This is a genomic window from Actinacidiphila glaucinigra (assembly GCF_035918135.1).
Lineage (GTDB): Bacteria > Actinomycetota > Actinomycetes > Streptomycetales > Streptomycetaceae > Actinacidiphila > Actinacidiphila glaucinigra.
Genome location: NZ_CP109144.1, coordinates 5,779,403 through 5,837,073, shown reverse-complemented (window position 1 = coordinate 5,837,073; position 57,671 = coordinate 5,779,403). Strand labels below are relative to the sequence as shown.

The window sequence follows — 57,671 nt, the reverse complement described above, 5'->3', positions numbered from 1 at the left end:
GCGTACGAACACCCTGCGGACCGCTCCGCGCTGGTGGCGCTGCGCAAGCTGAGCGGCTTCGACACCGTCTTCAAGGCGCTCAGCGGCCTGCTGCCGGAGCGCTCGCTGCGGCTGCTGTTCCTCTCGGACTCGGTGCGCGTGAGCGACCAGCAGTTCGCGCACCTCAACGACATGCTGCGGGACGCCTGCTACATCCTCGACCTGCCCAAGGTCCCGCCGATGTACGTCACCCAGGATCCGCGGCCCAACGCGATGTGCATCGGCCTGGACGAGCCGATCATCGTCGTCACCACCGGGCTCGTGGAGCTGCTGGACGAGGAGGAGATGCGGGCCGTCGTGGGCCACGAGGTCGGTCACGCGTTGTCCGGCCACGCCGTCTACCGCACGATCCTGCTCTTCCTGACCAACCTGGCGCTGCGGGTCGCGTGGATACCGCTCGGCAACCTCGCGATCATGGCGATCGTCACCGCGCTGCGCGAGTGGTTCCGCAAGTCGGAGCTCTCCGCGGACCGGGCCGGGCTCCTGGTCGGCCAGGACCTGCAGGCGTCCATGCGCGGTCTGATGAAGATCGCCGGCGGCAACCACCTGCACGAGATGAACGTGGACGCCTTCCTGAAGCAGGCCGAGGAGTACGAGGAGTCCGGCGACCTGCGCGACTCCGTGCTGAAGATCCTCAACGTTCTGCCGCGCAGCCACCCGTTCACCACCGTGCGCGCCGCGGAGCTGAAGAAATGGGCCGCGAGCCGCGACCACCAGCGCATCATGGACGGGCACTACCCGCGGCGCGGCGAGGACAAGGACACCTCCGTCTACGACTCGTTCAAGGAATCCGCGAGCCACTACGCCGAAACGGTGAAGACGAGCAAGGACCCGCTCATGAAGCTGCTCTCCGACATCGGGTCGGGGGCCGGCGACATCGGCGGCCGGCTGCGCGACCGCTTCACCGGGACGCCGGGCTCGGGCCCAGACTCCTCGGGGCGCCCGCCGAAGGACTCGCAGGACCCGCCGCCGGAGGGCTGATCGCCGGTCCGGCCGCCGGGGCCGGGGCGAGCACCCCGCAGACCGAGCTGATCTCGTGGCGGTGGTCGTGGGGATCGACCCCGGGCTGCACCGGGGGCCGCTGCCCGGCCAGCAGCGGCAGGAAGTGCGCCACGGGCGCGCCGACGCAGGACAGGGGGCCGGCCTCGACGGCGGCCTGCAGCAGCTCCACGTGCTTGTCGCGCAGGTCCGCGCGGTCGAAGCGCAGCCGCAGCTCGCGCCGCACGGTGAACAGCGAGGCCTGGCCGCTGTCCCCGGCGGCGGCCTGCACGGCGTAGACCAGGGTGTGGTCGGTGACGACCTCCAGGGCCTCCTCCCCCGCCTCGGCCACGGTCATGGTGCCGCGCACCCTGACCTCGTCGTCGGCGAGGGCGACCCGGCCGGGGTCGAAGCGCACCAGCCAGCCGGTCGCCGCGTGGCGCCCGTCGTCGGCGGGGCGCTCCAGGCTGTGGTCGAACTGGTCGAGCTGGCCGGGGTCGAGCATGGTGCGCACCGTGCGGACGTCCCCGCCGGTCAGGGCACCCGGATCGGCGGAGGAGGCGACCAGGTACTCCTTGGCGGAGACCAGTGCCTGCATGACCTGGCTCTCGCTGAAGTGCGCGGTGCGGCGCGCCGGCGGCAGCGCGTAGCCGTCCCCGCCGGCCCGGTAGTGCTCGGCGCGCTGCCCGGCGTAGGGCCGGGCGCGGTCCACCGCGGCCACCGCGGCCGTGGGGGCGAGCGGCAGCAGGGTGATCCGCAGCGGCTCCGCCACGGGAGGGGCGGGCGGGTCGTAGGGGTTGCGTATCCCCAGGTAGACGGCGGTACCGAAGGCCACGGCGATCAGGAGGACGAGGACCAGCGCCTGCCGCGGGGCGCCGCCGCGCGCCCAGAGTCGGCGGGTGCGCACCGAGCGGGCCGATCCGTCCAGCCGCTCCCGCGCGGAGAACTCCTGTATCCGGGCAGCGCGCACGAACGATTCGTCGAAGACGACGGATCGGTACTCGTCCTCACCACCTCCCGGGGAGCCCTCGGGGTTCCCCTCCGGTGGGTCTCCAGGCCCGGCCATACAACAAGCGTAGGTCTGTCAGGGCCCATTAAAACGTCCTGGAAGGAGACAAGTTCGGGCGGCGCTCAGGGGCTGTGGCTGACCGCCACCGGGGGGAGCGACGGGGCCCCGATCCGGCCGGTCGGGGAGGGCGGGACGGAGGGCTGGCGGCCCCCGCCCGCACCCCGGTAGACCGCCGCGAACGTCAGTGCGACGACGCCGATGCCCATCACCACGGCCAGCACCCACGCCACCGTACGGTGCCAGCGCCCGTTGCCCCGGTAGGGGCTGCGCTGGGAGTAGAGGTCCTCGTACTCCTCGTCCTCCGTGGAGCGCCCGGCGTCCTCCCGGTCGAACGGAGCGGCGGCGTCCTCCCCGCTCAGGACGCGGGGGCGGGACGCCTCGGCCTCGGCCTGTGCCGTGGCGGCGGCGAGCATGCGCTCGTGGGCGCTGGGTTCGTGGAAGGCTGCCGCCCGTATGAAGGCCTCGTCGAGCACCACGGACGCGAATTCGTCATCCGCGCCACCGTGGTCCTCGCCGTCCGGGAACGGCTTGCCCCCCAGTTCGTCCGGCACCCGTCCAGAATAGGGCCGATGACGCGGATTGGGCAGGCCGCCGGGAAACTCTCTCCGTCCGCCGCCGCCGGTCAGCCGCGTACGTGACCGTCCCCGGTGTAGACGTACTTGGTCGAGGTCAGCTCGGGCAGGCCCATGGGGCCGCGGGCGTGCAGCTTCTGGGTGGAGATGCCGATCTCCGCGCCGAAGCCGAACTGGCCGCCGTCGGTGAACCGGGTCGAGGCGTTGACGGCGACGGCCGCGGAATCCACCAACCGGGTGAATCGGCGGGCGGCCGGCTGCGATGTGGTGACGATGGCCTCGGTGTGCCCGGACGACCACAGCCGGATGTGCTGCACGGCCGCGTCCAGCGAGTCCACCACGGCGGCGGCGATGTCGTTGCTCAGGTACTCGGTCTCCCAGTCCTCCGCGGTGGCAGGGACGACGGTGGCCTTGGTGCCGCACGTGCCGGCCAGTTCCCGCACCCGGTCGTCGGCGTGCACGGTGACCCCGGCCTCGGCCAGCGCGTCCAGGGCGCGCGGCAGGAAGTCGGCGGCGATGTCCCGGTGCACCAGCAGCGTCTCCGCCGCGTTGCACACGCTCGGGCGCTGCGCCTTGGAGTTGAGCAGGACCGAGACGGCGATGTCGAGGTCGGCCTGCGCGTCCACGTAGACATGGCAGTTGCCGGTGCCGGTCTCGATCACCGGGACGATGGACTCCTCGACCACCGTCTTGATGAGGGAGGCGCCGCCACGCGGGATGAGCACGTCGACCATGCCGCGGGCACGCATCAGCTCGCGCACCGACTCCCGGCTCTCCCCCGGCACCAACTGCACGGCGTCGGCGGGCAGTCCGGCGCCGCCGACCGCGTCGCGCACCACCGTCACCAGCGCGGAGTTGGAGTGGAGGGCGGAGGAGGAGCCGCGCAGCAGCACCGCGTTGCCGGACTTCAGGCACAGCGAGGCGGCGTCCACGGTGACGTTGGGCCGGGCCTCGTAGATGATGCCGACCACGCCCAGCGGCACCCGGATCTGGCGCAGGTCCAGCCCGTTGGGCAGCGTCGAGCCGCGCACCACCTCGCCGACCGGGTCGGGCAGGCCGGCCACGTCCCGAACGTCGGAGGCGATGGCCCGGACCCGCTCGGGGGTCAGCCTCAGCCGGTCCACGATCGACTCGCCGGTCCCCGCCTCGCGGGCGCGGGCGACGTCCGCGGCGTTGGCCTCGACGATCTCCCGCGTGCGGACGACCAGGGCGTCGGCGATGGCCAGCAGCGCGTCGTCCTTCACCGAGCGCGGCAGCGGCGCGAGGTCGGCGGCGGCAGAGCGGGCGCGGTAGGCGGCCTGCAGCACCGGGCTCTTCGGCCACGGCGAGGGCAGGGAGGCGGCGAGGTCGTCGTTGCTGTGGCTGCGGCTGCTCATAGCCGCCAGGGTACGGCGTGGGCGCCACGCGACGGGACGGCTTTCCGGGGGGTGAGACCCGTGCGGCGCACGGCGCGGAGGCCGCCTCGGCTCAGTAGGGGTGCACTCCGACGGGCGCCGCCGGGGGCGGCCCGTAGCCCTCCGCGAGCCGCTGGTGGTAGGTCTCGCGGTCGATGACCTCCAGGCCGACCGTCTCCCAGGGCGGCAGGTTGGCGGAGGAGCGGTGCTCGCCCCACAGCCGCAGCGCGATGGCGGCGGCGTCGTGCAGGTCGCGGGCCTCCTCCCAGTACCGGATCTCGGCGTGGTCGGCCGCGTACCGGCTGGTGAGCAGGAAGGGATGGTCGTTCGCGAGTTGCTCCAGCGCGCGCCGGACCTCGGCGAGCGGGGCCTCGGGCCCGGAGACGCTGAGCGTCACGTGCCAGAGCCGGGACACGGGGCGCTCCCGCGCCGGCGGGGCGGTGTCGTCGCTCGTCACGCTCACCAGTGTCCGCTCCGCCGTCCCTCGGGACGACGATGCCCCCGGGCGCCCTCGTCTCACCGGCGGCCTCCCTGTCGTCCCTGTCGTCACGTCCCTGGCCGGATTCCGTGCTCTGCCCTCAAAGTCCAGCAGCCCGGGAGCGGCCGCGGGGCGGTTTTCACGAAGTAACCACGAAGGAGGTCCGCCTCAGTGGTGCAGCAGTACGAGGTCGTCCCGGTGCACGACCTCGCGCTCGTAGGCGGGGCCGAGCTCCCGTGCCAGTTCGCGGGTGGAGCGCCCGAGCAGCCGCGGCAGTTCCTTGGCGTCGAAGTTCACCAGGCCGCGCGCGACGGCGTGGCCGGAGGCGTCGCGCAGTTCCACCGGGTCACCGGCGGCGAAGTGGCCCTCGACGGCCGCGATGCCCGCCGGCAGCAGTGAGGTGCGGCGCTTGACGACCGCCTGCACGGCGCCGTCGTCCAGGATGAGCGCGCCGAGCGGGGCGGAGGCGTGGGCCAGCCACAGCAGCCGGTCGGCGGAGCGCTTGCCCGTGGCGTGGAAGAGGGTGCCCGTACGCCGGCCGGCCAGCGCGTCCGCGGCCCGCGAGGCGGAGGTGAGCACGACCGGGATGCCGGCGCCGGCGGCGATCCGGGCGGCCTCGACCTTGGTGACCATGCCCCCGGTGCCGACGCCGGCCTTGCCCGCGCTGCCGATGGAGACGCCCTCCAGGTCCTGCGGCCCGTGGACCTCCTCGATGCGCGAGGTGCCCGGGAGGGCGGGGTCGCCGTCGTAGAGGCCGTCGACGTCGGAGAGCAGGACGAGCAGGTCGGCGCGGACCAGGTGGGCGACGAGCGCGGCGAGGCGGTCGTTGTCGCCGAACCGGATCTCGTCGGTGGCCACCGTGTCGTTCTCGTTGACGATCGGCATGGCGCCCATGGCGAGCAGCTTGTCCAGCGTGCGGTAGGCGTTGCGGTAGTGCGCCCGGCGGCTCATGTCGTCGGAGGTGAGCAGCACCTGGCCGACCCGTACTCCGTACCGGGCGAAGGAGGCCGTGTAGCGGGCGACGAGCAGGCCCTGGCCGACGCTGGCGGCGGCCTGCTGCCGGGCCAGGTCCCGCGGCCGCCGGGCCAGCCCGAGCGGCGCCAGGCCCGCGGCGATGGCACCGGAGGAGACCAGGACGACCTCCTTGACGGCCGAGCCCTCCTGCGCCGCGCCCTCACGGGTTCCGCCCGCCTTGGCCAGCACGTCCACGAGGGCGTCCACCCGGTCGGCGTCCAGGCCGCCGGCCGCCGTCGTCAGCGAACTCGACCCGACCTTGACCACGACCCGCCGGGCCTCCGCCACGTCCTGCCTCGCGCTCGCCACGTCCGTCCCTTTCCTCTCCCGGCTTCGCAATCTACGGCAGAAGGGCGACCCGGTGCCGCCGGCATCCACCCAGCGGACGGGCCGGAAGGACCGGCCTTACGGGACCAAGGACCCAAAGGGCGGGGCGGGAAATTCGCATAGCATGAACCTTTGTCACCGAAGGACTCAAACCGCATGCGGGCGGTCCATGCGGTCAAGAGGAGCCATTCGCTTGTGATATCTCACACGGGACGGTGCCCGCACGGCTTCCGTTCCCCGGCCATCAGACCTCCTGTGCAGGGCAGTTGCACGGCCGTTCGAGCCAAAAGACCTCATCCTTTTGAATGGTAGGTTGCCCGCTGTGAAACGCACCATGGAGACCAGGACGGAGACCATCCATTTCGCGCTGCTGCTGCTGTTGCAGGCCTGCGCGTTGATCGCCCAGATCGTGGGTGTGGCACTCCCCGGCACGGCGCTACTGGTCGGCGCCGCGGCGATCGGCTACGCCGCCGACCTCCGCCTGCACGCCGCCAAGGGCACCCCGCCGAAGATCCTCGGCCAGTTGCAGGCCGAAGCGGTCACGCGGCAGGCGCTGCGCGACCTGCTGCTCGTGATCGGGCTGCTGCGGCTGCACGACGGGCCGTCGACGACGTTCCTCCTGCTCTGCCTCGGCGGGCTGCTGGCCGTGCACGGCGCGCACGTCGTGCTTCAGGCCGGCGGCGTCCTGGTGCAGCGGGGCCGGAGGCTCCCGGTCATCACGCGGAACATCGACACCTCCGCCCTCAGCCTGCCGTCCGCTCCACCGTCCGTGATCACCCGCCGGCCCGGACTGCGACTGCTGCTGATCGAGCTCACCGCCGTCGCGGGGCTGTCGGTCACCGCGGTCACCGGGCACACCGTGTGGGCCCTCGCGGGCGTCGGCCTTTCCGTGGTCCTGGCGGCCGTGGCCCTGGCGGTGCTCGCCGCCGCCGTCCTTCGCGGACGGCGCGCCCCGCAGCAGGAAGAGGTCATGGAGTGGTTCGACGCGTGGCTGCGGGACTACCGCCCCACTGTCGGCATGTACTTCTCCGGCGGCAGCAGCTCCGCGTACCAGGCGAACATGTGGCTGCCCGCGCTGGCCAAGCTCGAAGGCCGGCCCCTGATCGTGCTGCGTGAGCGGGGAATGGTGTCACGCATCGGCCCCACCGACCTCCCCATCGTGTGCCTGCCGAAGGTCGCCGACCTCATGCGGCTCGACGACTCCAGCCTCAAGGTGCTGCTTCACCCGGCCAACGCGCCCAAGACCTCCCAGGTACTGCGCATCCCGTCGATCATGCACGCCTTCGTCAACCACGGCGAGAGCGACAAGCTGTCCAGCTGCAACCCCTACGCGAAGGCCTACGACGAGGTCTGGGTGGCGGGCCCCGCCGCCCGCGAGCGCTACGCCCTCGCCGCGGTCGGTGTGGCGGACGACGACATCGTGGAGGTCGGCCGTCCCCAGCTGGCCGGCGTCGAGCGCGCTTCCGGTCCGGTGGGGGCCGGGGAGCCGGTCACGGTCCTGTACGCGCCCACCTGGGAGGGGTGGACCGACGACCCGGGCAACACCTCGATCGTCCTGGCGGGCGAGAAGCTCGTCAGCAAGCTGCTCGCCGACCCCGGGGTCCGGCTCCTCTACCGGCCGCACCCCCTGACCGGGTCCGTGGACCCGCGGGCCGGCGCCGCCAACCAGCGCATCATCGAGCTCATCCAGGAAGCCAACAGGTCGCGTCCGCAGACGGACCCGTCGCCCGAGCAGCTCGCTCTGCTGGAGCGGACCGAGCAGGAGCTCGACCGGCTCACCGCCGCCTGGTCGCTGAGCACCGCGGACGACCTGGAGCGCATGGCCGACAAGGGCGTGGCCGGGGAGATCAGCGTCACCGAGGCCATGCGGCGCGCGACGGAGGAATGGGAGGCCGTCTACTGGACGGTGCGCCCCGCGGCGGAGCACCAGGTGCTCACCGCCGAGAGGCCCGGCCTCTACTCCTGCTTCAACCACTCCGACGTCCTGATCACCGACGTGTCCAGCGTGATCTCCGAGTTCATCGTGAGCGGCAAGCCCTACGCGGTCACCAACACCACGGACCTGTCCGAGGACGGCTTCCGCGAGACCTTCCCGACCGTCCGCGCCGGCACCGTGCTGACCCCGAAGGGCAAGGGACTCGACAGCCTGCTGAAGGTGGCACGGGGCACCGCCGAGGACACACTGGCCACGGCGCGCGAGGAGCTGCGGGACCATCTGCTGGGCCCGGCCGCGCCCACCTCCGCGGAACGCTTCCAGGAGGCCGTGCACACCCTCGCGGCCCGCGTGGACGAGCGGCGCGCCAAGGCCGCCCGCGGCACCGCACAGGTAGTCCCGCGGCAGCGGGCCGGCGCCCTGTGACCGGGGCGCGCTGACCCACCGGGGAGGCCTCCGGCCGGAACGACCACGTTCCGCCGGAGGCCTCCTTCTTTGTGCCCGCCCTCTGCGCCCGTCGCCCGTACGGGGGACGGGCACCGGCTCCCCCTGGCAACGGCATCGCCCTCGAGGCGGACGGCGCCGCGCAAGGGGTGCCGTCTGCCACGATCGCCACCCCGTCCCGGGAAACGCCTCGGCGGACGGAGCGAGAACTTCCCCGGTCCGTGCGCCCTGCCGCCTCCCGGACGGGTTCCGCGGGCCCCTGGACGAATGGGTCGCGGGATACCATTCGACAACTTTTTGTTTACTCTCCATTCACCCGTGCAACCATTGGGCGTCGCCGGGTGTCGTACCTGCGGTGGATGCAAGAGCCGTCCTGACGGGCGCGCCGCCCTCCCGCCCCCATCTGAACCGCAAGCATGTTCGATCCCCCCGTCCCGCCTCGAAAGGTTCCTGGTTCATGGAAATACCGCCGCTCGCGGAAGTACGGCGCCTCACCGAGAAGAAGCGGGACGCCTGGTGGACCGTGTTCCTGGTCGATCCGGTGGCCACCCCGCTGGTGCGCTGGACGGCCAGGTGGACCCGCGTCACCCCGAACCAGATCACCTGGGGCGCCCTCGTCCTCGGCCTCGGCGCGGCGGCGTGCTTCGCGATGGCCGACTGGAAGTGGCTCATCCTCGGCGCCGTGCTCTACCACGTCAGCTTCATCCTCGACTGCATGGACGGGAAGCTCGCGCGCCTGACCGGCAACGGCTCCGAGTTCGGCGCCTGGCTCGACTACATCTTCGACCGCATCCGCGTCGTCTGCTGCGCCGCGGCCCTGATGGGCGGGCAGTTCTACCGCACCGACAAGCCCGTCTACATGTGGCTCGCCCTCGCGGTGATCTTCCTGGACGCGCTGCGTTACCTCGACGCGCTGCAGATCTTCAAGGTGCGGGCCGGGATGCGCAAGAAGATCCAGAAGCGGCTGCAGCGGGTCGAGGCGGCCAAGCCGACCGCCTTCATGGAGGACCTGCTCCGCGAGCGGGCCGAGGACGACGAGACGCAGGCCGATGCGGACGCCCAGGCCGCGGCCGCGGTGCTCGACGCCGTCGAGCCCGGCCCGCGGAACGTGCCCGCGCAGTGGACCGGCCCCGACACCGCCACGGCGAATGCGCCGGCCACGACGGACGGCTCCGCCGAGGCGACCGAGGCGACCGACGCGGACGCGGACGCCCCGTCGCCCGAGCACGGCCCGAAGCGCGTCATCGACCTCCAGCAGACCTTCAAGAAGCGCTTCGGCCCCTACGAGAAGTTCCGCGACTTCCTGATCAAGCACCGTGTGCGGCCGCACCTCATCAGCGGCATCGAGTTCCAGATGGCGGTCTTCATCATCGCCCCGCTCACCGGTGCCATCGTCGGCGTCACGATCGGCGCGGCCGTGCTGCTGCTGACCTTCGAACTCGCCATCATCTACAAGCTGTTGCTCTCCACCCGCGACTTCGAGGGCGTCATGGCGCAGCTCGAGGCGGAGATCCGCGAGCAGGAAGGCGCCGAGGAGGCCGAAGAGGAGGGCGCGACCCCGCTCCAGGCGTCCGTGAGCTGAACCGCACGGCACGACGACGAGGGCCGGTCCCCCCGCTGATCGCGGGGGAACCGGCCCTCGTCACTTGTTGCCGCGGCTCAGGACTCGAAGGGGTCGAAGCCCTCGAACTGCTCCTGGACGTCGTCCCGCTCGGCGTCGCGGTCCTTGCGACGCTGCGCGGCGGGGCGGGGCGTGTCGAAGCGGTGGTCCTCGCCACGGCGTCCGAGCATCTCGGCGCCGGCCGCCACCGACGGCTCCCAGTCGAAGACCACGGCGTCGTCCTCGGCGCCGATGACGACCTCGTCGCCCTCGCGGGCGCCGGCCTTGACCAGTGCCTCCTCGACACCGAGGCGGGCGAGCCGGTCGGCGAGGTAGCCGACAGCCTCGTCGTTGGCGAAGTCGGTCTGGCGCACCCAGCGTTCGGGCTTCTCGCCGCGGACGCGGTAGAGGCCCTCCTCGGCGGTGACGGTGAAGCCGGAGTCGTCCACGGCCTTGGGCCGGATGACGATGCGGGTGGCCTCCTGGACCGGCTGGGCGGCCCGCGCCTCGGCCACGATGCCACCGAGGGCGTAGGACAGCTCGTTGAGGCCCTTGTGGGCCACCGCGGACACCTCGAAGACCCGGTAGCCGCGCGCCTCCAGCTCGGGGCGGACCATGTCGGCGAGGTCCTGGCCGTCGGGGATGTCCACCTTGTTGAGGACGACGATGCGCGGACGGTCCTCGAGACCGCCGTACGCCCGCAGCTCCGCCTCGATGACGTCGAGGTCGCTCAGCGGGTCGCGATCGGACTCCAGGGTGGCGGTGTCCAGGACGTGCACCAGGACGCTGCAGCGCTCCACGTGCCGCAGGAACTCCAGGCCCAGGCCCCGCCCCTCGCTGGCGCCCGGGATGAGTCCGGGGACGTCGGCGACGGTGAAGACCGTCGAACCGGCCGTGACCACGCCGAGGTTGGGGACGAGAGTGGTGAAGGGGTAGTCCGCGATCTTCGGCTTGGCGGCCGAGAGCACGGAGATGAGCGAGGACTTGCCCGCGCTCGGGTAGCCGACCAGCGCCACGTCCGCGACCGTCTTCAGCTCCAGGACGAGGTCCCGGCTCTGGCCCGGCACGCCCAGCAGCGCGAAGCCCGGCGCCTTGCGGCGCGCGGAGGCCAGCGCCGCGTTGCCGAGGCCGCCGCGGCCGCCCTGGCCGGCGATGAAGGTGGTGCCGTGGCCGACGAGGTCCGCGAGCACGTTGCCGCGGCTGTCCATGACGACGGTGCCGTCCGGGACGAGCAGGACCAGGTCCGTGCCGTCCTTGCCCGAACGGTTGCCGCCCTCGCCGGGCTTGCCGTTGGTGGCCTTGCGGTGCGGGTGGTGGTGGTAGTCGATGAGCGTGGTGACCGACTGGTCGACGACCAGCGTCACATCACCGCCACGGCCGCCGTTGCCGCCGTCCGGGCCGCCCAGCGGCTTGAACTTCTCCCGGTGCACGGAGGCGCAGCCATGGCCTCCGCTACCCGCGGCGACGTGCAGCTCGACGCGGTCCACGAAGGTGGTCATGCGGATGTTCCTCCAGATACGTACGGGATGTCTTGGGCTTCAACACATCGAGGGCGGACCTGCTTCCCGTCCGGGAAACAGGATCCGCCCTCGGTGAAGTCGTATCGCGGCCGATCAGGCGACCGGGACGATGTTCACGACCTTGCGACCACGGCTGGTGCCGAACTCGACCGCACCGGCGGCGAGGGCGAACAGCGTGTCGTCCTTGCCACGGCCGACGCTCGCGCCGGGGTGGAAGTGGGTGCCGCGCTGGCGGACGATGATCTCACCGGCGTTCACGACCTGGCCGCCGAAGCGCTTGACGCCGAGCCGCTGGGCATTGGAGTCGCGACCGTTCCGGGTGGACGATGCGCCCTTCTTGTGTGCCATCTCTCTTCAGTCCCTTACTTCGCAGCGGCGGGGATGCCGGTGATCTTCAGCGCCGTGTACTGCTGGCGGTGACCCTGACGACGGCGGTAGCCGGTCTTGTTCTTGTACCGGAGGATGTCGATCTTCTGGCCCTTGTGGTGGTCCACGATCTCGGCCTGGACCTTGATCCCGGCCAGCACCCACGGGTCGCTGGTGACCGCGTCGCCGTCGACGACGAGCAGCGTCGAGAGCTCGACCGCGTCGCCAACCTTGCCAGTGGAAATCTTGTCAACCTCGACGACGTCGCCGACGGCCACCTTGTGCTGGCGACCACCGCTGCGCACGATTGCGTACACGCGTAACTCACTCTCTCGCTCGGATCGTCACTCCTGACGCCAGCCGTCCCTGCGATGCATGGGGGGCCTCTGCCGGCCGTGGCCGGTAGGAAGGTGCTCAGGAATGGGCGTCAAAACGCCGAAGGTCAAGGTTACGGGGCGTCCCCGACCGGGTCAAACCGGCGCGTGCGCGACCCCGGACGCACCGCGGGCCGTCCCCCGGTGGGGAACGGCCCGCGGACGGTGACCCTGGGTCAGGACGCCTCGGTGGGCGCCTCGGCCGTGGCCTTGGCGGCGGCCTTCTTCGCCGTCGTCTTCTTGGCCGCGGTCTTCTTGACAGCGGTCTTCTTGGCGGCCGTCTTCTTCGCGACGGCCTTCTTCGCCGGCGCCTTCTTCGCGGCCGTCTTGCGCGCGGCCCGCTTCTTCGGCTCCGTCTCGGCGGTCTCGGTCTCCACCGTCCCCGCCTCGGCCGCCGGGGTCTGCTCCGGCTGCGCCTCGGTACCGGGGACGACCACGACCGCGGCCTCCTCGCCGGAGGACGGCGCGCCCGCGGGGGCGGACGCCCGACGCGTGGCACGCCGGCGGACCGGCGCCGCCGGCTCCTGGACCTCCGCCACGGGCTCCGGCTCGGGGGCCGGTGCCGGGACGGCCGTCTCCGCCGCGGAGACCACCACGGTGGCGGCCTCACCGGCGGGCGCGCTCGGCGCGGTGGCCTTGCGGGTAGCCCGGCGCCGGCCGCGGACCGGTGCCACGGGCTCCTCCGCCGGCTCGGCCGCGCCCACGGCGACGGGCGTCTCGACGGCGGTGGCCGTCGCGGCCTCCGCCGCCTGGGGCTCGGTGACCGGCGCGACCGCCGGGACGACGGTGACGATCTCGGCCGTGGCGTCCGGCGAGCTCACCGGAGCGGTGACCCGTCGCGAGGCCCGCCGCCGGGAACGCCGGCCGACCGCCGCCTCGGCCTCCGCCGGGCTGCTGTACCACTCCTCGTCCCCGCCGACCGCGGGCACCAGCTCTGCCTCGGTGACCGCGACCGGCTCCAGCTCGGGAGCCTCCTCCGCGGCCTCCTCGGCCTCGGTGACGGCGGCGGTCTCCGCGACCGCGTGCTCCTCCGCCGCACCGCCGCGACGGCGCTTGCGCTTGCCGCCGCCACCGGTCGCCGCGGCCTGGTCCATGTGGACGATGACGCCGCGGCCGTTGCAGTGCACGCAGGTCTCGGAGAAGGACTCCAGCAGGCCCTGGCCCACCCGCTTGCGGGTCATCTGCACCAGGCCCAGCGAGGTGACCTCGGCCACCTGGTGCTTGGTGCGGTCCCGGCCCAGGCATTCCAGCAGCCGGCGCATGACGAGGTCGCGGTTGGACTCCAGCACCATGTCGATGAAGTCGATCACGATGATGCCGCCCAGGTCGCGCAGCCGCAGCTGGCGCACGATCTCCTCGGCCGCCTCCAGGTTGTTCCTGGTGACCGTCTCCTCCAGGTTGCCGCCCTGGCCGGTGAACTTGCCGGTGTTGACGTCGATGACGACCATCGCCTCGGTCCGGTCGATCACCAGCGAACCGCCGCTCGGCAGCCAGACCTTGCGGTCCAGCGCCTTCAGCAGCTGCTCGTCGATCCGGTACGTGGCGAAGACGTCGACCTCGGAGGTCCAGCGGCCAAGCCGCTCCGCCAGGTCCGGCGCGACGTGCGAGACGTAGCCGTGGATGGTCTCCCAGGCGGTGTCGCCGCTGACGATGACCTTGCCGAAGTCCTCGTTGAAGATGTCGCGGACGACCCGGACGGTCATGTCCGGCTCGCCGTAGAGCAGCGACGGGGCGTTGCCGCTCTTGGCCTTCTTCTGGATGTCCTCCCACTGCGACTGCAGCCGCTCGACGTCGCGGCGCAGCTCGTCCTCGCTCGCGCCCTCGGCGGCGGTGCGCACGATGACGCCCGCGTCCTCGGGGACGATCTTCTTGAGGATCTGCTTCAGCCGGGCGCGCTCGGTGTCGGGCAGCTTGCGGCTGATGCCGGTCATCGAGCCCTCGGGCACGTAGACCAGGTAGCGGCCGGGCAGCGAGACCTGGCTGGTCAGACGCGCGCCCTTGTGGCCGATCGGGTCCTTGGTGACCTGGACCAGCACCGACTGGCCGGACTTGAGGGCCGCCTCGATGCGCCGCGGGCCGTTGCCCATGCCCAGCGCCTCGAAGTTGACCTCACCGGCGTACAGGACGGCGTTGCGGCCCTTGCCGATGTCGACGAACGCGGCCTCCATGGACGGCAGCACGTTCTGGACCTTGCCCAGGTAGACGTTGCCGACGTACGAGGTGGCCTGCTCCTTGTTGACGTAGTGCTCGACGAGGACGCCGTCCTCCAGCACGCCGATCTGCGTCCGGTCGCCGTTCTCACGGACGACCATCACACGGTCGACCGCTTCGCGGCGGGCCAGGAACTCGGCCTCGGTGATGATCGGCACCCGGCGGCGGCCCTGCTCGCGGCCCTCGCGGCGGCGCTGCTTCTTGGCCTCCAGACGAGTGGAGCCCTTGATGGACTGCACCTCGTCGACCGGCTCGGACGGCTTGCGCGGCTCACGGATCTTGACGACCGTGCGCTCCGGCGCGTCCTCGCCCAGGCTCTCCTCGGCCGGACCGTCACCGCCGCGGCGGCGCCGACGGCGACGGCGGCGGCTGGTGCTGCTGTTCTCGGCGTCCTGCTCCTCGTCGTCCTCGCCCTCGTCCGAGGCGCCCTCGTCCTCGGCCTCCTCGTCCTCACCGGCGGTCTCGTCGCCGTCGGCGGCCTCACCGCGACGACGACGACGGCCACCGCGACGGCGCCGGCGGGAGATCCGCTCGCCGCCCTCGTCCTCGTGCTCGTCGGCCTCGTGCTCCTCGGCCTCCGCCTCGTCCTCGTGGGCGGCCTCGGGCTCCTCGTCGGCCTGCTCCGTGACGGCGGTCTGCGCGGCCTCCACGGCCTCCACGGCCTCCGCGGGCTCGCCACGGCGACGGCGGCGACGGCGGCGTCCGCCGGCGTACTCCTCGGCCTCGGGCTCCTCCGGCTCCTCGTGCTCCGCGGGCTGCACGGCCTGCGCGGCGGTGGGGGCCTGGAACACCGGCGCCTGGAACACGGCCACGGGCGGGCGCACGACCCGGCGCCGGCCACGCGCGGGAGCAGCCTCGGGCTCGGGCGCGACCTCGGGCTCGGGCTCGGGCACGACCTCGGGCTCGACCTCGGCGCCCTGCGCTTCCTGCACCTCGATGACAATCGTGTCGGCGGGGACGCCGAACGCCTCAGCGACGGCCGCGACCGCGGCGAGGCGGGCCTCGTCGACGGTGTCGCCGTAGCCGCGGATCTCGTAGGCGTCCTCGACCTCGACGGCCCAGCCGGAACCGTCCGGGACGGCCTTGGCGGTGTAGGTGCGCTGCTCCGGGGCGGCGGTCGCGGCGGCCTCGCCGCCGGCCTCGGCCCGCGCCTCCTCACGCGGCGCGAGCGCGCCCGGCTTCAGACGGCGCGAGCCGTCGTCGGCGGCGAGGAAGGAGGCGGCCGGAGCGGTGCGCCGACGCGAACGGGTGGCCCTGGACTTCTCGGCCTGGGGCTTCTCGGCCCTCCCGCGCTTCGGACGCTCGGTGGGCTCCTCCTGGAGGGCCTTCGCCGGAGCGTCGGCGGCGGCCACGGCCACCGCCGCGTCCTCGGCCGGGGCCGGCTCGGGGCTGGTCACCTTGCGCGTGGCACGGCGCCGGCCACGGGCCGGGGCGGCCGGCTGCTCGGCCTGCTCCGCCACGGGGGCGGCCTCGGCGTGCAGCGGCAGATCGGCCTGGAGCTCCTTGGCCTGCGTGTCGGCGGTGGCCGCGGGGCCACTCGTCTCCTCGGCGGCCGGGGCGGGCTCGGGGCTGGTCACCTTGCGCGTGGCACGGCGCCGGCCACGGGCCGGGGCGGCCGGCTGCTCGGCCTGCTCCGCCACGGGGGTCTCGGTGGCAGGGGTCTCGGTGGCAGGCGTCTGCGCGGCGGGGGCCTCGGGGGCGGTCGCCGGGGCCGCGGACTTCCGCGTCGCGCGACGGCGGGCCGGGGCGGGGGCGGCCTCGGCCGTCTCCTGCGCGGATCCGGCGGGCGGCTGCTCCGGGGCGGCCGCCTTGCGGGTCGCCCGGCGGCGGGTCCGCGCGGGGGCTGCCTCGGTTTCGGCGGAGGGGGTCTCGGCCGGTATGGCCGGCGGCTCGGCGGCCGCTGCCGCTGTAGCGGAGGTCACGTCCTGGGCGGCCTCGCCGGCCGCGGGCGGACCCGCCGGACGGCTCGCCGCCCGGCGACGGCGGCGCGGAGCGGCCGTCGCCTCGGTGTCGGTGCCGCCGGAGGCGGCTTCGGTGGCGCCGTTCTCGGGCGCCTGGTTCGGCTCGTTCTGCTCGAGCATGCGGGCATATCTCCCGTCACGCTCCCGGGCGCCGCACCCTGGTCCGGTTCGCGGCGGTCCGCGTCCTCGCGGTTCCACCGCCCGGGGGCGCGGGCGCCACACGGGAGCTGTCGTTTCGCTCGTCGGCACCGCCCTAACGGGCCGACGAAAGTCTCGTCTGATGTGTGCTGCCGGACCCGGGTTTCCCCAGATGCGTCGGCCGCACAACGACGACGGTCCTAGGCGGAACCCTCCGGCACCGCCGCGGCATCGCGGTCGGGCGCAAGCGGATCGGTCACCGTACCGGTCTCCTCATGGAGCGGCCCCTGCGCCAGCCTGGTCACCGCAGCGGGGACCGGCGGCGCGAGGTCGGCCACCGCACGGAGGCCGGACAGGACGTCGTCGGGTCGTACGGCAGGTGTCACATGCCGAACAACCAGCCGCAGTATCGCACAAGCTGCTGGTGTCGGCCTATCGGCACCCTGTTCGAAGATACCTTCTCGGGCCCCGGCCACCTGCGGATCCACCGCTTCGAGCCGGGCGACGGCCTCGCGCGCGTCGAAAGTCCGCACGCCGTTCTTCGTCATGCGCTGGACCTCGACGGTCCCGGCGGCGAGGAACGCGGCCACGGCCCGCTCGGCCGCGGCATGCTCCACACCGTCCAGTCGCAGCTGCCACACGGACGCCTCCAGCCGCTCGGCGAGCCCCGAGGTGCGGGCCTCGACGGCGTCGACCACGTCGAGGCCGTCCGGCAGCGACTCGTCCAGCAGCAGGCGCAGCTTCTCCGGCTCACGGGCCTCGCTGAGCGCGATCTCCAGGTACTCGGCCTCGCTCGCGACGCCGGTGGGTGCGGCGTTGGCGTACGACACCTTGGGGTGCGGAGTGAAGCCCGCCGAGTACGCCATGGGCACCTCGGCGCGCCGCAGCGCCCGCTCGAATGCGCGCTGGAAGTCGCGGTGGCTGGTGAACCGGAGGCGGCCGCGCTTGGTGTAGCGCAGTCGGATGCGCTGCACCGCGGGTGCGGGCGGCGGGCCTTCGGGCTGTCGCTTGCCCAGTGTCGTTCAGTCCCTCGTGCGTCTTGGTCACCCCGGACGGGGTTGCTTGTCGTCTTCCAGATTACTGGGGGTTCCGGCCTTCCGGTTCCCCACGGCGCCCGCCGCGCTCCACCGGTCGCGGCGCGCCCGTCAGCGCGGTACGCAGATCGGCCCGCACCCCGCGCACGGTCTCCCGCACCGCGGCCAGCGCGTCGCGCACCGCATGGCGTGCCTCGGCCGCCGCCCGCCGCACCGGCCGCCACACGGGCAGCACCAGAGCGCGCCACACCCAGGCCGCCGGAACCACCAGGACCACCGTGACCAGCCACTTCAGCGCCCGCCCCACGACGCGTGAGACGTACCCCGCCACGCGCCAGGCCACCAGCAGGGCGTCCCGGACCTCCCGGGCGACCGGCACGAGCACCCGGCGCCACAGGAGGAGCGGCGGGGCCACGACCACCCACCGCACCAGCCACGCCGCCGCCCGGGCCACCGGCACCAGGACGTGGCGGTACAGCGCGACCGCCGGAACCACGACGAGCACCCGGACCGCCCACCGGGCCAGCCACGCCGCCCCGGCGGCCACCGGCACCAGGACATGGCGGTACAGCGCCGCCAAGAGCACCACCAGGAGTGTCCGGAGCACCCACACCACCCCCGCGCCGGACGCCCGGCCCAGCGGGACGAGCACGTACCGCCACAGCGCGGCCAGCGGCAGGACGACCAGCACGGAGACCGCCCACCCCACGGCGACCCCCACGGCCCGTCCCACCGGCGCCAGCACGTACCGCCACAGCGCCACCGTCGGGAGCACGACCAGGTACCGGACCAGCCCCAGCACCGCCCACCCCACGGCCCGTCCCACCGGCGCCAGCACGTACCGCCACAGCGCCACCGTCGGGAGCACGACCAGGTACCGGACCAGCCCCAGCACCGCCCACCCCACGGCCCGACCCACCGGCGCCAGCACGTACCGCCACAGCGCCACCGCGGGGGCGGCCACGAGCACCCGGACCAGCCACTTCCCGAACCGCCCCAGGGCCCGGCCCGCCACCGTCAGGGCGTCCCACGCGATACGCAGCGGAAGCACCACCACCAGCGCGACGATCCGCGCCGGCATCCTGACCGCCACCGTCAGGCAGCCGTCCCCGTTCTCGCCGTACCCACCGGCGTTCCCCCGTTCCTCCATGCCCGAACGGTAAGCCCGGAAGCGCGCCTTCCCCCTCCCCGGGGCGGAACCCGGCCTCCCCACGGGCGGCGCGGGACGACGACGCGCCCCGGCCCCGGCATCAACCGCCCTGCCGCGAAGCCGGCCTGACGGTCGTTCCGCTCCCCGTACGCACGAAGGCCCCCGCCGTGCGGCGGGGGCCTTCGTGTCCGCGTCGGGCTACTTCACCACGGTCAGCGGGAGCAGCTTCTTGCCCGTCGGGCCGATCTGGATGTGGGTGTCCAGCTGAGGACACACCCCGCAGTCGAAGCAGGGCGTCCAGCGGCAGTCCTCGACCTCGGTCTCGTCGAGGGCGTCCTGCCAGTCCTCCCAGAGCCAGTCCTTGTCGAGGCCGGAGTCCAGGTGGTCCCAGGGCAGGACCTCCTCGTAGGTGCGCTCGCGCGTGGTGTACCAGGCGAGGTCGACGCCCTGCTCCGGGAACGCCTTCTCGCACATGCGGATCCAGCGGTCGTAGGAGAAGTGCTCGCGCCAGCCGTCGAAGCGGCCGCCGTCCTCGTAGACGGCGCGGATCACGGCGCCGACGCGGCGGTCGCCGCGGGAGAGCAGGCCCTCGATGATGCCCGGTTTGCCGTCGTGGTAGCGGAAGCCGATGTTGCGGCCGTACTTCCTGTCGCCGCGGATGGCGTCGCGCAGCTTCTCCAGGCGGGCGTCGGTCTCCTCGACGCCGAGCTGCGGGGCCCACTGGAACGGGGTGTGCGGCTTGGGCACGAAGCCGCCGATCGACACCGTGGCGCGGATGTCGTTCTGGCCGGTGACCTCGCGCCCCTTCTGGATGACGTTCTTCGCCATGTCGGCGATCTGCAGGACGTCCTCGTCGGTCTCGGTGGGCAGACCGCACATGAAGTACAGCTTCACCTGGCGCCAGCCGTTGCCGTAGGCGGTGGCGACGGTGCGGATCAGGTCCTCCTCCGAGACCATCTTGTTGATGACCTTGCGGATGCGCTCGGAGCCGCCCTCCGGGGCGAAGGTCAGACCCGAACGGCGGCCGTTGCGGGTCAGCTCGTTGGCCAGGTCGATGTTGAAGGCGTCGACGCGGGTGGAGGGCAGGGACAGGCCGATCTTGTCCTCCGTGTACCGGTCGGCGAGGCCCTTGGCGACGTCGGCGATCTCGGAGTGGTCGGCGGAGGACAGCGACAGCAGGCCGACCTCCTCGAATCCGGTGGCCTTCAGGCCCTTGTCGACCATCTCGCCGATGCCGGTGATGCTGCGCTCGCGCACCGGGCGGGTGATCATGCCGGCCTGGCAGAAGCGGCAGCCGCGGGTGCAGCCGCGGAAGATCTCGACGGACATGCGCTCGTGGACCGTCTCCGCGAGCGGGACCAGCGGCTGCTTGGGGTACGGCCACTCGTCGAGGTCCATGACGGTGTGCTTGGACACCCGCCACGGCACGCCGGAGCGGTTGGGGACGACGCGGGCGATCCGGCCGTCGGCCAGGTACTCCACGTCGTAGAACTTCGGCACGTACACCCCGCCGGTGCGGGCGAGCCGGAACAGCAGCTCGTCGCGTCCGCCGGGGCGGCCCTCCGCCTTCCAGGCGCGGATCACGTCGGTGATCTCCAGGACGGCCTGCTCGCCGTCGCCGATCACGGCCGCGTCCAGGAAGTCCGCGATGGGCTCCGGGTTGAAGGCCGCGTGGCCGCCGGCGAGCACGATGGGGTCGTCCTCGGTGCGGTCCCGGGCCTCCAGCGGGATGCCCGCGAGGTCAAGGGCCGTGAGCATGTTGGTGTAGCCGAGCTCCGTGGAGAAGCTGAGGCCGAACACGTCGAAGGCCTTGACCGGGCGGTGCGCGTCCACGGTGAACTGCGGCACGCCGTGCTCGCGCATCAGCGCCTCGAGGTCCGGCCACACGCTGTAGGTGCGCTCGGCGAGAACCCCCTCGCGCTCGTTGAGCACCTCGTAGAGGATCATGACGCCCTGGTTGGGCAGCCCGACCTCGTAGGCGTCCGGGTACATCAGGGACCAACGGACGTCGCACTCGTCCCAGGGCTTGACGGTGGAGTTCAGTTCCCCGCCGACGTACTGGATCGGCTTCTGCACATGCGGCAGCAGGGCCTCGAGCTGGGGGAAGACCGACTCGACAGGCATCAGAGGTGTCTTTCGTGAGCTGGCAAGGGTGACCATTCAGCGTAACGCGTCACAGAGGGCTTCCCGGCCGCGCCCGACGCGGGCCGGGCGCCCCCTGACGGCCGTCCCGGCGGCTCAGCCGGCCAGTCTGCCGCGGTCGGCCTTGGGCCAGTCCTTCGGCAGCTGCCGCTCGGCCGCGGCGGCGCGGTCGCGTTCCAGCTGGTAGAGCACGCCGTACGCGAAGGTGTCCTCGCCGGCCCCGCGGGCGTCGGAGGTGAGACGGAGCACGGCGTCGCGGCAGATGACGCTGTCCTGGTGCTCGCCGAGCAGCTGCTGGACGGCCTTCATGCGCTTGGTGTGCTTCTTGGCGGGCTTGCGCAGCGCCGGGACGGCCCGGGCGGCCTCGCCGCTGTAGCGGGCCCGCTTGGCGGCCTTGCGGGCGTCGTGGAGGACGAGGTCGCGCTCGTGGCCGGGTGCCATCTCCAGGGCGGGCTCGACGCGCCGGCGCAGCCGCTTGTGGTCGCGGGCCACGGCCTCGGCGACGGCCTTGGCCGCGGCAACCGCGGCGCCGTCGAGCAGCGGCGGGTCGGTGAGCAGTGACTCCAGGGTGTCCAGGAGCCGGAAGTAGCGGCCGCCTCCCAGTTCGCGCAGGAGTTCCTTGCGGGCGCCCTCGTGGACGGGGGCGTCACCGCCGATGCGCGCGGTGAGGGTCTCGGTGACGAGTTCCTCCGGCAACTCGGCCAAGCGGTCGCCGAGGCGGTCGGCGAGGACCTCGCGGTCGCGTTCCAGGCCGAGGACTCCGGCGAGCCACTTCAGTTCGTCGCCGATGGGGTCGGTCACCCCGCGGTCCAGTTCGCGGCGGAAGGACTTGAAGGCGCTGCGCAGCCGGCGGGTGGAGACCCGCATCTGGTGGACGGAGTCCGGCTCGTCGCGGCGGACCGCCGGGTCCCAGCCGATGATCGCGGCGACCTGCTCGTGCACGTAGGCCAGGACGATGTCCCCGGCGGTGCGGGTCGAGGACGGCGGCTGCGGCGGCCGGGGGGCGGTCGCCAGGCGGTCGCCGAGGGCCCGGGCGAGCTTGGAGGGGGACTTCGAGCGCCGCAGCCCCGCCGCGCGGAGCCGCTTCTCCAGGGCGTCGAGCAGGGCGGTGTCGCCGTCGAGGAGCTCGGTCTCGACCTCCGTCCAGGCGCTCTCGGCCCTGTCGCCGTGGTCGAGGACGGTGGCCCGGACGTGGTCGTGGGCGATCTCCACCAGGGGCGCGCCCGCGTCGTCGACGAGGTGCACCCGCTTGCGGGTGTTGCGCAGCCGGACGACCGGGACGAGCTCCCGGTCGCGGACGATCGCGGCGACCTCGGCCAGCAGCGGCTTGGGCACCCTGGGGCCGCCCTTGCGGCCCTGCTTGCCGAGGGGCGCGTGCACCTCGGTGCGGGTGTCGGCCTGCGAGCTCGGCAGCTTCAGGTGCCAGCCCGCGTCGTCGCCGCCGGTGCGGCGGCGCAGGGTGATCCTGTGGGTGGCCAGTCTCAGGTCGGACGTGTCGACGTAGACGGCGTCCAGTTCGGCGGGTTCCAGGACGCGAACCGCCGCGACCCCGGGCAGACCTTCGAGATCGGGCTCACCGGTCTGCTCGGCGGCCTCGTACTTGCGCTCGGTCTCCGCGACACGCTTCCCCATGTCAGGAACCTAATCGCGGGTTCGCCCGGCCGCAATGGTGCGTTCACCCGGCGGACGGGATCAGGCCGACATGGGCCGCTTCATATGGATGGCCTGCAGCAGCCCGATCGCGATCCAGACCGCGAACATCGACGATCCGCCGTACGAGACGAACGGCAGCGGCAGACCCGCCACGGGCATGATGCCGAGGGTCATGCCGATGTTCTCGAAGGACTGGAAGGCGAACCAGGCGACGACGCCGGCCGCGATGATCGTGCCGTACAGGTCGGTGGCGTTGCGGGCGATGCGGCAGCCGCGCCACATGATCAGGCCCAGCAGCACGATGATCAGGGCCGCCCCGACGAAGCCGAGCTCCTCCCCCGCCACGGTGAAGACGAAGTCGGTCTGCTGCTCGGGCACGAACTGCCCCGTGGTCTGGCTGCCCTCGAACAGGCCCTTGCCGAGCAGCCCGCCGGAGCCGATGGCGATGCGCGCCTGGTTGGTGTTGTAGCCGACGCCCGCCGGGTCGAGCGCGGGGTTGGCGAAGGCGGCGAAGCGGTCGATCTGGTACTGGTCCAGGACGCCGAGCTGCCAGACCGCGATCGCGCCGCCCGCGCCCGCCGTGATCAGGCCGAGGACCCAGCGGTTGGAGGCGCCGGAGGCCAGCAGCACGCCGAGCACGATGACCGCCATCACCATGACCGAGCCGAGGTCGGGCATCAGCATGACGATCGCCATCGGCAGTATGGCGAAGCCGAGGGACTGGGCGACCGTCCGGTGGTCGGGGAAGAGCCGGTCGCCGGCGTCCACCCGTGCGGACAGCATCATCGCCATGCCCAGGATGATGGTGATCTTGGTGAACTCGGACGGCTGCAGCGAGAAGCCGCCGCCCAGCACGATCCACGCGTGGGCGCCGTTGACCGTGGTGCCCAGCGGGGTCAGCACCGCGGTCACCAGCAGCACCGAGATGGCGTAGAGCACCGGCACCGCGCCCCGCAGCCGGCGGTGGCCCAGGGCGACCGTGCCGGCGGCGAGGGCGAAGCCGATGGCGGTGTTGAGCATGTGCCGCAGCAGGAAGTAGTACGGGTCCCCGTGGGTGAGTTCCGTGCGGTTGCGCGTCGCGGAGAACACCAGCGCCGTGCCGATCAGGGACAGCGCGAGGGCGGCGCCGAGCAGCAGCCAGTCCATCCGGCGCAGTATCGAGTCCCGGGCCAGGAGCTTGCCCAGGGTGCCGCGTTCGGGGGTGAAGCGCCGCGCGGCGTAGCTGTGCGCGCTCATGACCGGTGCCTCCTGCCCGGCAGCAGGTACCCGGTGCGGTCCGGGGGCAGCGCGACGGCCGCCAGTACGGTGTCCTGCGGTGCGGCGGGCACCTGCGGCACGTCGGCCCAGGCGGCCTTGGTGATCTTGATGGTGCCGTCGGCGTCGATCTTCGGCAGCTTGCTCAGGGGGTGCGGGAGCAGCGCCTTCTTGTTGTCGATCGCCCCGTCCTTCTGGACGCCGTACATGGCCTCGTAGATCTTGCGGACGGCCGGGCCGGAACCGCCGGAGCCGGTACCGCCCTGGGAGATCGTCATGACGATCGCGTAGTCCTTGCTGTACGTCGTGAACCACGACGTGGTCTGCTTCCCGGCGACCTCCGCGGTACCGGTCTTGGCGTGCAGCGGGATCTTGTCCTGCGGCCAGCCGCCGAACCGCCACGCGGCCGTACCGTGGGTGACGACGCCCTCCAGGGCCTCGTTGATGTACTTCAACGTGTTCTTGGTGGCCGGGGCCTTGCCGTTCACCTTCGGCTTGACGCGGGTGACCTTCTTGCCGTCGGCGCTGATGATCGCCTTGCCGATGGTCGGCTGGTAGAGCGTGCCGCCGTTGGAGATGGCCGAGTAGATGTTGGCCATCTGGATCGGGGTGACGAGGGTGTCGCCCTGGCCGATGGCGTAGTTGACGGAGTCACCGGCGCGCATCACGTAGCCGTCGACGCAGTTCTCGCGCGCGATCTGGCTGGCGTAGTCCTGCTTGTCGCTCTTGGCGACCTTGCACCAGTAATTCTTGTTGGCCTCGTAGTAGTCCCGCTTCCACTGCCGGTCCGGGATCCGTCCGGTGACCTCGGAGGGCAGGTCGATGCCGGTCAGCGAGCCGAGGCCGTACTCCTTGGCGGTCTTGTAGAACCAGTCCTTGGGGTGCTTCTTGGGCTTGGTGCCGCCGTCCTTCAGCCACTGGTCGTACGACAGGCCGTAGAAGACGGTGTCGCAGGAGATCTCCAGGGCGTGGGCGAGGGTGATGGAACCCGCGCTCTCCCCTTCGAAGTTGTTGAAGACCCGGCCGCCGATGGTCATCGACGACGGGCAGGGGTAGCGCCCGTTGATGTCGTAGCCGGCCTTCACGGCGGCCGAGGTGGAGATCGCCTTGAAGGTCGAGCCGGGGGCCGACTGACCCTGTATGGCCCTGTTGAGCAGCGGGAAGTTGGACTTCTTGCCCGTCAGCTTGGCGTAGTCCTTGGCGGAGATGCCGCCGACCCAGACGTTCGGGTCGTACGTGGGCGCGCTGGCCATCGCGATGACCTGGCCGGTGTGCACGTCCATGACGACGACCGCGCCGGAGTCCGCCTTGTAGAGGCTGCCGGTGACCTTGTCGAAGGTCTTCCGGGCGACCTTCATCGCCTCGTCGAGTTCCTTCTCGGCGACCCTCTGGACGCGTGCGTCGATGCTGGTGACCAGATGGCTGCCGGGCTCCGCGGCGGTCTCGCCCGCCTTGCCGATGACCCGGCCGAGGTTGTCCACCTCGTAGCGGGTGACGCCGGCCTTGCCGCGCAGCTCGCTGTCGTAGGTGCGCTCCAGGCCGGAGCGGCCGATCTGGTCCGAGCGCAGCAGCGACCGGCCCTTCTTCTCCGCGGCGGTCAGCTCGTCGTCCGTCACGGGCGAGAGGTAGCCGAGGACCTGGGAGGTGTTGGACCCGAACGGCGAGGTGTAGCGGCGCACCGCTGTGGGCTCGGCGGTGATGCCGGGGAAGTCCTCGCGGCGCTCCATGATCTGCAGCGCCTGCTGGGTGGTGGCCTCGTCGGTGATGGGGATCGGCTGGTACGGCGAACCGTTCCAGCAGGGCTTGGGGGTCTGCGAGTCGCAGAGCCGGACCTTGCCCAGGACCTCTTCCGGCTTCATGTGCAGCACGCCGGCGAGCCGGGTCAGCGCCGCCTTGCCGTCGTCCTTCTGCTTCAGCAGGTCGGTGCGGCTCGCGGAGACCACCAGGCGGGTCTCGTTGTCGGCGAGCGCCACTCCCTTGTCGTCCAGGATCGACCCGCGGACGGCGGGCGCGACGACTTCCTGGACGTTGTTGCTGTTGGCCTGCGCCGTGTACTCCCGGCCGTCGCGGATCTGCAGGAACCACAACCGCCCGCCGAGGGTGAACAGCAGGGACAGGACGAGGATCTGCAGGACCACCAACCGGATCGTGACGCGCGGCGTCCGACCGGTCTCGGGGATGTTGCTCACGCCGCCACTCCCGCTTCTCCGCCCACTCGGCACGACAGCGCGCGCTTCGTCGTCGGCCGCGGCCCGGCGGCCTCGTGTGCGTCGCTCACAAGCGCCGTCCTCCCTTGGCGACGCTCCCCACCCGGCCCAGCAGGCTCGAGCGCTGACCGCCGATACGGGCGCCGAAGCCGGGGCCGGAGGCGTCCTCCCCGAGCGGGTCGCCCTGGTACCTGCGGGCCAGTGCCATGATCCACGGCACGGTGAAAGGCGCGAGCAGCAGGTCGTACAGGGTGGCGGTGAACAGCAGCTTGCCCAGGCCCACGTGCTGGGCCGCGGTGTCGCCGACGAGGGCACCCACGGCCGCGTACAGCACCGTGGAGCCGATGGCGGCGCCGACCACGACCAGCATCGGCCGGGTGGCCGACCGCAACTGGCCGCCGTCGGGCTTGACCAGGCCCGCGATGTAGCCGACGACGCACAGCACGAGGGCGTAGCGGCCCGCGGCGTGGTCGGCGGGCGGGGCGAGGTCGGCGAGCAGGCCCGCGCCGAAGCCGATGAGGCAGCCGGCCACGTGACCGTACGTCAGTGCGAGACCGAGGACGACGAGCAGCAGCAGGTCGGGGACGGCGCCGGGCAGATGGAGGCGGGCCAGGACGCACACCTGGAGGATCATGCCGGCGACCACGAGGCCGGTGGAGAGCAGGATGCGCTTCATCGGACCTCCTCCTGTCCGTAGAGCGGGGACCGAGAGGGGTTCACACTCGGGGTCGCGGTGACCGTGACCGTCGGGATGGGCTTGGGCCCGGCCGGCAGTACCGAGTCGCGCGGGTCCTTGCGCGGGCCCTGGACGACGACACCGACGATGTCGAGCTTGGTGTAGCCGACGAACGGGGTGACCTCGACCGTACGGGTGAGGCCGCCGCCCGCGCGGTCGACCTTGACGACCGTGCCGACCGGCACGCCGGGGACGAACGGCTTGTCCGCCTGCGAGCCGAAGGTGACCAGCCGGGCGCCCTTCTTCACGTGGGCCTTGCCGTTGAGGAGCTGCACCCGCATCGGCCGGTTGCCCTGGCCGGTCGCGAAGCCGAGCTCGGAGGACTTCTCCAGCCGTGTGCCCACCGTGAAGTCCGGGTCGCAGGCGAGCAGGACGGTCGAGGTGGAGGGGCCGACGGTGGTGACCCGGCCGACCAGGCCGTCCCCGTTGACCACGGTCATGTCGCGCTGGATGCCGTCGTTGGCGCCGGCGTCGATGGTGACCGTCCAGGAGAAGCCCTGGGCCGCTCCTATCGCGATGACCTGCGCGCCCTTGACGCGGTACTGACCGGCGCCGGCGAGCTTGAGCAGCTTGTCGAGTTCGCGGGCCCGCTCGCGCGTGACGTCCTTGCTTCCGAGCTGCTGCTTGAGCTCGGCGTTCTCCCGTTCCAGCTTGCTGATGCGGCTGCTGCGGTCTCCGGAGTCGCGCACCGCGTCCACGGCGTTGTCCACCGGATCGACCGCGGCCGCGACCCCGTTCTCCACGGGGCCGAAGACGGCGGCCGCGGCGGACCGGGCGCCGTCCAACGGTGAGTCCTCACCGCCGCGGATGTCGACGGTGATCAGCGCGAATGCGATCGCCACCAGCAGTACCAGCAGAAGCCGGCTCTCTCGTGTGTCCCTCACGGGGGCCAGTCCGTGCCTTCCTCGTCAGAGCGTGTGAGCCCGTGGGCCCGATGGGCCGTCCCGGGAGGTAGAACGATCCGGCGTACGGGCGGGACTTCACCCGTACGACGGAACGTGAGGACTCATCTGCGCGGCTGCGCGTCCAGGACCTGCTGCAGCGCCTCGAACTCCTCGACGCACTTGCCGGCGCCGAGGGCCACGCAGTCCAGCGGGGACTCGGCGATGTGGATCGGCATGCCGGTCTCGTTGCGCAGCCGCTCGTCCAGGCCGCGGAGCAGCGCGCCGCCGCCGGCCAGGACGATGCCGCGGTCCATGATGTCGCCGGACAGCTCGGGCGGGCACTTGTCGAGGGTCGTCTTGACCGCGTCGACGATGGCGTTGACCGGCTCCTCGATCGCCTTGCGCACCTCGGCGGCCGAGACGACCACCGTCTTGGGCAGGCCGGAGACCAGGTCGCGGCCGCGGATCTCGGTGTGCTCCTCGTTGTCGACCGCGAAGGCCGAGCCGATGGTGAGCTTGATCGATTCCGCGGTGCGCTCGCCCAGCAGGAGGCTGTACTCCTTCTTGATGTGCTGGATGATCGCGTTGTCCAGCTCGTCACCGGCCACCCGGATGGACTGCGCGGTGACGATGCCGCCGAGCGAGATGACGGCGACCTCGGTGGTGCCGCCGCCGATGTCGACGACCATGTTGCCGGTCGCCTCGTGGACGGGGAGCCCGGCGCCGATCGCGGCGGCCATGGGCTCCTCGATGATGTGCACCTGGCGCGCGCCGGCCTGGGTGGCGGCCTCGATGACGGCGCGGCGCTCGACCCCGGTGATGCCGGAGGGGACACAGACCACGACGCGGGGCCGTGCCAGGTAGCGACGCTTGTGGATCTTGAGAATGAAGTAGCGCAGCATGCGCTCGGTGATCTCGAAGTCGGCGATCACCCCGTCCTTGAGAGGACGGACCGCGACGATGTTGCCGGGGGTCCGGCCGATCATCTTCTTCGCTTCGGAGCCGACCGCCAGGATGCCGCCGGTATTGGTGTTGATGGCGACGACGGATGGCTCGTTGAGGACGATCCCGCGACCCCTGACGTACACCAGCGTGTTGGCGGTGCCGAGGTCGACAGCCATGTCACGGCCGATGAACGACATGTTGTTCGCCATGAGGATACGTCTGGCCTTCCCGAGCTGGAGCGATGTGGGGGTGAGCACGGCGGATACGCTGCTGTGCGCCGAGCCGGAGGAGCGGAGATTCCATCGTAGTCGCGCCCGACGGGGCACAGGGTCAGGGTTCCGCCGCCATTGTCATCAGAACACACAGCTGTCCTCTGCAATGGTGACGCCGTGTCGGCGGAATTGGTTCCCCCGAACCCCCGGCATATGCCTTCGGGCGGCCGGGAAATTTCCGGCCGCCCGTTGAGCTGATCGGGCGTCAGCGGCGAATTCGGGGCGAACTGTCGCGGAGGATCAGGCCAGGCCGGGGAAGAAGATCTTGATCTCCCGCTCGGCGGACTCCTCGGAGTCCGAGGCGTGGATCAGGTTCTCCCGGACGATGGTGCCGAAGTCACCGCGGATCGAACCGGGGGCGGCCGCGATCGGGTCGGTCGGGCCGGCCAGCGCGCGCAGCCCCTCGATGACCCGCTCCCCCGCGACGACCAGCGCGACGACCGGACCGGAGGCCATGAACTCCACCAGCGGCTCGTAGAACGGCCGGCCGACGTGCTCGGCGTAGTGCTGCTCGAGGATGGCGCGGTCGAGCGTGCGCAGCTCCAGCGCGGTGATGCTCCAGCCCGCCTTGCGCTCGATGCGGCCGAGGATCTCGCCGACCAGGCCGCGACGTACGGCGTCCGGCTTGAGAAGGACGAGGGTGCGCTGGGACACGGTGTGACTCCTATGTGCGGGGTGCGGGTACGACGACATTACCGGGGATGCCCGGGACCCATAGCACCCCCTCGGCCCGCGTACGACCCGTGCGGTCAGGCCGGCTGCGCCGCACGTGCCGCCTTGGCCTCGTCGACCTTCCGGCCGAAGTGGACGGCGGCCCACCACAGCCCGGCGAATACCACGCCGAGGAAGAACATCACCGGGACGACGAAGCCGCTCGCGATCAGCCCGGCCTGCAGCAGCCAGCCGACGGCCAGCCCGCCGCGCCGCCCGAGCATGCCGCACAGCAGCACGCACAGGGCCATGGCGATGCCGCTGACCGTCCATACCGTGCCGGCCGTCAGCTCCGGCTGCTTCATCGCCACCAGACCGGCGAAGCCGATCACGAAGAACTCACCGATCAGGGTGCTCGCGCACAGGGTCCGCATCCGCTTGGCTTCGCTTCCCGCTCGTCACTTCCGGCCCAGCAGCAGCCGGGCCTCTCCCACGGTGATCACCGAACCGGTGATCAGCACCCCGGCGCCGGAGTACTCCCCCTGATCCTCGGCGAGCGTCACGGCCGCCTCGATCGCGTCGTCCAGCCGCGGCTCGACCTGCACACGCTCGTCGCCGAAGACCTCGACCGCGAGCGCGGCCAACTCGTCCACGTCCATGGCGCGGTGGGTGGAGTTCTGGGTCACCACGACCTCGGCGAAGACCGGCTCGAAGGCCTCCAGCAGCCCCCGTACGTCCTTGTCGCCGCTCGGCCCGACCACGCCCACCAGATGGGTGAAACCGAAGGCCTCGCCCAGCGCGGCGGCCGCCGCCCGGGCCCCCGCCGGGTTGTGCGCCGCGTCCAGCACCACGGCGGGGCTGCGGCGCACGACCTCCAGCCGGCCCGGCGAGGTGACGTTGGCGAAGGCGGTGCGGACGGTGTCCACGTCGAGGGTGCGGGCGTGCAGCGTGCCGATGCCGAAGAAGGCCTCCACCGCGGCGAGCGCCACCGCCGCGTTGTGGGCCTGGTGCTCACCGTGCAGCGGCAGGAAGACCTGCTCGTACTCCCCGCCCAGACCGCGCAGGGTCAGCATCTGCCCGCCGACGGCCACCTCGCGGTGCGTGACGCCGAACTCCATGCCCTCCCGGGCGACCGTCGCGTCCACCTCGACGGCCCGCTTCAGCAGCACCTGGGCCGCCTCCACGGGCTGCTGGGCCAGCACGGCGGTGGCGTCCTTCTTGACGATCCCGCTCTTCTCCACCGCGATCTCGCCGGCCGTCTCGCCCAGGCGGTCGGTGTGGTCCAGGTCGATCGGGGTCACGACGGCGACCGTGCCGTCCACCACGTTGGTCGCGTCCCAGCTGCCGCCCATGCCGACCTCGACGACGGCCACGTCCACCGGGGCGTCGGCGAAGGCGGCGTACGCCATGCCGGTCAGCACCTCGAAGAACGACATCCGGTACGGCTGCGAGGCGTCCACCATCTCCACGTACGGCTGGAGGTCGCGGTACGTCTCGATGAAGCTCTCCGGCGCGATCGGCCGGCCGTCGAGGCTGATCCGCTCGGTGACGGACTGCACGTGCGGGCTGGTGTAGCGGCCGGTGCGCAGGTCGAAGGCGAGCAGCAGCTGCTCGATCATGCGGGCGGTGCTGGTCTTGCCGTTGGTGCCGGTGATGTGGATCGAGGGGTAGGAGCGCTGCGGCTCGCCCAGGATGTCCATCAGCGCGGTCATCCGGTCCAGGGACGGCTCCAGCTTCGTCTCCGGCCAGCGGCCGGCCAGCTCCGCCTCGACCTCGCGGAGGGCCTTGTCGACCGCCGGGTCGGCGGGGCGGGCCGGGACGCCGTCGTCCTGCGGCACCGGTCCCCCGGCCCGGAGGGTACGGCTGCCCGCCTCGATCACCGCCAGGTCGGCCTCGCGGCCGGGGTCGATGTCGGCTTCGTCCTCGTCGCCGCCCAGACCCATCGCGGCCAGCGGGTCGGAAAGGGGCTCGTCGTTCTCGGGGCGCGGGTTGCTCACGACCACATTGTACGAAGCGGCCGGGTAGATCCGGGTTGTGGGCAGGCGTTTCCGCCTGCCCACCCCTGGTGCGTCAGCTCTGCGGCAGCGAGGACAGCTGCGCGGTGATGCGGGCCATGTCCGCCTCGGCCGCCTCCAGGCGGGTGCGGATCTTGGCGACGACGGGCTCCGGTGCCTTCGCGAGGAACGCCTCGTTGCCCAGCTTCGCCGTGGCCTGCGCCTTCTCCTTCTCGGCAGCGGCCAGGTCCTTCGCGAGCCGCTTCCGCTCGGCGTCGACGTCGATCGCCCCGGAGAGGTCCAGCGCGACCGTCGCGCCCGCGACCGGGAGGGTCGCCGTCGCGGTGAAGCCCTCGCCCTCCGGCTGCAGGCGCAGCAGCTGGCGGACCGCCGCCTCATGGGCCTCCAGGCCGGTGGAGCCGAGGTCGAGCCGGGCCGGGACCTTCTGGCCCGGCTGCAGGCCCTGGTCGGCGCGGAACCGCCGGACCTCGGTGACCAGCGACTGCACCGCCGCGATCTCCTTCTCGGCGGCCGCGTCGCGGAAGCCGGAGTCGGCCGGCCAGTCGGCGACGACGACCGACTCGCGCCCGGTGAGCGTGGTCCACAGCGTCTCGGTCACGAAGGGGACCACCGGGTGGAGCAGTCGCAGCAGCTTGTCCAGGACCTCGCCCAGCACGCGCCGGGAGACCTCGGCCGGGCGGCCGCCCGCCAGGAAGGTGGTCTTGGACAGCTCGACGTACCAGTCGAAGACCTCGTCCCACGCGAAGTGGAAGAGGACGTCGCTGAGCTTGGCGAACTGGTAGTCGTCGTAGAGCGCGTCGGCCTCGGCGACCGTGGCGTTCAGCCGGGACAGGATCCAGCGGTCGGTGGCCGACATCTCCTCGGGCGCGGGCAGGTCGCCCCCGACCGTGGCGCCGTTCATCAGCGCGAAGCGCGTGGCGTTCCAGATCTTGTTGGTGAAGTTGCGGGAGCCCTGGACCCAGTCCTCGCCGATCGGCACGTCGGTGCCGGGGTTGGCGCCGCGCGCGAGGGTGAAGCGCAGCGCGTCGGAGCCGTAGGTGTCCATCCAGTCCAGCGGGTTGACCGCGTTGCCGAAGGACTTCGACATCTTCTTGCCGAACTGGTCGCGGACCATGCCGTGCAGGGCGATGGTGTGGAACGGCGGGGTGCCGTCCATCGCGTAGAGACCGAACATCATCATCCGGGCGACCCAGAAGAAGAGGATGTCGTACCCGGTGACCAGGACGGAGTTCGGATAGAACTTCGCGAGGCTCTCGGTCTCCTCGGGCCAGCCGAGCGTGGAGAACGGCCACAGACCGGAGGAGAACCAGGTGTCGAGGACATCGGTCTCCTGGGTCCAGCCCTCGCCGCCCGGGGGCTCCTCGTCGGGACCGACGCAGACGATCTCGCCGTCCGGTCCGTACCAGACGGGGATGCGGTGACCCCACCACAGCTGGCGCGAGATGCACCAGTCGTGGAGGTTGTCGACCCAGTCGAAGTACCTCTTCTCCATCTCCTGGGGGTGGATCTTGACCTTGCCGTCGCGGACGGCGTCACCCGCGGCCTTCGCCAGCGGGCCGACCTTGACCCACCACTGCATGGACAACCGCGGCTCGATGGTGGTCTTGCAGCGCGAGCAGTGGCCGACGGAGTGGACGTACGGGCGCTTCTCGGCGACGATCCGGCCCTCGGCGCGCAGCGCGGCGACGATGGCGGAGCGGGCCTCCAGGCGGTCCAGGCCCTGGAAGGGGCCGTGCGCGGTGATGACCGCGCGCTCGTCCATGACGGCGAGGTTCGGCAGACCGTGGCGCTGGCCGATCTCGAAGTCGTTCGGGTCGTGCGCGGGCGTGACCTTGACGGCGCCCGTGCCGAACTGCGGGTCGACGTGCTCGTCGGCGACGACCGGGATGCGGCGGCCGGTGAGCGGCAGCTCGATCTCGCGGCCGACGAGGTGCCGGTAGCGCTCGTCCTCCGGGTGGACGGCGACGGCGGTGTCGCCGAGCATCGTCTCGGCGCGGGTCGTCGCGACGACGATGGAGTCCTCGCCCTCGCCGTAGCGGATCGAGACCAGCTCGCCGTCGTCGTCCTGGTACTCGACCTCGATGTCCGAGATGGCCGTCAGACAGCGCGGGCACCAGTTGATGATGCGCTCGGCGCGGTAGATGAGCTCGTCGTCGTAGAGCTTCTTGAAGATGGTCTGGACGGCCTTGGACAGGCCCTCGTCCATGGTGAAGCGCTCACGCGACCAGGCGACGCCGTCACCGAGGCGCCTCATCTGCCCGGAGATCTGCCCGCCGGACTCCGCCTTCCACTGCCAGACGCGCTCGATGAACGCCTCGCGGCCGAGGTCGTGGCGGGACTTGCCCTCCTTGGCGAGCTCGCGCTCGACGACGTTCTGCGTGGCGATGCCGGCGTGGTCCATGCCGGGCTGCCACAGCGTCTCGTACCCCTGCATCCGCTTCCGGCGGGTGAGTGCGTCGATCAGCGTGTGCTCGAAGGCGTGGCCCAGGTGGAGGCTGCCGGTGACGTTCGGCGGCGGGATGACGACCGTGTACGGCTTCTTGCCGCTCTTGGCGTCGGCCTCGAAGTAACCGCGCTCTACCCAGCGCTCGTACAGGGGCCCCTCTACCTCGGCCGGCGCGTACTGGGTCGGCAGTTCGGGGGTCGCGCTGTTCGGTCCGCTCTCGGCGGCCTGCTGAGTGTTGTCGGTCACGGCGCTCAGTTTACGGGCGGGGCGGGCCCCCTAACGAATCCGCCGGTGCCCGGGCGCGAGGGGCGGCCCCCGGCACCGGCGGACGCGCGCCCGCCGCGGGGCCCGGCCGGGGGCGCCGGCGCCGCGCGGATCCGGGTGACCCACGGGCCCGGGCACCGGGCGCGTGGGGGCCGGGCCCGGCAGGCGGCACCCCCTCCGCGCCCCCGGAGCACGACCGCCGCGGCCCGAACGGCGCACAGACGGAGCGGAGCTGAGGGTGACTCGGCAGGGGGAGCGGGTAGGGGTGACTCCGGCCGGATGTGCGACGACGGTGATCAACCGGGCATCTGCATCGTCTTGTTACCAAGTCCTGACGACTCCGATGTAAAGACGGCTTAAACAATCCGCAAGGATGAGTACGAGGAGACAGCAGTTCAACGAGGGGACTCACCGATGAGCTTCAACCAGCCGCCGCCGCAGCCGGGTTACGGCGGCCAGCCCGGCTACGGGGGCCAGCCCCAGCAGCCGCCGGTCCCGCCCGGCCCGCCCCAGCAGCCCGCACCCGGGTACGGCTACCCCCAGCAGCCCCCGGCGCCGCAGCCCGTCCCCGGTTACGGCCAGCCCCAGCCGCCCGGCCCGTACGGCCAGCAGCCGGGCCCGTACGGTCAGCAGCCCGGCGCCTGGGGTACCCCGCCGCCGCCCGCGTCCTCCGGCGGCAAGGGCAAGATCATCGGAATCGTCGTCGGCGTCGTGGTCGCCGCCGCGGTCATCGGCGGCGGCATCTTCGCCCTCTCGAGCGGCGGCGGTATCGGCGGCGGCGACTACAAGCTGACGACGCCGGCGACGGTCGTGGACGGCAAGTACAGCAAGTCCGACCAGAAGCTCGCGGAGTCCGAGTCCGGCAGCGACAAGTACATCTCGAACGGCACCTCGATCTCCGCCGCCTACACGAGCGCCGACGAGCAGATCGGGTTCGGCGGCGCCTACGGCGGGATCGACGACCCCGGCGCCGCGGTCGACAAGATGATCTCGGCGGCCCTGTCGGGCAGCACGGCCGACGAGCAGCACCCGGCCGGCTTCGACGGCGACGTGATGAAGTGCGGCGAGAAGGACTACGGCGTCTTCAAGTCCCCCTTCTGCGTCTGGGGTGACGACAGCACCATCGCCCTGCTGATCTGGTCCCCCTCCACGGAGGCGGCCGGCTCCGGCACCATCCCCGACGCCCCCTCCGTCTCCGACTTCGCGGAGACCACGGCGAAGTTCCGGAACGACGTCCGCGTCAAGAAGTAACCGGCCACCACACGTGAGGGGGCGCCCGGCGGATGCCGGGCGCCCCCTCACGTGTGCGGGTGGGTGCGCGCTACGCGCTCTTCTGCTCGCCCTTACCGATGATGCGGGGCTCGCGCGGGACCAGGGTCGGGTTCACATTGGAGTGCACGACGTCCTCGGTGATGACGACGCGGGCGACGTCCTTGCGCGAGGGCACCTCGTACATCACCGACATCAGCACCTCCTCCATGATGGCGCGCAGGCCCCGGGCGCCGGTCTGGCGGAGGATGGCCTGGTCGGCGATGGCCTCCAGGGCGCCGCGCTCGAACTCGAGCTCGACGCCGTCGAGCTCGAAGAGCCGCTGGTACTGCTTGACCAGGGCGTTGCGCGGCTCGACCAGGATCTGCAGCAGCGCCTCGCGGTCGAGGTTGTGCACGCTGGTGATGACCGGCAGACGGCCGATGAACTCGGGGATCATGCCGAACTTCACCAGGTCCTCCGGCATGACCTCGGAGAACTGGTCGGCGGCGTCGATCTCGCGCTTGGAGCGGATCGTCGCGCCGAAGCCGATGCCCTTGGCGCCGGCCCGGGACTCGATGATCTTCTCCAGACCCGCGAAGGCACCGCCGACGATGAAGAGCACGTTGGTGGTGTCGATCTGGATGAACTCCTGGTGCGGGTGCTTGCGCCCGCCCTGCGGCGGCACCGAGGCCGTGGTGCCCTCCAGGATCTTCAGCAGGGCCTGCTGCACGCCCTCGCCGGAGACGTCCCGGGTGATCGACGGGTTCTCGCTCTTGCGCGCGACCTTGTCGATCTCGTCGATGTAGATGATCCCCGTCTCGGCCTTCTTGACGTCGTAGTCGGCCGCCTGGATCAGCTTGAGCAGGATGTTCTCGACGTCCTCGCCGACGTACCCGGCCTCGGTGAGCGCCGTGGCGTCCGCGATGGCGAACGGCACGTTCAGCATGCGGGCCAGCGTCTGGGCGAGCAGGGTCTTGCCGGAGCCCGTGGGGCCGAGCAGCAGGATGTTGGACTTGGCGAGCTCGATGCCGTCGTCGTGGCCGCGGCCGCCGCCGTTCTCACCCGCCTGCACGCGCTTGTAGTGGTTGTACACCGCGACGGAGAGCGCCTTCTTCGCCGGCTCCTGGCCGACGACGTAGCTCTCCAGGAACTCGTAGATCTCGCGCGGCTTCGGCAGGTCCTCCCACCGCACCTCGGAGGACTCGGCGAGCTCCTCCTCGATGATCTCGTTGCAGAGATCGATGCACTCGTCGCAGATGTACACACCGGGTCCTGCGATGAGCTTCTTCACCTGCTTCTGGCTCTTTCCGCAGAACGAGCACTTGAGCAGATCGCCGCCGTCACCGATGCGTGCCACGAGGTGCTTCCCCTTCGCCTGGGTCCCGTCAGTTCGACGAGTCCTGGTGCTTGCCTATCGACGGTACCTTGCCGCGCCCCCAGTGCGGGCCCCCCTTGGAGCTACTGGGCCGTGACCTGCACAACCCGGCGGCTCCAAGAGGGGACTTCTTGTCGCAGAATGCCCTGCCGGGCGTCAGACCGCGACCGACGAGCTCTTGCGGGTCGAGACGATCTGGTCGACCAGACCGTAGGAGAGTGCCTCCTCGGCCGTGAGGATCTTGTCGCGCTCGATGTCGTCGCGGATCTTCTCGATCGGGGTGCTGGAGTGCTTGGCCAGCATCTCCTCCAGCTGGGCACGCATCCGCAGGATCTCGTTGGCGGCGATCTCCAGGTCGGAGACCTGGCCGCGGCCGGTCTCGCTGTACGGCTGGTGGATCAGGATGCGGGCGTTCGGCAGCGCCATCCGCTTGCCGGCGGTGCCGGCCGCGAGCAGCACGGCCGCGGCCGAGGCCGCCTGGCCCATGCAGACCGTCTGGATGTCGGGCTTCACGAACTGCATCGTGTCGTAGATGGCCGTCAGCGCCGTGAAGGAGCCGCCGGGGCTGTTGATGTAGACCGAGATGTCGCGGTCCGGGTCCATCGACTCCAGGCACAGCAGCTGCGCCATGACGTCGTTGGCGGAGGCGTCGTCGATCTGCACCCCGAGGAAGATCACGCGCTCCTCGAAGAGCTTCGCGTAGGGGTCGTACTCGCGGACGCCCTGGGAGGTGCGCTCGACGAAGCGCGGCACGACGTAGCGGGCCTCGGCCGCGCTCGTACGGTCGTAGATGCCCCTGCCGGGGAAGTTCTGGGTGGTCACGTTCACCGTCCTGAGATGAGCATTGGGCTGGGGTCGGTCCTGCGGGGCTGCACGGGCGTCAGGCCCGGTCAGGCCCCGGTGCCGCCGCCGCCCGGCACGTTCACGGCGTGCGTGATGACGTCGTCGATCAGGCCGTACTCCTTGGCCGCGTCGGCGGAGAACCAGCGGTCGCGGTCGGAGTCGCGGGTGATCGCCTCGACGCTCTGGCCCGAGTGCTCCGCGATGAGCTCGGCCATCCGCTTCTTCGTACGGAGAAGCTGCTCGGCGTGGATCTTGATGTCGGAGGCCGAGCCGGCCAGGCCGGCGGACGGCTGGTGCATCAGGATGTCGGTGTTCGGCAGCGCGAAGCGCTTGCCGGGGGTGCCGGCGGTCAGGAGGAACTGGCCCATGGAGGCCGCCAGACCCATGGCGATGGTGACGACGTCGTTCTTGATGAACTGCATGGTGTCGTAGATCGCCATGCCGGCCGTCACGGAGCCGCCGGGGCTGTTGATGTAGAGGTAGATGTCCTTGTCCGGCTCGGCGGCAAGGAGGAGCAGCTGCGCGGTGATCTTGTTGGCGATGTCGTCGTCCACCGGCTGGCCGAGGAAGATGATCCGCTCGCCGAGCAGCCGGTTGTAGACCTGGTCGCCGAGGCCACCGATGGTCGGCTCGCCGGCGGCGGAAGGCATCGGAGTCGTCACGTATCCACCTGCTCGTTGTCGGACGGCGCGGACGCCGTCACAGGGTCTTCTCGTAGGGCACGGGCCCTCGTACTTACGGACCCTAACGCGCAGGTGGGGCCCGGCAATCCCTCACGCGGAACTGTTCGCTGTCAGCGCAGGGAGGGTGTAAGCGGAGAGCGAAAAGGAGCAGAACGGGCCCGGACGCACTGGTCGTCCGGGCCCGTGGGATGTCGCTGCGGGGCGAGGATCAGGCCTCGGAGCCCTCACCCTTGGCGGTCTCGGCGTCCGTGTCCTCGGAGGTGGCCTGGACCGTCTCGCCGGTCTCGTCCTCCTCGTCCTCCAGGTCGACGACCTCGCCGTTGGTGTCCTTGACCGTGGCGGCCTCGACGACCAGGGCCAGCGCCTTGCCGCGGGCGACCTCGCCGACGAGCAGCGGCACCTGGCCGCCCTCGACGACCGCCTGGGCGAACTGGTCCGGGCTCATGCCCGAGGAGGCGGCACGGCGCATGAGGTGCTCGGTGAGCTCCTCCTGGTTGACCGAGAGCTTCTCGGTGGAGACGAGCTCGTCCAGGACGAACTGGGTCTTGATGCCCTTCTTCGCCTGCCCCTCGATCTCCTCGTCGTACTCCTCGCGGGTCTTGCCCTCGTTCTCGAGGAACGAGTCCCAGTCCAGGCCCGCGGCCGGGAACTGGTGGTGCTCCAGGTTGTGGACCCGGGTCTCGATCTCGTCCTTGAGCAGCTTCTCCGGCAGCGGGATCTCGACCAGCTCCAGGAGGGCGTCCAGCACCTTCTCCTGGGCCTGGGTGGCCTGGTCGTACTGCTTGATGCGCTCCTGGCGCTTCACGGCGTCGGCGCGGAGCTCCTCGAGGGTGTCGAACTCGCTCGCCAGCTGGGCGAAGTCGTCGTCGAGCTCGGGCAGCTCACGGGCCTGGACGGTGGTGACCTCCACCTTGACCTGGGCCTCCTTGCCGGCGGCGGAGCCGCCCTTGAGCTCGGAGGTGAAGGTGGCCGAACCGCCGGCCTCCAGGCCGATGACGGCCTCGTCGATGCCGTCGAGCAGCTGGCCGGAGCCGATGGTGTAGGTGACGCCGTCGGCGACGCCGTCCTCCAGCACCTCGCCCTCGACCGAGGCCTCCAGGTCGACGACGACGACGTCGCCGTCGGCGGCGGCGCGCTCCACGACGGTGGTGGAGGCGAAGCGCTCGCGCAGCTGCTCCAGGGCCTTGTCGACGTCCTCGTCGGACACCTCGATGGCGTCCACGGTGACCTCGATGCCGGAGTAGTCCGGGATCTCGATGACCGGCCGGATGTCCACCTCGGCGGTGAACTTCAGCTCCTGGCCGTCGTTGAACTCGGTGATGTCCACCTCGGGCTGGCCGAGGACGTTGAGCTCGCCCTCGTTGACCGCCTCCGTGTAGAACTTCGGCAGGGCGTCGTTGATGGCCTCTTCGAGGACCGCGCCACGGCCGAACCGCTGGTCGATGACGCGCGCGGGGATCTTGCCCTTACGGAAGCCCGGCACCGTGACCTGCTGGTTGATCTTCTTGTACGCCGCGTCGAGGCTGGGCTTGAGCTCCTCGAAGGGCACCTCGACAGTGAGTCGAACCCGGGTCGGGTTCAGAGTCTCGACGGCGCTCTTCACGGTTGGGTCTCCTTGGGGGCTTTACGTTGATGGGCGGCCGCTCGGCGATCGTGCGGGGCGGCTGGTGTTCGACCTGCGTATTTCCGCGTACCGCGTGGCCGACGACCCATCCTACCGGTACCACAATCCTGCGGCCGGGCCTGCTCGGCACAGGGCGGCCGAGCACTGGTCGGGGTGGCCGGATTCGAACCGACGACCTTCCGCTCCCAAAGCGGACGCGCTACCAAGCTGCGCCACACCCCGTCGGTGCGACACGTAGAGTACATGCCTCCGCACACCCTGACGGCCAAATGTGACGTGCGTGGGAGCCGGGTCGATCGGCTACGATCTGATGTGCCAGACTGACTGGCCGTTGCGGGCGTAGCTCAATGGTAGAGCCCCAGTCTTCCAAACTGGCTACGCGGGTTCGATTCCCGTCGCCCGCTCTACAGGTGAAGGCCCAGGTCAGGGGAGCGATCCCCGGTCCTGGGCCTTCGCCGTTCCTCAGCAGGACCAGTCGTCCGTGCCCACCACGTGCCCCTGTGGGCGCGATCCTCGCTTCACGGCCTTGACGATCATGGTGTCGATCGCATCGGCGATCTCGCGTTCACGGTCGCGCTTCCCATGTTGATAGATGAGCGCAGCGCGGGCCGAGCTGTGCCCGAGGCGCGTCATCAGGTCCCGCGTGCTGGCCGTGGTGTGCGGCGCCAGGTTGTTGCCGGTGTGCCGAAGATCATGAAACCGAAGACCGTTCACGCCGGCCTTGCCGCGTGCCTTGTGCCGGCACCGGTTGAAGTGATTCCGGCGCGGGGTGGCGCCTTTTCGCCCCGACGAAGACACGCCCGGCGGCGCCGGTCTCTCCGCAGATCTTCATGTGCGAGTCGATCACTGGGGGGCCGGCCGGAATGGCGACGGTGCGCTTGCCTGCTTCGCTCTTGAGCGCGTTGTAGACCGTTGCCCGCCGGTGAGCTCGGCCACCGAACGGCGTACGCGGATCATGCCGTAGTCGAGGTCAACATCCTGACGACGCAGGCCGAATCAATTCACCCCATCGGAGGCCGCAGAAAGCCGCCAGGAGGACGAGCGCCTTGTACCGCGGCTGCATGGCCTCGACGATGGGGCGACAGGGCTGGGACCGGTCCCCGACTCCAGTCGTTCACGACGCCAAGTACGCACGGCGGCAGGTGTGACGTCCGAGATGGGCACGCGTCCGAGGTACGGCACAAGATGCAGTCGCGGTCTGCTGGTCGGCCGGCCGACGTCGGCCTCCCCGCTTTGCGCGAAACGTCATCAGAGCGGGGCGGCCGATACCGTCCGGGCCTTGGTACCGCGCCTGACAGCGCCCCGAGGGCAGCTCCGCGCACGCCCGAACTGGCGTCGGCGCGCCATCAGGAAGCCTTCTTCAGAGCGGCGCGGGTGTGACGCTGCTGGACCGTGTCGGCGTCGATGAAGGGGAGTGGTGGCAACACACCATTACGTCGCAGGTCAACCCCGCAACCTGCCTCAACGGAGTACGGTGGACGAACCGAAGGCATTCCGTACCCCGGCTTCCGTGCCGGTGTCGTTTTCGGCGAATGCCTAGCCGGGCCAGTGAACGTATGGGCTTGATCCTTGATCACACGACGCACGATGAATCCCTCGCCCCTGACGACGTCCGACTCTCCCTGAAGCCGGTAACCGCCGCCCCGGGTCCCCTCGACGGAGCCTGGTGGCCCCGCTCACGCGATCTGGCGGCGGAACTCTCCGCACTTACGGCCACTCCGGACGCCCCATGGGGGCGGATCGCCCGTGTCGCCGTTAACCCGCACTTCTGGCCGGCCGTCCCCCGAAGGGCGGCCGTGGCCGGGCACGTGGTGCCCGTCGATTGGTTCACAGCGGACCAGGACCCTCACAAGCTCCTGTTGCTCTCCCGCGACACCGGACGCTGGGACCTTCTGGTCATTCCGCCGGAGACGGACTCCGACACCGCCGCCCGCTTGCTGTCCGCCGCGGCCGATCCCCACATCACCGCCACCGCCGGCGGCTTGTTGGCAGTGGAGCGATTGCACGGGGCAGGAAGCGCATGAGGGTCTCGGACGCCGCCGTCACCGCTGCCCTCGCTGATGCGGCGAGCACCCTGGGAGCACTCATGAATCATCTGCGCGACACACAGCACGGGGGAACACACGGTTACGGCTCACGCCTCCCGGTTGGGGCCGTACCGACCACACCGGCGCCGCCGGCACCGCCTCTCGTCAGGCACGACCGCCGTGACCACCGCGACGGGGGCCGTGGGCGACTGCGCCCGCCCCAACGCCGCCGGTCCGGCCGAGCACGGGTGTGAGATGCATCGGCCTCGGCAAGCTCCCGGCGGTCCGAGCTGATGCGGCGTTCTAGGTGGGCGGCGAAGGGTTGGTGGACGTCGCCGAGGCCGTAGATCCCCCAGGGGGCGCCCCTTGTTCGGGGCACCCCCTGGAAGTCTTCTTTCCTCAAGACGATGAGGTTGGGGCTTTTCTCAGTCCCGGCACGTCACTTGGAAGCTCCATGCCCACTCGTCGTCGTTCGGTTCCTTCCACGGCGGCTTGGCGTGGCAGTTGCTGCCGTGCTCGTCATCGTCGTACTTGTCGTGATCGTCGTACTTGCCGTCGTGGTCGCGGTGGTCATGAAGACCCGGACCGCCGGGGAGGCCGGGGTAGCCGGGGAAGCCGGGTCGCCCGGGACGCCCAGGAGGACCTTCAGGACCGGCCGGACCTTCAGGGCCGGTCGGGCCAGCGGGACCACTCGGGCCGGCAGGACCACCAGGACCGGCAGGACCGGACGGACCGGCAGGACCACCAGGACCGGCAGGACCGGACGGACCGGCAGGACCACCAGGACCGGCAGGACCGGACGGACCGGCAGGACCACTCGGGCCCGCAGGACCGGACGGACCCGTCGGGCCGGTCGGACCCGTCGGGCCGGTCGGACCGGTCGGACCCGTCGGACCCGTCGGACCCGTCGGACCGGTCGGACCCGTCGGACCCGTCGGACCGGTCGGACCCGTCGGGCCGGTCGGACCCGTCGGGCCAACCACGCTGCAGGTCGGGACGGTGATGCGATTACTGTCCAGAGTGACCGCGCCGTTCCGGGCCAGGAGCCGGCCCGAGATCGCCGCATTGGTGGCCGCAGAGATGGACGTCAAGGCCATGATGGTGCCCTTGAAGTCGGAACCGGTCCCGATCGTCGCGGAGCTGCCCACCTGCCAGAACACGTTGCAGGCCTGGGCTCCGTTGATGAGCCGGACGGTGCTGCCCACGTTCATGGTCAGGGCCGAGCCGACCTGGAAGATGAAGACGGCGTTGGGGTCGCCCTGCGCATCGAGAGTGACGGTCCCGTTGACGGCGAGATCCAGTGCCGCCGCGGCGGTGTAGACGCCGGGGAGGAAGGTCTGGGTGTTGAGCTGGGTTCCCGCACTGCCGTCGGAGGGCCTGCCCGCCGCGTCGTTGTAGGCGGTGGTCAGGTCGGACTGCGCCTGGCCCGCGACGGCGTCGTTCACGTGCGTCGCTCCGAAGACGATTCCGGGCGGGAATCCCGTCACCGATGTGCCGGGGAAAAGTCCCAGATCCCCGAGGATGACGGTGGGGCCTGTGTTGGTGACCGTGGTGGCGGCCAGAACCCCGTACGTGTTGGCGGTCCCCAGTCCCACCGCCGGGGGTGATACGGCGTGGGCGAGGGTCGTGATCATGGTGAGCGTCGCCATCAGCACCGCGACGGGTATCAGGAGCATTGGTGCCTTGAGCCCCTTGTGTACGCGTATACGTCGCCTGCCTGGCGGAGCGGGCGGGACAGAAACCTCTGACATAGGGAGAGACCCTTTCTTGTGGCCGAGCACGGCCACCCCTGCGAGGGGGACTTCGAACCTGGGTGGTGAGCTCCGGTCGCCGAACCTCAGCCGCTTGCCAAATCAGCGGCTCCCGGACCAAAGGGGGCCGGCGAGCAAGTGCTCACCGAAGGAAGCGACAAACCGCTGCTCACCAGCCAAAAGCTAGCAATGATCCGATAAAGGGCATATGCGCGGAGAGCCAAAGGAGTTATGGGTAGCGCATGGTTCACTCTGCTGGTGGCGTCTCCGCACAACCGGGGGCATTGGGCCAGGCCCGGCAGGCGGGAGCCCGGGCACCTCGGTTGTCCTCTGCCGGCGTGCCGGACATCGAGCGGACGCAATGGGCCGCTGGCCAAGGGCTAACCGCTCTGCCGTGCTTGGTGGCGCCGGCATAAGCACGCCGAGACGGAGTAGCCGCGCCCGAGGATCGACCGGCCCGGGTTCGGCCGCCCCGGCGTGCCCAGGGTAGGAATCCCCTCAGAGTGCAATCGGTATGCGGCGGGATGCCTGTCTGCCTTGCGGCTCCTCACGGCGGCAGATGACGGCAACGGAGCCGTGTGCGCGGGACTTTGGCGATAGCAGGATGCCCGCCCTCGGCCGCTGCAGCGGCAACGGACGCATGCAGCTGTGCACGAACCTGGTGAGGCAGTGGTCACGACGCAGAGGCAGAAGGGCACAGGGCTCTCGGCGTACCGCAGGGGCCCCCGGCGGGCAGCCGCGGCCCGCGGGGATCAGGATCGGGCCAGTGCATGAGGGTTCGTCACCTCCACCCCCGACGCCCCCCTCGGCCGAGAGCCGGGGCTCCGACGCCGAGAAGCGCTGGGGGCCCGTCTCGTACGCTCATCAGCCACCACGCGGCGTCCCGCTTTGACGCGCATTCTGGAAGTGCCGTCCCGAGCGACGCACCTCCACGCGCACGAGGGACCGCCCGGATGAGGGAGGCCCCCACCACCTGACGTGCCCGTGACGAGGGCCATCGAGGGGGAACAGCGGGGAATCCCGGGCGCGGACACCACTCCCAGGCACCCGCACCGCGACCGGGGCCAGCGAAGCGGCGCGTACCTCGTCTTCCACACTGGCTACGCGGGTTCGATTCCCGTCGCCCGCTCTGCAGGTGAAGGCCCAGGTCAGGGCAGTGACTCCCCGACCTGAGCCCATCCGTTCGCCGGGCGGGCCTTCCGGTGCGAACGGGCCACCGCGCGCCTGACGGCTCGCCCCATCGGAGGCCTCGTCAACCCGAACGGGTGCTCGCCGGGGTCAACGCCGTCGGCGACACGCCGAGTTGACGCCTCGGGTCCGTCACCCGAACGGGAGGCCCGGAATCGCCGCCGGCCCTGACCGAGCCAAGCGCCACGCCGAACCAGCCCTCGCGGCACACCGGTGGACGGCCCGGAGGGATCCGGGCCGTCGTTCATCAGGACGCCGCCGGGCTCCGCTGCTCGAGCCAGTCGGCGAATGTCAGGGTGCCGCGGGGGCCAGGGCCGGTCGGCAGCAGGCCGCCGCTCCTCATCCCCCCGGGGAAGTACAGGGGGCAGACCGGGCGCCGGCGTGCACCGCCCGCGGCGATGAGGCGCCGGGCGAGGTCGACCAGCGACTCGACCTGCGGGCCCGCGAGCTCGGGCGCCATCCCCTTCGGCGGCTCCAGGGCGAGGTCGACGAGGGCCTCGGCCACTTCCCGTACGGCGACGGGCTGGACCGGAGCCGTCGGCACGAGCGCGACCGGCCCGGGCACGCCGCCCAGCGCCTGGCCCACGAACTCGTGGAACTGCGTCGCCCGCATGATGGTCCACGGCACCGCGCCGCCCCGGATGATCTCCTCCTGGCGCAACTTGCCCGTGTAGTAGGGGTGCCCGACCCGGTCGACCCCCACGATCGACGGCGTCACGAGGTGCCGGACCCCGGCGCGCTCGGCCGCCCCGGCGAGATTCCGCCCCGCCTTGTCGAAGAAGCCCACAGCCACCGACTTGCGATTCGTGGTCACGTTGCTGACGTCGATGACCACCTCGGCCCCGGTCAGCGCCGCGTCCAGCCCCGACCCGCTCACCAGGTCGACGCCCTGCCCGCGCGACAGGACCACGGGCTCGTGTCCGCGAGCACGCACGGTCTCCACCACGAGCCGTCCGGCTGCTCCGGTACCACCGGCAACTGCGATCTTCATGACTGCTCCTGCCCTCTCGGCGCTGCACGAGAGGAACGACAACGGGCCACACCCATCGCGACAGCTGGTCCTATGGTTGTGTTCGTAACGGTATCATTCAATACCACTTCGTGGACCTCGCGGGACTCCCGGACATCACCCGAGCGCGGCCGGGCGGGGACCGGCCGCGCAGGGGCAGAGAGGGCGGGGGGTCAGTTGTTGAAGACCGGGATGTTGTTGTTCACGCCGCCCCCGAAGAGGCCACCGCCGTTGTTAAAGACCGGGATGTTGTTGTTGACCCCGCCCCCGAAGAGACCGCCGCCGTTGTTGAAGATCGGAATGTTGTTGTTCACCGGGCCGCCGAAGAAGCCGCCGGTATTGTTGAAGACGGGAATGTTGTTGTTCACCCCGCCGCCGTCGTTGACATGAAGCCCGTGCTGCTGGGGTGCGGCCTGGGCGGCCGCGACACGGGCGGGGGCGGCCGCGAAGGCGCTGGTCGGGATCAGGGCGCCACCGGCGGCGAGGGTGGTGGCGGCGGTCAGCATGACGATCTTGCGGGTGCGGGACATGGCAGTTCTCCTCAAGTGGTCCAGGGGTGGGAATTCCGGAGGATCCCTTTTCGGATATTCCGGCACCGGGGGAAGTCCCGGTGGTTTCTTCTCGGTCGGTGTTGCGCGACCTCATGAATCCAGTAGGCCTGGGCATTCCGCCCGCGTCACGTCGCTGCATTTCGGGGCTTGACATACGGCCGGCGGCTCATTGAGAAGCGGGCCCGCCGGAGCCCGCGGACCCCTGGACCGGGCACCTCCGCATGCGTGGACGCCGGAGTCTGCGCAGGCTGGGAGGTGTGCCGGTGATCCACGGTGAGAGACGATGATCGTTACGGTGGTGTCGATGCCCGAGGGCATCGTCGCCCGTGCCGCCGTGTCGGAGGCGCGTGAGCGGCTGGCGGCGTGCCGGTTCCTGCTCGTGGACGTCGAGGTGCCCGGGGAAGGACGGCCCGACGAGCTGTCGATCGCCCGTGAACTCGGCCTGGACGCCGAGGACCTGGCGTGGCTGGGCAGGGAGGGCGAGACGGCGCGGGCGGAGTTCCACGGGGACAACGCCCGGTTCGTCGTGCCCGTCATCGACGACGACGGCAAGGTCGTCCACGTCCACGTCTTCGTGACCGAGCGGTACCTGGTCACCGTCCACCGGGGGTGGAACACCCTGGTCGGGCGGTTCGTCACCCGGCTGCCGCACGAACGGCCCGCGGACGCCACGGCCACGCTGTTCCTGCTGCTGGAGGACGCCCTGGAGACCTTCCGCAGGACCGCCGTGGAGGCGCTGCTGCAGGTGGAGGACCTCGAGGACGAGATGTTCGAGAGCCGGCACCCGCAGCAGGTGTACCGGCTGGCGCGACTGCGGCGGCGGGCGGCCCTGCTGCACCACGCCCTGCTGCCCTATCTGCAGGCGGCCGACGAGACCATCACCCGGCGGATGATGAGCGGCAGCTTCCCGGAGGAGCGGCAACGGCTCGCGGCCTCGTACCAGCGGGCCGCGCGGATGGTGCTCGCCAGCATCGAGTCGCTCCAGGACGCGGCCCGGCGGGCCTTCGCCAGTTACTCCTCCCTCGTGTCCGGCGAACAGAACGGCGTGATCAACCGGCTGGCCATCGTCTCGACGATCTTCCTCCCGCTGACCTTCCTGACCGGCTTCTTCGGCATGAACTTCACCTACATGACCGACGAGTTGGAGAGCAGGGACGTCTTCTGGCTGCTCGCCGTGGGACTGCAGGCGCTCGTGCTGCTCATCGCCGTCTACGTGCTGCACCGCACCCGCATCTGGCGCAGGCTGCGCGACGACGGGCGCGACGACCCCTGAACGCCTCACTACATTGGCGGCATGGAGATCTGGATCAACCCCGCGTGCTCGAAGTGCCGCTCCGCGCTGCACCTGCTCGACGAGGAGGGCGCGCAGTACACGGTGCGCCGCTACCTGGAGGACCCGCCGGACGCGGACGAGATCCGCGCGGTGCTGGAGCGGCTCGGGCTGGAGCCGTGGGACATCGTCCGGACCCAGGAGGCCGAGGCGAAGGAACTGGGGCTGAAGGAGTGGCGGCGCGAGCCGGGTGAGCGGGAACGCTGGATCGGGGCGCTCGCGGCGCATCCCCGGCTGATCCAGCGGCCGATCATCACCGCCGAGGACGGCACGGCGGTGGTCGCCCGCTCCGAGGGGGCGGTGCGGGACGCCCTCGGACGCGTCCCGGGCAGCGCCGGGAACCCCGCGTAGCGGCGTCCATCCGCGACCTGGCCCTGTCGGGCCGCCTCCTCACCCGGCACGGACTGCGCGCCGACGGCAGCCGCCCGCTGTCCCGCATCGGCCGGGCCGGGGCGCCCTGTGCGCCTGGAGTCACGGCCTCCGTCTCGACCCGCAACCGGGCTGTCGGCGGTCCAGGCGGGGTTCGGGTGCGGTGCGCGTGGGCGGCCGCGAGGGCGGGGTGTGGTCGGCGACCCTGCCGTGGCCCAGTTCCAGGAGGGCCGCGGCCACGGACTGTTCGAGGAGGCGCCGGCGGTCCACGGGGCCGTCGAACCCCCGGCCCTACCCGACCGGCACGCCCTGCGGACCCTTGATCCGCTTCATGATCATCTGCGAGTTCACCTCGCTGACGCCCGGCAGGGCGATCAGCTTCTCCGTCCAGAAGCGCTCGTAGGCGTCGCTGTCGGCCACCGCGATCCGCAGCAGGCAGCCGGGCGCGCCGTAGAGCCGGTAGGCCTCGACGATGTCGGGGATGGCCTGCACCCGCTCCTCGAAGGCGGCGACGGACTCGCGGTCCCGCCGTACCTCGACGGAGGCGAAGACCTCGAAGCCGCGGCCGACGGCGGCCGGGTCGACGACGGCCCGGTAGCTCTGGATCACCCCGTCCTCCTCCAGCTGGCGCACCCGGCGCAGGCACGGGGAGGGGGTGAGGCCGACCCGGGCGGCCAGCTCCTGGTTGGTGAGCCGGCCGTCGGCCTGGAGCTCACGCAAGATTCTTCTGTCGATGGCGTCCACAAGGGCGATAGTTACCACGTTTGCCGGGTCTACGCGGGCTGATTGGCAATCCGATGCCGGGGTTCAGCGCATATCCTTGCCGGGGAGGATCGGGCGAACGCACGAGCGAGGGAAACGTGAAGCACATCGTCGTGATCGGCACCGGCGGCACGATCGCCAGCCGGTGGCAGGGGGCCGGGTACGCGGCCGAGGCCGCCGGCCACGAGGTGCTGGCGGCGGGCGCGGTCCCCGAGGGCGTCGAGGTGACCGTCCGCGACCTGTTCACGGTGAACAGCTCCCGGCTGACCTCCGCCCACCAGATGGAGCTGCTGCGGACCGTCCACGAGGTGCTGGCGGACCCGGCCGTGGACGGCGTCGTGGTGACGCACGGCACCGACACCATGGAAGAGTCCGCGTTCCTCCTCGACCTCCACCACGACGACCGGCGCCCCGTGGTCCTCACCGGCGCCCAGCTCCCGCTGGACTCCGTGGACGGCGACGCGCCGGGCAACCTCTACGACGCGCTGCTGACCGCCGCGACCGGCCGGGACATCGGCGTGGTCATCGCCTTCGGCGGCTTCGTGCACACGGCCCGGGGCACGGTCAAGGCGCACACCCTGGACGTCCAGGCCTTCGCGGACCCCTCGGGGCGGCCGCTGGGCCGGGTGAAGTTCGGCGAGATCGCCTGGGGCGCTCCGCGGCCGCGCGCCGCGGCGCTGCCGCTTCCGGATCCCGGCGCGAAGGCACCGCGCGTCGACGTCGTGATGCACCACGTGGACGCCGACCCGGTGCTCTTCGAGGCCGCGCTGGGCGCGGGGGCACAAGGCGTCGTGCTGGTCGGCACCGGGGCGGGCAACGCGACGCCCGAGTTCGTGGCGGCGGTGCGCCGCGCGGTGGACGCCGGAGTGCTGGTCGCCGTGAGCACCCGGGTGGCGGCGGGGCCGGTGGCCCCGATGTACACCGGGGGCGGCGCGGTGGACCTCGCCGCGGCCGGCGGTGTGCTGGCCGGGACGCTGCGCGCGGGGCAGGCCCGTATCGCCGTACTGGCGGCGCTGATGTCCGCGGAGGGCCCCGCAGAGCGCGCCGCCGCGCTGCGCCGCATCATCGGGACGGCCGAGGACCGTACACCGGCCGTCGCCTGACTCCCCGTCACCCGGCGCGGCCACCGCGCCGGGTGACGGGTGACTGCGACCTGTGACCTCTGACCGGTGACCCGTGGCGCGCGCCGCGCCGGGGACCGGTCAGAGGTTTATCTGGTTGATGGTGTCGGCCAGCGAGTCGAGGAACTTGTTGATCGACGGCGCCATGCCCGTGGAGGCAAGGAAGAAGCCGAAGAGCGCGGCGATGATGGCCGGGCCGACCTTGAGCGACTTGCCTCTTATCAGGACGACCATGATGATCGCCAACAACAGGACCACGGACAGGGAGATGGCCACTGGGGATCACATCCTCGGTCTGACGCCTCACCGTTCCGGGGAGAGCCACCGGCAGCCGCACCCCCACGACGTCCATCGTGCCACCTGCCACCGACACCGTGACCCCGCGGGACACCTCTTCCCCGCGTGCCGGGGTCGCACACCTGTGACGCAGGACATCGCGATCGTTCACGATCAGTTGGGTCGAGGCGAATCTCGCAATTACACGGCACGTTCGAGTGAATTTCCCTCAAACTATTTCCCCACACACCCACTTGCCACACAAAGGATCATCAAAAAACCTGCACAGCCGCCAACCCGTCTGGCGATATGCCCCGTTCAACCCTTATATGACCGCCCATAGCGGCACCGAACGGACAACAACACGACGTATGCATTCCCGGGTGACAACGTGGCGACCGCCATTCCGGCCGAAAATTTACTCCGGCAGAGGCGCCCGCTATGGTGCATCAAATGTTCCAGCTCCCCCGCACGAACACCCTGTCCCCCGGCAGGACCCAGACCGGGAATTCCGTTCTCCCCACCCCCCGCACGCAGGCCTCCTCCGGCCCCGCGCCGGCCGCCCCGGCGGAGACCTCCGCCCCCGCCACGTCCCGCGCCCCGGCCGCCGGGCGCGACCCGTTCTTCGACAACGCCAAGTACCTCGCCATCGTCCTGGTCGCGATGGGCCACGCCTGGGAACCCCTCACCGGGCACAGCAGGGCCGCGGGCGCGCTCTACAACCTCGTGTACGCGTTCCACATGCCGGCGTTCATCGTCATCTCGGGCTACTTCTCCAGGAGTTTCGACGCCCGTCCGGACCGCGTCAGGAGACTGATCACCGGCGTCGCCGTCCCGTACCTGCTCTTCGAGGCCGCCTACTCGCTCTTCAGGAACTGGGCGGACGACGCAGCGCCCCAGCCTCTCAGCCTGCTCGACCCCTGGTACCTCACCTGGTTCCTCGCCGCCCTGTTCATCTGGCGCCTCACCGCCCCCATCTGGCGGGTCGTCCGGCAGCCGGTCGCGGTCGCGCTGGTGATCGCGGCCCTCGCGTCGATCTCCCCGGCCATCGGCGACGACCTGGAACTTCAGCGCGTCCTGCAGTTCCTGCCCTTCTTCGTGGTCGGCATGTGCCTGAAGGCCGAGCACTTCCGCCTCGCGCGGCGCCGCGTGGTGCGCGTGCTGTCCGTCCCGGTGGGCCTCACGGCGCTGGCCGTCTCCTACTGGGCGGTGCCCCGGATGGACCGGGCCTGGCTCTACCACCGCACGAGCGCCCAGGAACTGGGCGCTGCCTGGTGGACGGGACCGGTCATGACGCCGGCGCTGTTCTGCTGCTCCCTGGCCCTGACGGTGTGCTTCTTCGCCTGGGTGCCGCGCCGCCGCACGTGGTTCACGGCGCTGGGCGCCGGCACGCTCTACGGCTACCTGCTGCACGGCTTCATCGCCAAGGGCTCGCGCTTCGGCAGCTGGTACGACCACGGGTGGATCCACACCCCGCTGGGCCAGGTCGCGGTCACCGCGATCGCCGCCGTGGTGGTCACCGCGCTGTGCACCCCGCCGGTGCAGCGGATGTTCCGATTCGCCGTGGAGCCGAGGATGCCCTGGGCGTTCCGGCCGGCGCTCAGTCCCGGCACACGATGAGCAGGGCGCGGTCGTCGTTGACGTCCTTGGCGACCGCCTCGATCAGCTGCCAGGCCGCACCGCGGAAGCCGTGCGCCACGTACCGGTCGGCCTCGCCGATGAGCCGGTCGATGCCCTCGGTGAGGTCGCGGCCGGCGGCCTCGACCAGACCGTCGGTGAAGAGCAGCAGGACGTCGCCGGAGCGCAGGGTGCCCTTCACGCTGTGGAACTCGGCGCCGTCGTACACCCCCAGCAGCGGGCCCTCGGCCGCCTTCTCCTCCCAGCGGCCGGTGCCCGCGCTGAGCTGCATGCCCGGCAGATGGCCGGCGGAGAGCAGCTCGTAGTCGCCGGTCTCCAGGTCCAGCACCAGGTGGACGGAGGTGGCGAAGCCCTCGTCCCAGTTCTGGCGGAGGAGGTAGCCGTTGGCGGCGGTGAGGAAGGCGTGCGGCGGCAGCGAGCCCAGCAGGCCGCCGAAGGCGCCGGACAGCAGCAGCGCGCGTGAGCCGGCGTCCATGCCCTTGCCCGACACGTCGGTGAGGACGGCCTCCAGGATCCGCCCGCCCGAGGTGCGGGTGGCCACCACGAAGTCTCCGGAGAAGGACTGGCCGCCGGCCGGCCGCAGCGCCATCTCGGCGTGCCAGCCCTCGGGCAGCCGCGGCAGCCTGCTCTGCACCCGGATGCGCTCGCGCAGGTCGAAGAGCATCGTGCCGCCGCGCATCCAGGGCACGCCGACCCGGGCGCGGAACTGCGCGACGATCAGCCCGGCCAGCGCCACCGCCGCCACCACGAGCACGGTGCCCGGGGTCACCCGGCCCACACCGTCGCGGTACGGCCCGAGGACCGCCGACTCCACGACCATCGCGGCGGCGCTGGCCCCGTACAGCAGCAGGAGGCTGGAGGGGCGCAGCAGCAGGCCGCCGACGAGGACGGGCAGCACCAGGGTGGTGGGCGGGCACCATTGCGGCGCCAGCACCGTGCCCCAGGCGATCAGCGGCACGCTGATCGTCAGGACGGTCAGCGCGAGCCAGTCGGCGGCGTCCCCGCGGAAGTAGTCCACGGCGGATTTGCGCAGGCCGACCCGGGCCCGGTGGACCGTCCTGCGCCACCGGGCCCTGAATCCGTCTCCTACCGGGCGTCGTGCCATCTTCCCGGCGACCCTATCCACCCTCACCCGTTCTCCGCACCGGAGGTGCCCCTCATGGTGCGCCGATTCGCCGCCACGACCGGCGAAAACCGGTCGCCCGCCCGCGGGGCGGCTGATAGGCAGGGCACATGACGGTGGAGTTGCGGGTTCTCGAGTCCGAACAGTGGGACGAGTGGTTCAGCACGCTGGAACGCGCTTTCGGCAGCGCGGTCTGGCCGACGGAGGAGCGGGAGTTCGACCGCGGGGTGACCGAGCCCTCCCGGTCGATCGCGGCCTGGGACGGCGCGGAGGTCGTCGGCACCGCGGGGGCGTTCTCCTTCCGCATGGCGGTGCCGGGCGGCGCCGTGGTCCCGGCGGCGGGCGTCACCATGGTCAGCGTCGCCTCGACGCACCGCCGACGCGGGCTGCTGACCTCGATGATGCGGCGGCAGCTGGACGAGGTGCACGAACTGGGCGAGCCCCTCGCGGTGCTCACGGCGTCCGAGCCGGCTATCTACGGCCGGTACGGCTACGAGGTCGCCACCCGCCAGACGGCCCTGGAGGTCGACACCCTGCGGGCCGGCCTCACCGTGCCCGCGGGCGCCGACGGGGTCACGCTGCGCTTCGCCGACCCGGAGAAGGCTCTGGCGGCCTGCGAGGAGGTCTACGGGCGGCTGGTGCCCACCCGGCCGGGCATGCTGGAACGGCGGCCGAACTGGGAGCGCAAGGGCGTGCTCGACCCGGAGGCGTTCCGCGACGGCGCGTCGAAACTGCTCTGCGTGGTCGCCGAACGCGACGGAGAGGTGCGGGGCTACACGCGGTACGCGGTGAAGTCCGCCTGGAACGCGGCCGGACCGGACGGAACGGTGGTGCTGCGCGACCTGGAGGCACTGGATCCGGACACATATGCCGCGCTGTGGCGCTACCTGTTCGGCATCGACCTCACCTGCCGCATCACCGCGCGCAACCGTCCCGCCGACGACCCGGTCCTGCACCTGGTCGACGACGTACGCCGCTGCGGCGTGCGCGTCAGGGAAGGCCTGCTGCTGCGCCCGGTCGAGGTGGGCGCGGCCCTGTCGGCCCGTACCTACGCGGCCCCGCTGGACGTCGTACTGGAGGTCTCGGACCCCTTCTGCCCGTGGAACGAGGGCCGCTGGCGGCTCGGCGGCGACGCCAAGGGCGCCACGTGCGAGCGGACGACGGACGCCGCGGACCTGGCGCTGTCGGTGCGCGAGCTGGGCGCGGCCTACCTGGGTGACGTCTCGCTGACCGCGCTGGCGCGGGCCGGACGCGTACGGGAGCTGCGCCAGGGCGCGCTGCGGGAGGCCGCGGTGGCCTTCGGCGGCGACGTCGCCCCCTGGCTGCCGCACGGTTTCTAGGGTTCCGGTTCCGGGGTTCCGGCGGCCGTTCCCCGGCCGGGGTGCTCCCGTACGCGGGGGGCCTCCGGCCGGCGGCGTCAGCTCCGGGCGGGCTGGCAGGAGGGGCACCAGAAGAGGTTGCGCGCCACCAGGGAAGCGGTGCGCACCTCGGTGCCGCAGAGGTGGCAGGGCATCCCGGCGCGGCGGTAGACGTAGACCTCGCCGCCGTGGTCGTCGACGCGCGGCGGACGGCCCATGGCCTCGGGGGTGTGCTCGGGGCGGACGGTGTCGATGCGGTTGTTCCGCACGCCCTCGCGCATCAGGGCCACCAGATCGGCCCAGATCGCGTCCCACCGCGCGCGGTCCAGGTCCCGTCCCGCCAGGTACGGGTCGACGCCGTGCCGGAAGAGGACCTCGGCGCGGTAGACGTTGCCCACGCCCGCGACGACCTTCTGGTCCATGAGCAGCGCGGCGACGCTGGTGCGGCTGCGCGCCACGCGGGCCCAGGCGGCCTCCCCGCTGTCGGCCGGCCGAAGCGGGTCCGGGCCGAGCCGGTCGTGTATCGCCCGCTTCTCGGCCCCGGTGATCAGCTCGCAGGCGGTCGGCCCGCGCAGGTCGGCGTGGTGCCCTTCGCTGGCCAGGCGGAGCCTGACCTGGCCGACGGGGGCCGCGCCCGGGCCGGTGCCGAAGCCGAACTTCCCGTACAGCCCGAGGTGGACGTGGACCCAGCCGACCGGGCCGAAGCCCAGGAAGAGGTGCTTGCCGTGGGCCTCCGCGGACTCCATCACGGTGCCGTCCAGGAGGGCGGCGCCGTCGGAGAACTTGCCCTGCGGACTGCTCGCGCGGACCACGCGGCCGGCGAAGCGTTCCCCGTGGTCCGCGGCGAGGCGGTGGATCGTATGCCCTTCGGGCATGCCCGGATCAGCCCTCCTGCGGGTGGTGCGGGGGGATCGGGGGCAGCTCGCCGGTGGTCTCGTACGCGGTGAGCATGTCGATGCGGCGGGTGTGGCGCGGCTCGCCGGAGTAGGGCGTGCCGAGGAAGACCTCGACGAACTTGGTGGCGTCGTCCGTGGTGTGCATGCGGGCGCCGACGCTGATCACGTTCGCGTCGTTGTGCTCGCGGCCGAGGGTCGCGGTCTCCTGGCTCCACGCGAGCACGGCCCGGACGCCCTTGACCTTGTTGGCGGCGATGGCCTCGCCGTTGCCCGAGCCGCCGATCACGATGCCGAAGGAGCCGGGGTCCGCGGCGGTGCGCTCCGCGGCGCGCAGGCAGAACGGCGGGTAGTCGTCCTGGGCGTCGTAGACGTGGGGGCCGCAGTCGACGGGCTCGTGCCCGTTGGCCTCGAGCCACTCCACCAGGTGGTTCTTGAGTTCAAAGCCGGCATGGTCGGAACCGAGGTACACGCGCATACGGACGAGTGTCGCACGGGCACGCTGGGCGACATGCCGTGGGTGTTCCGTGAGGGGAATTTGAGCGTGCGCTGAGGGTAGGACAACGAAACGGAATCAAAGGTTCCCCGATCGCCCCGGGCCGTGTTTCATGCCACCCCATGAGTACACGTCCCCCCACCCCAGTGGCCGACTCCACCGCTCCGGCCCACGAGGCCGCGACGGAGCAGCAGGATGGCTCGGGCCTGAAGGCCGGGCTCAAGAACCGCCACCTGTCGATGATCGCGATCGGCGGTGTGATCGGCGCCGGCCTCTTCGTCGGCTCCGCCTCCGGCATCGCCGCCGCCGGCCCCGGCATCCTCGTGTCGTACGCACTCGTCGGCGTGATGGTCGTCTTCGTCATGCGCATGCTGGGCGAGATGGCCGCCGCCAACCCCACCTCCGGCTCCTTCTCCGCCTACGCCGACCGCGCGCTGGGCCGCTGGGCCGGCTTCTCCATCGGCTGGCTGTACTGGTTCTTCTGGGTCGTGGTGCTGGCGGTCGAGGCGACCGCCGGAGCCAAGGTCCTGGAGGGCTGGGTCCCGGCCGTCCCGCAGTGGGGCTGGGCGCTGATCGTGATGGTCGTGCTCACCGCGACCAACCTGGCCTCGGTGGCCTCCTACGGCGAGTTCGAGTTCTGGTTCGCCGGGATCAAGGTCGTGGCCATCGCCGGCTTCATCGTGCTCGGCGCGCTCGCGGTCCTCGGGGTGCTGCCCGGCGGCCACGACGACGCCGCGGGGCTGGCCAACCTCACCGCGCACGGCGGCTTCCTCCCCAACGGCCCCGGCAAGATCCTCACCGGTGTGCTGCTGGTCGTGTTCTCCTTCATGGGCAGCGAGATCGTCACGCTGGCCGCCGGTGAGTCGGCCGACCCCGAGCGTGCGGTCACCAAGGCCACCAACAGCGTGATCTGGCGGATCGGCGTCTTCTACCTGGGCTCGATCTTCATCGTGGTGGCGCTGCTGCCGTGGAACGACCCGTCGATCGCGAAGGACGGCTCCTACGTCGCCGCGCTGAACTCGATGGGCATCGCGCACGCCGGCCAGATCATGAACGTGATCGTGCTGACGGCGGTGCTGTCCTGCCTCAACTCCGGTCTCTACACCGCCTCGCGCATGGCCTTCTCCCTGGGCCGGCGCGGTGACGCGCCCAGGGCGTTCGCGCGCACCACCGGGCGCGGCGTGCCGCAGGCGGCGATCCTGGGCTCGGTCGTCTTCGGCTTCGTCGCGGTCTTCTTCAACTACCGGTACCCCGACACCGTCTTCCTCTTCCTGCTCAACGCCTCCGGCGCGATCGCCCTGTTCGTGTGGCTGGTGATCTGCTTCTCACAGCTGCGCATGCGGAAGATCATCCTGAAGGAGGCGCCGGAGCGGCTGCGGGTGCGGATGTGGCTGTACCCGTACCTGACGTGGGCGACGATCGCGATGATCGTGTTCGTGCTCGGCTACATGCTCACCGACACCGCCGACGGCGGCGGCCGGGACCAGGTGGTCGTCTCGGTGCTGGCGGCACTCGGCGTCGTCGCCGTCGCGGTGGTCCGCCAGCTGCTTCACAAGGGCCGGAAGGACTCCCTCACCCGGTCGTAGGCGGCCGGCGCGGCGGATCCGGCGGAAGCCGCGTACCAGACGTTCAGCTGGTACGACTTGCCTCCCTCGGTGAAGCCGAGCTGCCGCGCCTTCCAGGGCGCGCCGGCCTGGGTGAAGGAGTACTCCCAGACGACCGCGGGGCGTCCGCGGAACGACGTCCGCTCCAGCCGGGTCCTGCGGTAGCCGGGCACGTCGCGGGAACCGGCCTCGAAGACGCGCCACTGCTCCAGGAGATCGCCGCCCCGTGCGAGTGCGTACGAGGCGGCGATCTCCTGCTGTCCGTCCGGGGCGTGGTAGTGGACGTTGGACGGGCTCTTCGCGCTGCGCGTCCAGCCCCGCGGCGGCC

47 protein-coding genes and 2 tRNA genes (2 of these 49 running past the window's edge) are annotated in these 57,671 nt (G+C 71.4%); 12 read left to right on the top strand and 37 right to left on the bottom strand.

The genetic code is table 11. From position 1 onward, the window contains the following. Positions 1 to 1,020 carry the 3' portion of a M48 family metallopeptidase gene (locus OIE69_RS26165; RefSeq protein ID WP_326576157.1) on the top strand. Its footprint begins 102 nt before the window's first position, so the window shows 1,020 of its 1,122 coding nt (coding positions 103-1,122); its start codon lies off the left edge, out of view; the stop codon is at positions 1,018 to 1,020. Here the strand turns inward: OIE69_RS26165 and OIE69_RS26160 are convergent. From OIE69_RS26160 to proB, 5 genes are all read right to left on the bottom strand, one after another. Then, the gene (locus OIE69_RS26160; protein ID WP_326576156.1) at positions 941 to 2,083 is read right to left on the bottom strand and encodes an SCO2583 family membrane protein; all 1,143 of its coding nucleotides are present in this window, start codon (positions 2,081 to 2,083) and stop codon (positions 941 to 943) included. The genes OIE69_RS26165 and OIE69_RS26160 overlap by 80 nt on opposite strands. Positions 2,084 to 2,148: 65 nt before the next feature. After that, positions 2,149 to 2,637 (bottom strand): SCO2584 family spore wall biosynthesis protein, encoded by a 489-nt coding sequence (locus OIE69_RS26155; RefSeq protein WP_326576155.1) that lies wholly within the window; start codon positions 2,635 to 2,637, stop codon positions 2,149 to 2,151. Positions 2,638 to 2,708: 71 nt separating this feature from the next. Then, complete coding sequence (locus OIE69_RS26150) at positions 2,709 to 4,034, bottom strand: glutamate-5-semialdehyde dehydrogenase (RefSeq protein ID WP_326576154.1); 1,326 nt, start codon at positions 4,032 to 4,034, stop codon at positions 2,709 to 2,711. A gap of 91 nt (positions 4,035 to 4,125) precedes the next feature. Continuing rightward, entirely contained in the window at positions 4,126 to 4,572 is a 447-nt protein-coding gene (locus OIE69_RS26145; protein WP_089226911.1) for a hypothetical protein, read from the bottom strand. Positions 4,573 to 4,698: 126 nt separating this feature from the next. After that, positions 4,699 to 5,853 (bottom strand): glutamate 5-kinase, encoded by a 1,155-nt coding sequence (gene proB, locus OIE69_RS26140; RefSeq protein WP_326576153.1) that lies wholly within the window; start codon positions 5,851 to 5,853, stop codon positions 4,699 to 4,701. Between the two features lie 340 nt (positions 5,854 to 6,193). Between proB and OIE69_RS26135 the strand changes: the two genes are divergently transcribed. Together OIE69_RS26135 and OIE69_RS26130 are read left to right on the top strand one after the other, a co-directional pair. After that, positions 6,194 to 8,230 carry a hypothetical protein gene (locus OIE69_RS26135; protein WP_326576152.1) on the top strand — a complete coding sequence of 679 codons (2,037 nt, stop codon included), beginning with the start codon at positions 6,194 to 6,196 and terminating at the stop codon, positions 8,228 to 8,230. A gap of 475 nt (positions 8,231 to 8,705) precedes the next feature. Beyond that, positions 8,706 to 9,830 carry a CDP-alcohol phosphatidyltransferase family protein gene (locus tag OIE69_RS26130; protein ID WP_326576151.1) on the top strand — a complete coding sequence of 375 codons (1,125 nt, stop codon included), beginning with the start codon at positions 8,706 to 8,708 and terminating at the stop codon, positions 9,828 to 9,830. 77 nt (positions 9,831 to 9,907) lie between these two features. On the opposite strand, the gene obgE is transcribed toward OIE69_RS26130, so the two are convergent. From obgE to OIE69_RS26045, 17 genes are all read right to left on the bottom strand, one after another. Next, positions 9,908 to 11,347, bottom strand: a complete 1,440-nt coding sequence (gene obgE, locus OIE69_RS26125; protein ID WP_326576150.1) for a GTPase ObgE — start codon at positions 11,345 to 11,347, stop codon at positions 9,908 to 9,910. 114 nt (positions 11,348 to 11,461) lie between these two features. After that, a complete protein-coding gene (gene rpmA, locus OIE69_RS26120) occupies positions 11,462 to 11,716 on the bottom strand; it encodes a 50S ribosomal protein L27 (RefSeq protein ID WP_018556585.1) in 255 nt (84 codons plus the stop codon). 14 nt (positions 11,717 to 11,730) lie between these two features. Continuing rightward, positions 11,731 to 12,051: a 50S ribosomal protein L21 gene (gene rplU / locus OIE69_RS26115; protein WP_089226915.1), complete on the bottom strand. Its 321-nt coding sequence runs from the start codon at positions 12,049 to 12,051 to the stop codon at positions 11,731 to 11,733. A 233-nt stretch (positions 12,052 to 12,284) separates the two neighbouring features. Beyond that, positions 12,285 to 16,400 (bottom strand): Rne/Rng family ribonuclease, encoded by a 4,116-nt coding sequence (locus OIE69_RS26110; protein WP_326576149.1) that lies wholly within the window; start codon positions 16,398 to 16,400, stop codon positions 12,285 to 12,287. A gap of 218 nt (positions 16,401 to 16,618) precedes the next feature. Beyond that, a complete protein-coding gene (locus OIE69_RS26105; protein ID WP_326576148.1) occupies positions 16,619 to 17,392 on the bottom strand; it encodes a TIGR03936 family radical SAM-associated protein in 774 nt (257 codons plus the stop codon). 103 nt (positions 17,393 to 17,495) lie between these two features. Next, complete coding sequence (locus OIE69_RS26100; protein ID WP_326576147.1) at positions 17,496 to 18,602, bottom strand: hypothetical protein; 1,107 nt, start codon at positions 18,600 to 18,602, stop codon at positions 17,496 to 17,498. A 198-nt stretch (positions 18,603 to 18,800) separates the two neighbouring features. Further along, positions 18,801 to 20,726, bottom strand: a complete 1,926-nt coding sequence (locus OIE69_RS26095) for a TIGR03960 family B12-binding radical SAM protein (protein ID WP_326576146.1) — start codon at positions 20,724 to 20,726, stop codon at positions 18,801 to 18,803. A 114-nt stretch (positions 20,727 to 20,840) separates the two neighbouring features. Continuing rightward, on the bottom strand, positions 20,841 to 22,376 hold the full coding sequence (locus tag OIE69_RS26090; protein WP_326576145.1) for a CYTH and CHAD domain-containing protein: 1,536 nt from the start codon (positions 22,374 to 22,376) through the stop codon (positions 20,841 to 20,843). Between the two features lie 60 nt (positions 22,377 to 22,436). Continuing rightward, the gene (gene rodA, locus OIE69_RS26085; RefSeq protein WP_326576144.1) at positions 22,437 to 23,633 is read right to left on the bottom strand and encodes a rod shape-determining protein RodA; all 1,197 of its coding nucleotides are present in this window, start codon (positions 23,631 to 23,633) and stop codon (positions 22,437 to 22,439) included. Continuing rightward, positions 23,630 to 25,840 carry a penicillin-binding protein 2 gene (mrdA, locus tag OIE69_RS26080; RefSeq protein WP_326576143.1) on the bottom strand — a complete coding sequence of 737 codons (2,211 nt, stop codon included), beginning with the start codon at positions 25,838 to 25,840 and terminating at the stop codon, positions 23,630 to 23,632. The genes rodA and mrdA overlap by 4 nt, the downstream gene beginning before the upstream one ends. 85 nt (positions 25,841 to 25,925) lie before the next feature. Beyond that, positions 25,926 to 26,534 (bottom strand): rod shape-determining protein MreD, encoded by a 609-nt coding sequence (gene mreD / locus OIE69_RS26075; RefSeq protein WP_326576141.1) that lies wholly within the window; start codon positions 26,532 to 26,534, stop codon positions 25,926 to 25,928. After that, on the bottom strand, positions 26,531 to 27,478 hold the full coding sequence (mreC, locus tag OIE69_RS26070) for a rod shape-determining protein MreC (RefSeq protein WP_326576139.1): 948 nt from the start codon (positions 27,476 to 27,478) through the stop codon (positions 26,531 to 26,533). Before mreC ends, mreD begins: the two co-directional genes overlap by 4 nt. Before the next feature lie 122 nt (positions 27,479 to 27,600). Continuing rightward, positions 27,601 to 28,620 carry a rod shape-determining protein gene (locus OIE69_RS26065; protein ID WP_026250531.1) on the bottom strand — a complete coding sequence of 340 codons (1,020 nt, stop codon included), beginning with the start codon at positions 28,618 to 28,620 and terminating at the stop codon, positions 27,601 to 27,603. Between the two features lie 315 nt (positions 28,621 to 28,935). Further along, complete coding sequence (gene ndk, locus OIE69_RS26060; protein ID WP_326576137.1) at positions 28,936 to 29,349, bottom strand: nucleoside-diphosphate kinase; 414 nt, start codon at positions 29,347 to 29,349, stop codon at positions 28,936 to 28,938. Between the two features lie 95 nt (positions 29,350 to 29,444). Then, positions 29,445 to 29,780, bottom strand: coding sequence for a DUF4233 domain-containing protein (locus tag OIE69_RS26055; protein WP_326576135.1), 336 nt, complete (start codon positions 29,778 to 29,780; stop codon positions 29,445 to 29,447). Between the two features lie 24 nt (positions 29,781 to 29,804). Further along, positions 29,805 to 31,289, bottom strand: a complete 1,485-nt coding sequence (folC, locus tag OIE69_RS26050; protein WP_326581417.1) for a bifunctional tetrahydrofolate synthase/dihydrofolate synthase — start codon at positions 31,287 to 31,289, stop codon at positions 29,805 to 29,807. A 127-nt stretch (positions 31,290 to 31,416) separates the two neighbouring features. Next, positions 31,417 to 34,053: a valine--tRNA ligase gene (locus OIE69_RS26045; RefSeq protein ID WP_326576133.1), complete on the bottom strand. Its 2,637-nt coding sequence runs from the start codon at positions 34,051 to 34,053 to the stop codon at positions 31,417 to 31,419. Positions 34,054 to 34,485: 432 nt separating this feature from the next. Between OIE69_RS26045 and OIE69_RS26040 the strand changes: the two genes are divergently transcribed. Continuing rightward, positions 34,486 to 35,322, top strand: coding sequence for a hypothetical protein (locus tag OIE69_RS26040; RefSeq protein ID WP_326576131.1), 837 nt, complete (start codon positions 34,486 to 34,488; stop codon positions 35,320 to 35,322). A 70-nt stretch (positions 35,323 to 35,392) separates the two neighbouring features. Here the strand turns inward: OIE69_RS26040 and clpX are convergent, their stop codons facing one another. From clpX to OIE69_RS26015, 5 genes are all read right to left on the bottom strand, one after another. Further along, positions 35,393 to 36,679 (bottom strand): ATP-dependent Clp protease ATP-binding subunit ClpX, encoded by a 1,287-nt coding sequence (gene clpX, locus OIE69_RS26035; RefSeq protein WP_326576129.1) that lies wholly within the window; start codon positions 36,677 to 36,679, stop codon positions 35,393 to 35,395. Between the two features lie 174 nt (positions 36,680 to 36,853). Then, on the bottom strand, positions 36,854 to 37,525 hold the full coding sequence (locus OIE69_RS26030) for an ATP-dependent Clp protease proteolytic subunit (RefSeq protein ID WP_392567571.1): 672 nt from the start codon (positions 37,523 to 37,525) through the stop codon (positions 36,854 to 36,856). 62 nt (positions 37,526 to 37,587) lie between these two features. Beyond that, the gene (locus OIE69_RS26025) at positions 37,588 to 38,190 is read right to left on the bottom strand and encodes an ATP-dependent Clp protease proteolytic subunit (protein WP_018556566.1); all 603 of its coding nucleotides are present in this window, start codon (positions 38,188 to 38,190) and stop codon (positions 37,588 to 37,590) included. Between the two features lie 241 nt (positions 38,191 to 38,431). Beyond that, complete coding sequence (tig, locus tag OIE69_RS26020; protein WP_326576125.1) at positions 38,432 to 39,826, bottom strand: trigger factor; 1,395 nt, start codon at positions 39,824 to 39,826, stop codon at positions 38,432 to 38,434. A 166-nt stretch (positions 39,827 to 39,992) separates the two neighbouring features. After that, a tRNA-Pro gene (locus tag OIE69_RS26015) sits at positions 39,993 to 40,069 on the bottom strand. 111 nt (positions 40,070 to 40,180) lie between these two features. On the opposite strand from OIE69_RS26015, the gene OIE69_RS26010 reads away from it, so the two are divergent. Then, positions 40,181 to 40,251, top strand: a tRNA-Gly gene (locus tag OIE69_RS26010). A gap of 58 nt (positions 40,252 to 40,309) precedes the next feature. Here OIE69_RS26010 and OIE69_RS26005 read toward each other — a convergent pair. Then, entirely contained in the window at positions 40,310 to 40,561 is a 252-nt protein-coding gene (locus tag OIE69_RS26005) for a hypothetical protein (RefSeq protein ID WP_326576123.1), read from the bottom strand. A gap of 818 nt (positions 40,562 to 41,379) precedes the next feature. Between OIE69_RS26005 and OIE69_RS26000 the strand changes: the two genes are divergently transcribed. After that, complete coding sequence (locus OIE69_RS26000; protein ID WP_326576122.1) at positions 41,380 to 41,871, top strand: DUF5994 family protein; 492 nt, start codon at positions 41,380 to 41,382, stop codon at positions 41,869 to 41,871. 428 nt (positions 41,872 to 42,299) lie between these two features. On the opposite strand, the gene OIE69_RS25995 is transcribed toward OIE69_RS26000, so the two are convergent. The 3 genes from OIE69_RS25995 to OIE69_RS25985 form a co-directional block, all read right to left on the bottom strand. Continuing rightward, a complete protein-coding gene (locus OIE69_RS25995; RefSeq protein WP_326576121.1) occupies positions 42,300 to 43,550 on the bottom strand; it encodes an ice-binding family protein in 1,251 nt (416 codons plus the stop codon). 1,510 nt (positions 43,551 to 45,060) lie between these two features. Further along, positions 45,061 to 45,804 (bottom strand): SDR family oxidoreductase, encoded by a 744-nt coding sequence (locus tag OIE69_RS25990; RefSeq protein ID WP_326576119.1) that lies wholly within the window; start codon positions 45,802 to 45,804, stop codon positions 45,061 to 45,063. Positions 45,805 to 45,995: 191 nt separating this feature from the next. Beyond that, positions 45,996 to 46,352: a hypothetical protein gene (locus tag OIE69_RS25985; protein ID WP_326576117.1), complete on the bottom strand. Its 357-nt coding sequence runs from the start codon at positions 46,350 to 46,352 to the stop codon at positions 45,996 to 45,998. A gap of 304 nt (positions 46,353 to 46,656) precedes the next feature. On the opposite strand from OIE69_RS25985, the gene OIE69_RS25980 reads away from it, so the two are divergent. Both OIE69_RS25980 and OIE69_RS25975 read left to right on the top strand, forming a co-directional pair. Then, on the top strand, positions 46,657 to 47,646 hold the full coding sequence (locus tag OIE69_RS25980) for a CorA family divalent cation transporter (RefSeq protein WP_326576115.1): 990 nt from the start codon (positions 46,657 to 46,659) through the stop codon (positions 47,644 to 47,646). Between the two features lie 21 nt (positions 47,647 to 47,667). Then, positions 47,668 to 48,054: an arsenate reductase family protein gene (locus tag OIE69_RS25975; protein WP_326576113.1), complete on the top strand. Its 387-nt coding sequence runs from the start codon at positions 47,668 to 47,670 to the stop codon at positions 48,052 to 48,054. A 309-nt stretch (positions 48,055 to 48,363) separates the two neighbouring features. Here OIE69_RS25975 and OIE69_RS25970 read toward each other — a convergent pair whose 3' ends face one another. Continuing rightward, positions 48,364 to 48,816: an Lrp/AsnC family transcriptional regulator gene (locus OIE69_RS25970; RefSeq protein WP_018556562.1), complete on the bottom strand. Its 453-nt coding sequence runs from the start codon at positions 48,814 to 48,816 to the stop codon at positions 48,364 to 48,366. Positions 48,817 to 48,932: 116 nt separating this feature from the next. On the opposite strand from OIE69_RS25970, the gene OIE69_RS25965 reads away from it, so the two are divergent. Next, on the top strand, positions 48,933 to 49,937 hold the full coding sequence (locus tag OIE69_RS25965; RefSeq protein ID WP_326576111.1) for an asparaginase: 1,005 nt from the start codon (positions 48,933 to 48,935) through the stop codon (positions 49,935 to 49,937). Positions 49,938 to 50,036: 99 nt separating this feature from the next. Here the strand turns inward: OIE69_RS25965 and OIE69_RS25960 are convergent, their stop codons facing one another. Beyond that, positions 50,037 to 50,231 (bottom strand): hypothetical protein, encoded by a 195-nt coding sequence (locus OIE69_RS25960; RefSeq protein ID WP_018556560.1) that lies wholly within the window; start codon positions 50,229 to 50,231, stop codon positions 50,037 to 50,039. A gap of 453 nt (positions 50,232 to 50,684) precedes the next feature. On the opposite strand from OIE69_RS25960, the gene OIE69_RS25955 reads away from it, so the two are divergent. Beyond that, entirely contained in the window at positions 50,685 to 51,851 is a 1,167-nt protein-coding gene (locus OIE69_RS25955; RefSeq protein WP_326576109.1) for an acyltransferase family protein, read from the top strand. Here the strand turns inward: OIE69_RS25955 and OIE69_RS25950 are convergent. Beyond that, a complete protein-coding gene (locus tag OIE69_RS25950) occupies positions 51,832 to 52,974 on the bottom strand; it encodes a PP2C family protein-serine/threonine phosphatase (protein ID WP_326576108.1) in 1,143 nt (380 codons plus the stop codon). The two genes, OIE69_RS25955 and OIE69_RS25950, sit on opposite strands and share 20 nt — an antisense overlap. A gap of 128 nt (positions 52,975 to 53,102) precedes the next feature. On the opposite strand from OIE69_RS25950, the gene OIE69_RS25945 reads away from it, so the two are divergent. Continuing rightward, a complete protein-coding gene (locus tag OIE69_RS25945; protein ID WP_326576107.1) occupies positions 53,103 to 54,332 on the top strand; it encodes a GNAT family N-acetyltransferase in 1,230 nt (409 codons plus the stop codon). Positions 54,333 to 54,409: 77 nt separating this feature from the next. Here the strand turns inward: OIE69_RS25945 and OIE69_RS25940 are convergent, their stop codons facing one another. Both OIE69_RS25940 and OIE69_RS25935 read right to left on the bottom strand, forming a co-directional pair. Next, positions 54,410 to 55,225 carry an Fpg/Nei family DNA glycosylase gene (locus OIE69_RS25940; protein ID WP_326576105.1) on the bottom strand — a complete coding sequence of 272 codons (816 nt, stop codon included), beginning with the start codon at positions 55,223 to 55,225 and terminating at the stop codon, positions 54,410 to 54,412. A gap of 7 nt (positions 55,226 to 55,232) precedes the next feature. Further along, the gene (locus OIE69_RS25935; protein ID WP_018556555.1) at positions 55,233 to 55,721 is read right to left on the bottom strand and encodes a ribose-5-phosphate isomerase; all 489 of its coding nucleotides are present in this window, start codon (positions 55,719 to 55,721) and stop codon (positions 55,233 to 55,235) included. A 140-nt stretch (positions 55,722 to 55,861) separates the two neighbouring features. Between OIE69_RS25935 and OIE69_RS25930 the strand changes: the two genes are divergently transcribed. Beyond that, positions 55,862 to 57,325 (top strand): amino acid permease, encoded by a 1,464-nt coding sequence (locus OIE69_RS25930; protein WP_392567570.1) that lies wholly within the window; start codon positions 55,862 to 55,864, stop codon positions 57,323 to 57,325. Here OIE69_RS25930 and OIE69_RS25925 read toward each other — a convergent pair. Then, positions 57,289 to 57,671, bottom strand: partial view of a serine/threonine-protein kinase gene (locus tag OIE69_RS25925; protein ID WP_326576100.1) — the 3' portion only. The gene runs 1,318 nt beyond the window's last position; only the last 383 of its 1,701 coding nucleotides appear in the window; its start codon lies off the right edge, out of view — the gene reads right to left on this strand; the stop codon is at positions 57,289 to 57,291. The genes OIE69_RS25930 and OIE69_RS25925 overlap by 37 nt on opposite strands.

Coding starts and splice junctions, on each gene's coding strand:
- OIE69_RS25930 (WP_392567570.1), top strand. CDS start 55,862: ATGAGTACACGTCCCCCCACCCCAGTGGCCGACTCCACCGCTCCGGCC.
- OIE69_RS26110 (WP_326576149.1), bottom strand. CDS start 16,400: ATGCTCGAGCAGAACGAGCCGAACCAGGCGCCCGAGAACGGCGCCACC.
- OIE69_RS25975 (WP_326576113.1), top strand. CDS start 47,668: ATGGAGATCTGGATCAACCCCGCGTGCTCGAAGTGCCGCTCCGCGCTG.
- folC (WP_326581417.1), bottom strand. CDS start 31,289: ATGGGTCTGGGCGGCGACGAGGACGAAGCCGACATCGACCCCGGCCGC.
- OIE69_RS26095 (WP_326576146.1), bottom strand. CDS start 20,726: ATGCCTGTCGAGTCGGTCTTCCCCCAGCTCGAGGCCCTGCTGCCGCAT.
- OIE69_RS26100 (WP_326576147.1), bottom strand. CDS start 18,602: ATGGAGGAACGGGGGAACGCCGGTGGGTACGGCGAGAACGGGGACGGC.
- OIE69_RS26025 (WP_018556566.1), bottom strand. CDS start 38,190: ATGCCTTCCGCCGCCGGCGAGCCGACCATCGGTGGCCTCGGCGACCAG.
- OIE69_RS25995 (WP_326576121.1), bottom strand. CDS start 43,550: ATGCTCCTGATACCCGTCGCGGTGCTGATGGCGACGCTCACCATGATC.
- obgE (WP_326576150.1), bottom strand. CDS start 11,347: ATGACCACCTTCGTGGACCGCGTCGAGCTGCACGTCGCCGCGGGTAGC.
- OIE69_RS25935 (WP_018556555.1), bottom strand. CDS start 55,721: ATGCGCGTGTACCTCGGTTCCGACCATGCCGGCTTTGAACTCAAGAAC.
- rpmA (WP_018556585.1), bottom strand. CDS start 11,716: ATGGCACACAAGAAGGGCGCATCGTCCACCCGGAACGGTCGCGACTCC.
- OIE69_RS25940 (WP_326576105.1), bottom strand. CDS start 55,225: ATGCCCGAAGGGCATACGATCCACCGCCTCGCCGCGGACCACGGGGAA.
- OIE69_RS26065 (WP_026250531.1), bottom strand. CDS start 28,620: ATGTCGTTCATCGGCCGTGACATGGCTGTCGACCTCGGCACCGCCAAC.
- OIE69_RS26055 (WP_326576135.1), bottom strand. CDS start 29,780: ATGCGGACCCTGTGCGCGAGCACCCTGATCGGTGAGTTCTTCGTGATC.
- mreD (WP_326576141.1), bottom strand. CDS start 26,534: ATGAAGCGCATCCTGCTCTCCACCGGCCTCGTGGTCGCCGGCATGATC.
- OIE69_RS26000 (WP_326576122.1), top strand. CDS start 41,380: ATGCCTAGCCGGGCCAGTGAACGTATGGGCTTGATCCTTGATCACACG.
- OIE69_RS25985 (WP_326576117.1), bottom strand. CDS start 46,352: ATGTCCCGCACCCGCAAGATCGTCATGCTGACCGCCGCCACCACCCTC.
- OIE69_RS26130 (WP_326576151.1), top strand. CDS start 8,706: ATGGAAATACCGCCGCTCGCGGAAGTACGGCGCCTCACCGAGAAGAAG.
- OIE69_RS26090 (WP_326576145.1), bottom strand. CDS start 22,376: ATGGGGAAGCGTGTCGCGGAGACCGAGCGCAAGTACGAGGCCGCCGAG.
- rodA (WP_326576144.1), bottom strand. CDS start 23,633: ATGAGCGCGCACAGCTACGCCGCGCGGCGCTTCACCCCCGAACGCGGC.
- OIE69_RS25945 (WP_326576107.1), top strand. CDS start 53,103: ATGACGGTGGAGTTGCGGGTTCTCGAGTCCGAACAGTGGGACGAGTGG.
- OIE69_RS26150 (WP_326576154.1), bottom strand. CDS start 4,034: ATGAGCAGCCGCAGCCACAGCAACGACGACCTCGCCGCCTCCCTGCCC.
- OIE69_RS25980 (WP_326576115.1), top strand. CDS start 46,657: ATGATCGTTACGGTGGTGTCGATGCCCGAGGGCATCGTCGCCCGTGCC.
- OIE69_RS26160 (WP_326576156.1), bottom strand. CDS start 2,083: ATGGCCGGGCCTGGAGACCCACCGGAGGGGAACCCCGAGGGCTCCCCG.
- OIE69_RS26040 (WP_326576131.1), top strand. CDS start 34,486: ATGAGCTTCAACCAGCCGCCGCCGCAGCCGGGTTACGGCGGCCAGCCC.
- OIE69_RS25990 (WP_326576119.1), bottom strand. CDS start 45,804: ATGAAGATCGCAGTTGCCGGTGGTACCGGAGCAGCCGGACGGCTCGTG.
- OIE69_RS25955 (WP_326576109.1), top strand. CDS start 50,685: ATGTTCCAGCTCCCCCGCACGAACACCCTGTCCCCCGGCAGGACCCAG.
- OIE69_RS25950 (WP_326576108.1), bottom strand. CDS start 52,974: ATGGCACGACGCCCGGTAGGAGACGGATTCAGGGCCCGGTGGCGCAGG.